The organism is Cutibacterium modestum, from assembly GCF_008326345.1.
GTDB lineage: Bacteria > Actinomycetota > Actinomycetes > Propionibacteriales > Propionibacteriaceae > Cutibacterium > Cutibacterium modestum.
The window spans coordinates 1-57671 of sequence record NZ_BJEN01000003.1 but is presented as its reverse complement, the minus strand read 5'-3'; the positions used below and the strand labels follow the sequence as shown (position 1 = coordinate 57671).

Here is a 57671-nt window from a genome sequence, read left to right as displayed (position 1 = left end):
CCTTCGAATCCGGCCAGGGTTGAGACGCGCAATTTGAGGATGATCCTCCACGGCACCGGAATCCCCGTACCCATCGGGCGGTAATGCCACTCCTCATTGGCGGGTACATCGTCGCTGACGGCTACATGCGCGGCGTGTAGGAGGTCTGAGACGGCGTCAATCCCCTCATCGTCGATCTGCCAGGGCTGATCGGCTCGGCTCGTCGACCACACCTCCACCGACGGGTAACGGTGCCCAAACCCAACTGTCATGACAGCCCCCTCATTGCGAGCCAGCACGAGACCATGCTCTACCGCGAAGTCAGGCCCCCATCGATTAAAAATGCCCGGGTCGAGGACAGCTTTCGGCAGCACCGACTCGTTATCGGCACCCACCTCGTCAATGGCCACCAACTGTTTATGCAAGTGGTCTAAGGAGGCCCCAGCCGGCTTGAGCCAGTTCTGGAAAACCACCACATACCGCACATGCTTGTTGTGTCGGTGAAGTTGAGCCATAGAGTCGACGGTCAGGGCCATGAAGGCTCGATGCTCATCGACAGTAAGACTCGCCGATCCGGCAATGTCGGCGGTCGTTGTGCCCTCATCGGTGTAGTGACGGCGGGCGACGACAACGTCATGCCCACCAGCGAAGAAAGCCGCAGAAGCCTCACGCAATTCCTGGGGCTTGAGGGTTTCAGCATGCTGCTCCGACCCCACCGCTTTGAACTTGGCGTTGAGAACCGACCTCACGTGGGCCTCCCCTGCCGGATTGGATCAGGTACTCCTCCTGCCAATCCCGCGACGCTCGAGGCAGGTCCATCCCCCAGTTGAGTTGCCAGTACTGCCACGACAGGATCTCGAAAAGGTTGGGGACGCGTCGAAACTCCGGGACAGTCGCATCGAGCTGGTCGGCCGGAACGTGACGAATGAGGTCATGACCGCGCACCAGACCGCCCTCGCGCTTCACCAGCCGGGTCTTCTCCGGCGGCGTCAACAAATGGTTATCAGGGCAGAACGTGCATGCAGCATGGCGATCGCGCTCGGTCAGGTTCTGAAGTTGCTCGGCTGGTCTACCCAGCGGGCGCGCCCCGCGACCCGGAACCGTCCACACTTTCGTCCCGGTGAACGGGTTGACCTGCTTAATCGTGCCGTCGGGCAACTCCCGATAATACGGATCGTCATTCATTTCGCAGGCTCGATGAACCCACGCCCACCCAGGTAAGGGCGCAGCGCCTTGGGCACCCGCACCGAGCCATCAGCCTGCTGGTGATTCTCCAGCAACATGATGATGATGCGAGTCATCGCACACAAGGTGCCATTGAGGGTGGCCAGGGGCTCGACGCCGTCGGGTCCGCGGTGGCGGATGGACAAGCGACGGGCCTGGAAGGTAGTGCAGTTCGACGTCGAAGTAATCTCGCGATAGCGGTTCTGGGTTGGCAGCCAGCCGTAGCAATCGTATTTGCGAGCAGCCGACAGGCCCAGGTCCCCGGAGGCAACATCAAGCACCTGGAATGGGATTTCTAGCGCCGTGATGAAGTCCTTCTCAAAGCTAAGTAACTTCTCGTGCCAAGCCTCAGCCTCCTCTGGGAGGCAATAAACGAACATCTCGACCTTGTCGAACCAGTGGACGCGGAAGATACCGCGGGTGTCCTTGCCGTACGAGCCGGCCTCGCGTCGGTAACACGGAGAGAAGGCTACGTAACGCTTAGGCAGTTCGGCGTCGTCAAGAATCTCCTCGGAATGGAAAGCCGCTAGAGCCACCTCGGAGGTTCCAACGAGGTACTGATCATCCTTGGGCAGGTAGTAAACGTCGTCGGCAGCTTGGCCGAGGAACCCGGTGCCCTCCATGGCCGACGGCTTGACTAGGGCCGGCGGGATCATTGGAGTGAATCCCCACTGAGCCGCTTTGGACATCGCCAGGTTGAGCAGGGCCAATTCCAACTGGGCACCAACGCCGGTAAGAACGTAGAAACGGGATCCAGAAATCTTCGTGCCACGCTCCATGTCGATAGCCCCGAGGGCTTCACCGATCTCAAGATGATCCTTGGGTTTAAATCCTTCAGCGGCAAAGTCACGCGGGGTTCCAATGGTCTCCTTGATGGCGCCCTCATCTTCGCCACCAGCAGGGACCCCGTCGATGACGATATTGCCAAGGGTCTTGGCGAGTTCGGTGAACTTGGCGTCAGCCTCGTCTGCGGCCTTTTTGAGGTCAGCGACTTCACCAGAGATTGTTTTGGTACGGGTCAGCAGCTCCGCCTTCTCGTCACCAGATGCCTTGGCGATCCGCTTGCCGAGTCCCTTCTGTTCTGCGCGCAGGTTCTCATGGGCGGCAATAGCCTCACGACGAGCCTCATCTGCGGCGACGACATTGTCCACGATCGAGGGGTCCTCGCCGCGGGCGACCTGGGAGCGGCGAACGGTGTCCGGATCCGTTCGCAGGAGCTTGGGATCGATCATGTGCCCGATTCTACCGGGCTGAGGGCATCAGGACGCACATATGGGTGAGGCCCGGGCTGTCAGGCCCAAACCTCACTCGTAGTCAGTGCATCACTTGGTGTGCTTGGTGTTATCGATGTCGATCTGCTCCTTGGCAACCTTGCCGGACACGGTCTCGGTGTCCTGCACGGCTTCCTTGCCAATCTTGATCTTCTCAACACCGACGGTCTCCTTATTGACGACCGGGCGCTCCTCGTGAGTCACGATGTCCTGGGTTCCCTCAGAGAGCTTGACGTCGTCAGCAGCAACCTTCTCGTCAAGGGGAACGCGCTCGACGTGGATCTCCTCACGCTCAACCGGAACCTCAACGGTCTCAGTGTCGTGAACAACGTGCTTGCGGATACGCACGCGACCGGTCTCGACCCGTTCCTTACCCACGTTAAGGCGCTCCTCATGGCGGACTACGGAACCGTCCTCGGCGACCGGAAGCTTTTGGCCGACCGTGGTCTGAGACTTAGTGTCAGTAACCTTCTTGCTGTCGGCGGCCTGCTGGCCAGCCACTCCGCCAGCAACACCCCGCTCGACGTTCTTATCGGTGGTCTTCGTGTCCGAAGCGAAGGCGTCGGAATAGTAACGGTACAGCTCATCGGTCTCGTCCTCAGAGAGGTGGCCGTCGGGGTCAACGCTCGGAGCGTCCTTCACCTTATCCTTAGTGTAGGGGGTGCGAACCTGGTCGCTCGAGGTTTCCAAGCCCTTAAAGGGGACGAAGGTCTCATTGCGCCCGAAAAGGCCGGTCTTGACAGTCACCCATGCCGGCTGACCCGAGGCATCATCGAGGTAAACCTGACCGATCTCGCCAATCTTGTTACCAGACTGGTCAACAACGGTGCGGTCGTAAAGAGCGTCAATATTAGCGTTCGTAGGCATCTTGTCGGTTGGCATTCTTGGTTCCTTTCGTTTTGATTTCTATCAAATCCCGTCGGGAGTACCGAGCGGGCTTGGTTGATGCCTTCAACGATACGAGCCAGGAGGTCACACACAAATCACCCTAAAGGCGGGATTTCATTGAATTTTTGAAAACTCTTATTTAGACAACCTAACTATGCTACAATTCGCCGTTGCCGGAACGGTAAAGGCGTCGTCATTTTCCCGTGACCCGCGCAAACCACTCTTCTGCTGCGGTATAGTCCTCGTCACTGAAGCCACGGACCACCTCGGGACCCTCTGACGAAGAAAAACCCCTTGCGAAGCCGTTCGGATAGGACCCAAGAAAGATCACCTTCCGGCTGATTCGATACAACCCTTTGAGCGCGGCAGCCATCCTCTCATCCTTGACGTGCCCGATGGCATCGATAGAGAAGCAGTACTCACCAAGGCGGTCCTTCGTGGGACGGGATTCAATTCTCGATAAATTAATTTTGCGGAAAGAGAACTGTTGCAAGATTTCCAGCAAGGAGCCCGGATGATCGCTCGAAGGAACGACGACAGCAGTCGCTCGATCATCGCCAGTTCGTGCCACCATCTGACCACTTCTTGCGACCAGAATGAATCGTGTTACAGCATCAGGATTATCGGCAATTCCCTGTGCTATAGCTGTGAGTCCGTACATCATTCCCGCAACCTCTGCGCATACTGCGGCGTCGAATCGTGAGCGTGGGTCCGACACCTCTTTGGCAGCCGCGGCCGTCGAACCGCCCTGGGTGATCTCGGCATGGGGTGGAAGGTTGGCAGCCAGCCAATTTCGACACTGATTCGCGGCATGAGGATGAGTTAAGACGTGACGAACCGACGACAGACTCGTCCCTGAGCGCACGTACAAGATTGAACTGCACCGCCATGACCACCTCACGGATGACCTGCACAGTCCATCAAGCGCAGCGAGGGTATCGAGAGTGGCCGCAGCTCCGTCAAGCGGGCATTTTTCGCACTCGCTCGAGTAAATGGACACCATTCCACGCCGGGTCATCTGGACTCGTCCACTGTGGAGCTGGACGCTCAAGAGCGTCGGAAAGCAGGGCAAGATACTCAGCGCGATCCACCTCAATGACGCCAAGACTGGCCAGGTGTGGAGTGCTCCATTGCACGTCAAGGAGCCCAGGACCGAGTTCGCAGACCAACCTCATCAGAGCTGTCTTGGAAGCATCACGGCCATACTCCGGATCGTGGAACATGGACTCTCCGCTGAAAAATCCCCCAACACTGACGCCATAGAGACCTCCTACCAAACGGCCCTGCGCGTCCCACGTCTCGACTGAATGAGCCCACCCGCGACCATGGAGGTACCCGTAGGCTTCCATGACCCGGTCGTCAATCCAGGCATAGGGGCGGGTCGGGTCCGCGCACCGTGTGATGACCTCATCGAAGGCGCGGTCGACGGTCGTCGTCTGGTGTTTGGTCGTCTTGCGCAGGCTGCGAGCGACCTTGAGTTGACCAGGCAGCAAGATACCGCGGCGCATGGGAGACCACCATGCCGCCGCACCCTGGAGTTCCTGCGACACCTCTTCGTCGGCAATGGGCATGGGGAAGACACCTTCGTGTAAGGCCGCCAACACGAGGTGTGGGCTGAGCGCTCCCGTGATCGCGATGAGATCGTCGTCGGGCCATTGATCCGGGTCTCCGAAGAGTTCTGGAACCGTCACTGACCTGGCCTCCTGACATCGCTGCCGGTCTATTGTCCACCCGGAGGCAACACATCAAAATCTGGTACGGCGATCCTCTAATGCCTCACCTAACTCCCACACCCGCAGAGCACCACTGTGTTGCCTGACGATTTTTGTCAGCTGATGCCAGGGCCAGGCACTTCAGTGCTCTTACCCCGGCTGTGCTGATACTTTTCACACCACACGTCGGCGTGGCGTCATTGTCTCGGTAGGTGTCATTGACGCCTCATGAGGAATGGTGGACCGGGTGCTGTCGACGGTCTCGATGACCAGGGTTGTCGCCGCGCCGCCCGGGTGGGTGATGTGCCCATCGCCAGGATGAGCACGAATACGACGACCGTCCACGCCCGCTCTGATGATCGCCTCTGCGGCGTTGATGACCTTCACCGGAGGTCCTGACCGGTCGTGGTGTTGCATGTAGGTGGGGCCGGATGGTCCTCGATCCCGTCCTGCACTTGGTGCGCCACGATCACGGCGAAGACGTAGCGGCCCGTATCGCCCATCGCACGGTCGTGCCTCCTCATCGGGTCGGCAGCCAGGCCCCGGTACATTAAGCCATCGGCAACTCCAACCACTCACCGTTTCTCAGAACTCACCGCGTGGATCATCAGCCACCTGGACCAACCGCTCGCTGTAACCGACCTGGCGAGGCAGACGCACCTGTCCAAGCAGCACCGCATCCAACGTTTCGTACCCGAAACCGGCCAGAGCCCCTTGAAGTGGACCCTCCATCAACGCATCTTCACGGCCCGACGGCTGCTAAAAATTAGCGTCCTCTCCATCGATGTCACCGCACAACGAACCGGACGGAGGATCGCCTTCACCCTGCGGCGACGCATGCGGCGTGAGAGTGGGTCACGCCCACCACCTACCGCCACACGCTCCGAGCGACCCCTGCACATTTTTGACCGAACGACCAACGCCTCGGGCACCATAATGCCTGGCCCCTAGGTGAGGTGGCGATTTTGGTTCCCAACGCCCCTGGGGCCTGTTGGGCTCAGGTGATCGTGCTAGAGAACAACATCAGTCGAAATTACACCGATGTGAGTTGTCCCCAGTTGGTGGATAACCCTGTGGATAACTCTTGAGGATACTCGCTGCGGATCCTCACGTATCCACTGCTCACCCATTTAAAAACGTAACCGTTTCATAATTGCTGTAGCCTGGCCACATGGCCAAAACCCAATGTCTCGCACGAGTCCGCGAGGTCCGCCATGACATCCCTAACGTTATTTCGATCGATTTCGAACGGTGTGCCATGCCGCCCATCACCTCGGTCGATGACCACACCAAAATCGTCCTGCCATCTGACGGCTCTGACCTGCGCCAACCTGTCAGTGACGACGCGGCACAGCCACTTCTACGCACGTACACCCGACGCAGGTGGTTCAAGGACGGATCGTGGGGCATAGACGTCCTGGAGTTTGGCCCTGAGCCCGGGGGCGAAGCCCATCATGGGCCCGGTGCCCGGTGGTCCCAGGCCGTCCAGCCCGGAGACCAGGTCACTGTTCGTGGACCGGGCGGTCACTGGCAGATGCCCGGCGATATCTCCCACCTGCTCGCCGTCGCCGACGCAGTGGCCCTCCCTGCGGTTGCGAACGCCCTCGCCGCCCTACCGACATCGGCTCAAGCGACCATTATTCGCGTCGATGGCCACCATAGTTACCCGCTCACCCTCACCGACCGCGTCACCGTCGTAGCAGCTCCCCGCGACCCCGAAAGGATCGTCGCTACTGTCCGGGACCTAGACCTGCCCCATAACACCCACGCCTTCGTCCACGGAGAGGCCGCCATGGTTCGTCCGATGCGCCGTCATCTCCGGCTTGAACGCGGTATACCCAAGGACCGGGTGCACCTGTCGGCCTACTGGTTCGCTGGTCGTGACGCTGACGGTTGGCGCGCCATGAAGCAGGACTTCAACCGCTCAATGGAAGCCGAGTCAGGAGACTAGGCAATCCTTCGGGGAATTCGTCTCCCCGTCCAACCCCGGCCTGGCATATGGAGGCTGGCTCTGTTAGGTCAGGCGGTGACGACGTTGGTCAGGATGAGACCAATCATGACGAGCCCCACGATGACGCGGTACCAAATGAATCCAGTGAACTTATTCGACGAGACGAACTTCAGCAGCCACGCGATGGAGACGTAAGCCACGACGAGGGAGACCACGGTCGCCAGGATCGTCGGTCCCCAACCGATCGCGGCAGCACCACCTCGGGCAATAGAAATGTCACCGGCGGCAGAGACCGTCTCGTAAATCCCGGCCGCAACCAGCACCGGGATGCCCATGAAGAATGAGAGTCGGGTCGCCGTGGCACGGTCAAACTTGCGAAACAAACCGGCAGAAATCGTCGCACCCGAGCGAGAGATGCCGGGGAACAGCGGAGCCAAGGCCTGAAAACACCCGATCACAATGGCATCGACGATGCCAACCTCTTTCATCCCCCTGTTGAGGCCCGATTGACGATCACCCAGCCACATCACACCACTCCAGAGGATGAGGGCAATGGCGACTACCCACAGAGAGCTTAACGTGTTCTCGATTGCGTCTTTGAATACCAGCCCCACGACGCCCACCGGAATTGAGCCCAGGATGATGCCCCAACCGAGGATGTAATCCGGGTCGTCACGGTCTTCCCTATGGACTAGACCTTTACACCATGTGACGACGATGCGCACGATGTCAGACCAGAAATAGAGGATGGCGGCAATGATCGCACCGACCTGGATGATCGCGGTGAAGGCAGTGATCCCTGCGCCCTGGATGTCGTACCCCAGCAGTTTCTCCACGATGCGCAGATGCCCGGTGCTGGAAACAGGCAGGAACTCAGTGATTCCCTCGACTATGCCGAGGATGACGGCGTGCAGCCAGTTCACGGATAAAAGCCTCTCGATTGGGGGACCGTGCGGATGCGAGGGTCAATGCATCCAGGCTCACACATTAGACGTTGACAGCGACAATTCTCGCGTCCCAGCCTCACATTGATGACCGTGGTCAGGGCCGGGTTCCCCCAGCTACGACCACGGTCGTTATGTGCATCGCCCCCTCACAGCGGCGGCCATCGCGGAAGCGCACATCGTTCGGGAGCGACGGGTTTAGTCACTCTGGGTTTTCGGTGGACTCTACGTTGCGGGAACCAAGCTCGGCGTCTAGCCGGAGTAGGCCAGGGCCATCGTCACCAATGAGCTCAATGCGACCGACAATTTCGCCAACGGTCGATTCTTCCTCGATTTGCTCATTGATGAACCATTGCAACAGCGGAATAGCGTCAATATCTCCAGTCGAGGTGCAGGCACGGTAGAGTTCGCGGATGGCCTCGGACACCTTTTCCTCGTGAGCCAGTGCAGCCTGGAAAATCTCGAGCGGGGAGAGACCGGCTTCAAGTTCAGGTGCCTCGGTGGTACCGATACGTGGATGGCTACCGCGATCGAGGGCATGGTCGATGAACTTGTTGGCGTGAAGGATCTCCTCGTCGGCTTGATGACGTAGCCACGCAGCCATTCCGGAAAGATTCTGTGCGTCGGCCTCGATAGCCAACTGACGGTAGGTCATGTCGGCGGTGAACTCGAGGGTGATCTGATCGTTGAAAGCTTTGAGGATGTCATCGGACATTTTCATGTCTCGATGCTATGTGGCTAGTTCAAGGGCCGGTCAGTGGTCCGGGCATGCGTGTCGAAATGTCACCTCAGGGCGCGCGGCATCATCTTCATAACCTTTGTTTCCTCGAAGCGACGTTTTTGCACTCACTCATTCCTTACTCTGGTGGCTGAATTCCCTTGCGGTGTCGTCTGGGGTATCCACGTCAACATCTTCTGTTTGACCTTTGATTTTCGCTGCCGAATCAGGGTCACAGACGGTAGGTGTGACCGTCACCTACTCGCCAAACTGAGACCCCCGACACCCCAACTTCCAAAGGCACCACACCAGCGAGAATTCTGACAGCTCGCCCCTGCAACTTCGACGGAACTTGATACCCCATCGTGACGTGGGGGTTCCACCACCGAGGGCCGTAATAGTTGAAGGCGACGACTCCTGCCGCAGCTAACCGACGGTGCAGCAACTCATGAGGTCGCCGGAGATCCTCCGGTAGATAGATCGGCGCGCGAAAACTACCGACAGAGGTAGGTGCGGAGCACGATTCAGGCTCCCCCTCCCATGAGGCGTCAAAAATCATCACGGAGTCAGGAGAGGTGGGGTGGTGAGGGCATAATGCGACGACGCCGTCGGAATTGGGAAGGCAACATGGCATCGTGAGTCTGATCCTCTTAGGCCACCCGACGTCAACAAGTTGGGGATCGACACCCTCCATGGTTGAAACTGCCGCGATCGTGATGTGGGCTGGCTGGTGCAAGACGGGTACGCCAGCCGCCAAGAGCTGGTCACAGGTACTTTGAAGGGTCTCTTGAGCTTCGTCGTCAAGGGTGAGGGACAGGGTGTGGGTGAACACCACGCCGGGCTGCCAGTCGATGTCGTCTGTCACAGCTCACCCCCAAATGTGTTACAAGTCTGTGACCACTGTCCCTGCTCCCTCCAGGGATGGGGCATGGTTCCAACCACGATGCCGAAGGAAGCACCAACAGGGGAAAGTGAAACACAACTAGTCCGCGAGGGACACAGCCCTTGACGGGTTGCACTCAACATCCTGAAGGGGTACCTCATCGAGAGGTACGGCATACCTACACGGTCTTCGCAACATAGTCCCAGAACTAGTTCATCGGCCCTGAGGACAAGAACTCGCACATCTATGTCGTTGCCGTGTTCACCATCGCCTTCCCCATAAGGCCCTGGGGATCGTGGATCTTCGGACGGTAGGTCGACCGTCACGGACGCCGTTCTACCACCTTCTCGGTCCTCGTCATGACTTTCGCCTCTTTAAGATCGGCATATAGGCCGCCGTCCTCCTCATCATCTGCCGTACTGTTCAGGGCTTCGCCGCCGGAAGTGAATACGACACCTCAGCGGCTCATATGTCCGAGGCGGCGGTTCGCAACCGGTGTGGCGCGTCTTTCCAGTACGTAACCCTCGTCGGTGACCAGACCATCGCCCAGGCCGTTCTCCTCATTGAGACCACGACAATGCCCCATGACCAGATCACTACCTGGGGTTGGCACATCGCCTTTGACATTGACAACCTCGCAGCGGTCGTTGTTTTGTGGGTAAGACGCGCTACGGACGAGTCCTTGGCTGAGAAGCACTCGGAGATTCGCTCCAGCCTAGATTGCGACTCCGGCACTATGCGTACCCTATTGGTACAACACTGACAACCCCCGTTGCTGGTGTTTCTCATCACCCTGGGTAGCACACTCTGTTTCTACACCTACTCAGTAAACGTCCTGGCCATCGTCAAGTTCACCTTCATAGAAGAGGCAACGACGGCCACCACCACCGACCTCATCGCACTCGTCATCCTCATGTTCCTGCAGCCCGTCGAGGGCCTCATTTCCGACAAGATCGGCCATAAGTCGCTGCTGGTTTTCTTCGGCGTGAGTGCCATTTGGTGCACCTGGGTGCTCATCATTTTCCTGCCGAAGACCACAAACCCGCTAGATGTCTTCGGCCTGCTGCTAGTCGGCACATCATCACCGGCTACACCTCGATCAACGCTCTGGTGACGTTCTAGCCTTCCCAGACATGGTCCGCGCCCTAGGTGTCAGCCTCGGCTATGGCCACTCCTACTTCGGCGGCACTGCTCCGCTTATCTACGAGGCCTTTAAGGAGCACGGCCAGGTGATGTGGTCATTGTCTACGTGACGACCCTGACCTTCATCTCGACTCCCATTTACATCTTCGGGCTGAAGATCTCGACCACGAGCAGAGACACGCCTAGGCTTACAACGAGGGTACGGCTCCCCTCGCATAAGACTGGGACCGCGCGATGAACCCTTGAGACACCACAATAGGATTGCTTCGTCATTTACTTTCGCCGGTGGTGACGGAATAAGGGAGGGCACCCACTGGTGCCCTCCCTTATGTCTGCGTGCGCGTCAGATCACGTGGCGGGAACAGTCTCCACCGTGATGTGACCCTTAATAGAGTCATGCAACTTGACGCCGACGGTGTGTTTACCGATGGTCTTAATCGGCTTGGGGATCTCAATGGCCCGTTTCTCGAGGGCGGGACCACCGGCCTTCTTGACGGCCAGAGCGATATCACCAGGAGTGACGGCGCCGAACAGACGACCGGTCTCACCGGTCTGGACAGTCACCTGGACGACCAGGTGCTCCAGCTGCGAGCGAATCTGCTCCGCGTCCTCCTTGGACTTGATCTCCTTAGCCTGACGGGCGCGAGTGATGTCCTTGATCTGGGCCTCAGCTCCGCGCGTCCACTTGATGGCGTAATTCTGCGGCAGCAGGTAGTTACGGCCGTAGCCGTCCTTGACCTCGACGATGTCCCCAGGGGCACCGAGCTTGGCTACCGGAGCCGTGAGAATGAGCTTCATGTCTTTCTCCCTTCTCAGCGAGCCGTCGAGGCGTACGGGAGCAGTGCGAGTTCGCGTGCGTTCTTAATCGCGATGGCGACCTTGCGCTGATCCTGAACAGACAGCCCAGTGACGCGACGTGCGCGGATCTTACCTCGCTCAGAAATGAACTTACGCAGCAGGGCAGTGTCCTTGTAGTCAACCGCACCGATATGCACGGTCTTGATGGGGACGACCTTCTTCTTGTTCACAGTCTTGCGCTGTGGACCGGCCATTGTGGTGCTCTCCTTCGTATGAAAGCCCGGCTTTTGCCGGAATGTGCCTTGTCCGCGACCCCGAGCGGGGACGCCGAACTTGATGTTTGTTGATGACGACGCTTATCGGCGGCTTAGTCTTAGATCAGAATGGGGGCTCGTCGGCCTGGGCTGAAGCCCAGGGATCGACTCCACCGCCACGATTGGCGTCACCGTTGTTATAGGACCCCTGGTTCCCGGAGTTTCCACCCCAGCTACCACCCTGGCCACCATTGCCACCGGACCAACTGCCCTGGCCACCACCGGAGTTTCCACCCCAGTTGCCGCCCTGACCGCCGCCGGCATTGCCACCCCAGTTACCTCCACCGGAGGACTGGTTACGCGACACCTTGGCCGAAGCGAACCTCAGCGACGGACCAACCTCGTTGACGTCGATCTCATAGGAGGTACGACGGTTACCGTCGCGATCCTCGTAGGAGCGAGCCCTGAGGTTGCCGCTGACGACGACACGCATTCCTTTAGAGAGGGACTCAGCGACGTTCTCGGCGAACTGGCGCCACACCGAGCAGTTGAGGAACATTGCTTCGCCGTCACGCCACTCATTGGTCTGTCGGTCAAAAGTTCGCGGGGTCGACGCCACCGTGAAGTTCGCGACAGGCACCCCGTTGGGGGTAAAGCGCAGCTCAGGATCGGCAGTCAGGTTGCCAATCACCGTGATAGGTGTTTCACCAGCCATGTCAGTCTCCAGATCGCAGTGATTCTCGTAGTTTGCAATCAATGGTTCCAGTGTGCCGCTCACCCTAGACAGTCTCCCGGGTATCACCCGGAAAACAGGGCGAACAAGCTCGTGGGGCCTGCGATCCTCAGTGAATCTCGGGACGCATGACCTTAGTGCGCATAATCTTCTCGTCGATGGCAAGAAGACGATCCATCTCCTGAATGGTCGCGGGCTCACAGGTCGCGTTGACGACGACGTAGATGCCTTCCGACTTCTTCTGGATATCGTAGGCCAGACGACGCTTGCCCCACACGTCGACGTTGTCAACAGTGCCCTTCTCGTCAGTGATGACCTTCAGGTACTTCTCCATGAGGGAATCGACCTGACGCTCTTCGACGGTCGGATCAACGATAATCATGACCTCGTACTTACGCATACGCTGACTCCACCTCCTCTGGTCTCAGCGGCCACGAGTACATCCCGTGGCAGGAGGGCGAATGCCACCGATCGGGGTCTTCCCGACCAGCCGACTGCCATGACAGGCAGCCAGTTAGAGAGGATACCGGGTGACCCGCCGTTCTCCGAATCCAACACGTTGCGACAGTTGTTGCAGCCTGACCATATACCCCCGCTCCGGGACGGAACGAGTCCAAGCCGGGTAACGGCCTCCAGCCGGGCGTCAATGGATCGAACCGCTCTGGAGCTCCGCACCGCCACTACCAGCTCCCCTCCATCGGCGGGAGTCCCGCGACCGGCACAACTGGCCTTATCGGGCTCGCCGGGTTGGGAACGCTGTCACCAGGTTCCGAAACTAGCGGAATTCAGCGACCGCGCGGCGGTCCAGGGATGAGGATCTCCCCACCGGCACGCCAAGCACGCAGGCCAGAGGCGAGGAAGTCGCAGTTGTAACCCTTCTCCCGCACCGGACCTACCAGATGACCGGAGCGAAACCCTGTGTCACACACGAGGATGAAATGGGGGTCAGGTTCGGCGAGCGGGTCATCACCATACACGGCGGTAAAGGGGTCAGCGAGCAGCTCCTTAGGGTTGACGAGCCGCGCCCCGGGTGCGTGCCCGGCTTCATACTCACGAGAGGTCCGCACATCAACGAGCACCCCACCCTTAGCGAGGGCGTTGAGGACGTCCGGGAGCTCGAGGCCGCCCTCGGCCATCCCATGATTCATCAGCAGGTCGCGCAATCCCATATCTGCACAGTGTAGGGAACCCTGTCGATCGGTGACTCAGAGCGTGTCCAACCCCACCGCCCAACTCATCTGATGGCGAAAACTCCCGACACGGCAAGGCCCGCGGAACGGTGATACCCGTCCCCCGGGCCAGCTGACAAAAATAGTCAGTCCCGCGTTCGACACCGTCACACTCGTCGAGGGCGATTTTTTCAGGCGCTGATACCGGCCAGTACCTCCCGGACCTCTTGAGGATTCGAGGTAGCCATGAGTCGGCTGCGGAAATCAGCCTTGACCAGGGAACGGGCTAGCGAAGCCAAAATCCGCAGGTGCTCGTTACCAGCGGCAGCTTCGGGAACAGCGATGAGGAAGATCAGGTTAGCCAAAGAACCGTCCGGGGCTCCCCAATCCACGCCCTTGTCACTACGGGCAAAGGCCAGTGTCGGGCGGCCGACGCCATCGCATTTACCGTGCGGGATAGCGATACCGTCGCCGAGTCCTGTTGTTCCCACCTCTTCACGGGCACGAACGGCTTTGATGAGAACGTCGCGGTCAATCAGGGCGCCACTAACATCGATAAGGTCGACCATCCTCTCAATAGCGTCGTCCTTATTTCTTGCGGTAAGGGAGAGATCAATAGATCCCTCGTCAAGCAGGTCTGCGATGATAGCCATGTCATAACTCCTTTCGAGGCGGCTCACGCGGTGACCGCGTGATCCTTCTTACGGGCGGAAATTCTCTTGAGGGCCAGGGACATGAAGGCCGTCACTAAAGCTCCAACGAGGATCGCCGCAAAGAACCCGAGCAGGGGCTTGCACGCCCCGAGCGCACCGACGATCGGGCCACCATGCATGACGACATCATGAACGCCAAACATGCCAGCCAGCACAGCAGCGACGGCACCACCCACCATATTTGACGGGATCACACGGGCCGGGTCAGCCGCGGCGAAGGGGATAGCACCTTCGGTGATGCCGAACAGGCCCATGAACAACGCAGCAATACCGGCGTCACGTTCTTGCTTGGTGAACAGACGACGACCGATGAGGGTGGCCAGGCCCATGCCGAGCGGGGCCACCGGGATGGCGGCCGCGGCCAGCCCCATAACCTTGCCCTGGTCAACGGCGATCATGCCCCCGGCGAAAAGGAAGGCAACCTTATTAACTGGACCGCCCATGTCGAAGCTGATCATGAGGCCAATGATGATGGCGAGGATGGCTATCGACGATGTCGTCATGCTGGCCAGGAAGTTGGTCAACCCATTAAACAGGGCCGCTAGCGGGCGACCGAGCACATAGACGTACAGTAGTGAGACGATCGCGGTGCCGAAAATCGGGACGATAAGGATTGGCACAATCGGCCTGACGTACTCGTGCCACGGGATCTTCCTCATCCATTTGGCGACGTAGCCAGCGATGAAGCCGATGATAATAGCGCCGATAAATCCGGTGTTGAGGCCGGTCTTCGTGCCACCGGGGCCAGTCGTCGTCAGGTAAGGGAATTGTGCGCCGCTATTGGCGATGAAGCCAGAGACCATGCCGACGACCAGACCAGGACGGTCGGCGATAGCCTGAGCGATGAAACCGGCGAGTACCGGGATCATGAGGGAGAAAGCCAGCGTGCCAACTTGCAGGATGGTCTGCCAGAAGCTGTCTTCAGGAACGGCGACGCCACCAGCAGTAGGTTTGCCACCGATACCTAAGGCCAGCGCGATCATGATGCCGCCACAGACCACGAACGGGATCATGTGGGATACACCAGCCATGAGGGCGGCGTACAAGGTGTGCCCAACGGACTCCTTCCCGTCCTTACTGGAGGTGGTTCCCGCTTCAGCGACTGGTTCGCCGGAGAGTTCGACCCCGGCGCCGCGGGTTGAAGCAGTCAGGGCCTGTTCCAGCAGCTCGGCTGGACGTGAGATGCCATCTTGAACGCCGGTCACCAGGACTCGCTTGCCGTCGAAGCGGGACAGATCGACCTCAGTGTCGGCTGCAATGACTACAGCATCGGCTTCACGAATGTCGTCGGCAGTGAGCTCGTTCTCAACACCAATCGAACCCTGGGTCTCAACCTTGATCTGGTTACCGGCCTCCTTGGCGGATTCTTCCAACCTCTCGGCAGCCATGTAGGTATGGGCAATACCGGTCGGACATGCTGTGATTCCGACGTACTTCTTCATTGTTCTCCTTGCTGTGGGGACGCGCTCGTCCGGCTGCCAGCGAGCGCTGGAATGGTTGACGCCAACCCCCATGGTCGGAGGCAGTCCTACTGACACCGAACCATCCACACGGCAACGTGAGGCGCCCGAAGAGCCACCTTCTCGCGGAGTCGGCACTCGGCAGGAGTGTACTCCCGACCTTGCCGCCGGAATCCATGACCCGGTGACGAAAAACCCCGGCTCGGGCAAGGGTGGGTCACGGAATTGACGCGACCGCCCCCGTGCTGACAAAAATCGACACCGCAATTTAATCGGGTCTCAACCCCGGACCAATCCGGCTGTGACGCACTGCGCAAGACGCGCTCTACCAACGGAAAACTGAAGAACCCGCCCGCGCCCTGAATCAGTGCCTGGAATTTTTCTTCCCAGCTCTTCGCCGGGCCGCAAGCCGCGCGTACATTTCCTCAACGATCTCGGTGAATCTCTTCTCTACCTCGCGTCGGCGCACCTTGAGAGTCGGGGTGAGCAAGCCGTTGTCTGTAGTGAACTCGTCCCACAACACCCGCAGGTCACGAATTTGCTCTTGATGAGGCAGTTTCTCAGTGATCTCAGCCACCCGGCGACGAATTTCTTCCGCGAGCTCCTCGGAACGCAGCATCTCCGAGCCCGTCATTGAGGTGATGTGTAACCTCTCAGCCAGTTCCTCCACCTGCGGCAACGACGGCTTGACAAGCAGAGTCAGGCACGGGCGGTTATCGCCCAGCAGTACCGCGTGCTCGAACAGCGGGTCCTTCATGAGCGAACTCTCGATCGGTTGCGGCGAGATGTTCTTGCCGTTCAAGGTGACGATAATGTCTTTGAGTCGATCGGTAATGACGAGGAAACCATCTTCATCGAGGTACCCGATATCGCCAGTGTGCAACCAGCCATCGTCGATTGCTGCGGCAGTAGCCTCAGGGGCTTTCCAGTACCCCTTCATGACGTTGGGACCGCGGTAGAGGATCTCCCCCTCCTCAGTCGTCGTCATCTGACTCCCCACCAGCAGCTTGCCGGCGGTGCCGAACTTATATCCGTCTGGAGAGTTGAAGCTCACCAGTGGGGAGGCCTCCGTCAGCCCGTACCCCTGGCACACCAACAGCCCGCAGGCGGCGAAGAACTCTTCGACCTCCTTACGCAGCGGCGCTCCACCGGCCGCCAGCACGGTCTTGGGGCCACCGACGGCGTCACGAATGGCCTTGAGGACGAGACGATCGGCAACCTCATGACGTGCTCGCAGCGATACGCTGACACGCCGTCCTTGCCGCTGGGACTGCCACCACTCGCGGCCAACCTCCAGCGACCATTCAAAGATCTTGAGCTTGACCGGAGAATCAGAGACCTTTTCACGGGCCACTTTCATGACCTGTTCGTACAGCTTCGGCACTGAGACGAAGAGGGTTGGACGAACCTCAGCCAACATTGTCGAGATCGTCTTAGGGTTAGGCACGAAGGTGTTGAGGCAACCGTGCCGGATCACCACCATCGACCATCCCCACTCCAGGGCGTGTGAGAGCGGTAAGAAGCTCAGGGAATGATCGGCCGGGGTGACGTCGAAGAACGCGTCGAGGGCCTGCAGTTCAGCCAATGCAGCCCGATGGCTGATCATGACCCCCTTGGGCTGACCAGTGGTTCCCGACGTGTAGATCAACGCGGCGACATCATCGGCAGATGACTGCCCCATGCGCTCCTCAACGACCTCCTGCATCTCCTCAGAAACCCCGGCCTGACGCACCTGTTCCAGGGACAGCACCGTCAAACCATCATGATCACTAACCTGATCTGCTGGGTCTATCAGGATCACCGTCTCCAACCCAGGCATCTGGTCGCGAGCCTCGAGAATGCGGTCGAGCTCCTTGGAACCAGCCGTGACAATGACACGCACCCCGGCGTCAGTGACGATGTGAACAATCTGATCAGGGGTCGACGTCGGGTAGATCGGTACCGGGACGACGCCCACAGTTACGCCCGCGAGATCAGCCTCGATCCACTCCGGGCAGTTGCCGACAAACAAAGAAATACGATCCCCCCGCTGCAGACCATCTTTGGTGAGTAACCCGGGAGTGATAAAAGCCCGCGCGAGCCCGGCGACACGACGCCCAGTCTCTGCATAAGTGCGGATAATCCACTGGCCGCCTCGACGAACTCGAGTCGCGGGACGGAAACCGTGGTTGGCGACCGTGGCGCGGAACATGTGGGCGAGGTGGCTCTCGACGAGGTTCTCCCCCGGTACAGGTTGACCGAGAAGATCCCCGGCCGGGTCAAGTTCAGCCCTGCGGGGCTGATGTGTGCTCGCTGACATGACCGTTCTCCCTTGCCGGTATCGACCCAACTCCCCATCGTAATATCCTGCGATCACCCCGCGCAGGCGCCGGTCACAAGCGCTCACGCAGCCAAACGATATCGCGAGCCTGACCCTCAGCGTCCCCTGGAGTCTCGACAACGACCGGGGCCTGCGCGGCACGGATGGCATCGACGAGGGTATCGGCCTCGCACTCGCCTTCCCCTAGATTGGCGTGGCGATCCCGCCCCGACCCGACAGCGCCTTGAGAATCGTTGGCATGCACTAGATCGATCCGACCCGTAATGTCACGCACGTCGTCGACCAGACTCGTCATATCCAGACCGGCCGCGAAAGCATGGCACGTGTCCAGACAGAACCCGACGTTCTCGTGCCCTGACGCGGCACCAATGGCCTCCCAGGTACCCGCCAACCTCTCCAAGAACCGCGCCATCGCATTGGCTCCACCAGCAGTGTTTTCTACCAACAGCGGCACCGACATTTCGAGTTCGTCAATGGCTTTACGCCAGTTGTCCTGCCCCTTCTCAATCGGCTCCCCGGCACGCACGTGGCCACCGTGAACGACGACCCCCATTGCCCCAACTTCGGCAGCGGCGTCAAGGGTTTGCTGCAGAAGTTTGCGGCTGGGGATGCGGATACGGTTATTAAGGGAAGCGACGTTAATGACGAAAGCGGAGTGCACCACCAGCGTCAGACCAACCTCCCCGGCGGCCTCCCGCAGCGCCTGGGGGCCGCCGGGAAAGTTACAGTCCGGTTTCTTCCAAGATCTCGGATCCCCCAGACTGATCTGAGCGATATCGGCTTCACGCGCTGCCGCCTGCGCCACGGCGTCGGCAGCGTCGACATGACCCCCAATGATCCACTTCGTCATGCCAACACTGTGCCATCAAACAATGTACGGTCAAACACCGCGCCGTGAGGTAGCGCCGGCCCCACGACTGGTGGTGCGTTATAGCGGAACGCTGACGAAAGTCGCTTCGATGATGGTGACCATCCTCACCGTGCCGTAGATTGGACGGTATGGCAACGAGCATGGTCACGGGTGGAACATCAGGCATCGGCCGCGAATTCGTCACCCAACTGGCTGCCCGCGGGGACGACATCGTCATCGTCGCCCGCGATACCGAGCGGATGGCCGCGATCAAGGACGACGCTGAAGCCCGCTACGGAGTTTCCGTCGAGACTATTGCGGCAGACTTGTCGTGTCGCGAGGACGTCGACCGAATCGCCACCCGGGTGGAGGACCCTAACCACCCCATTGATCTACTGGTCAACAACGCCGGGTTCGCAGTGCATGCCAAGATCCTTGACACTGATACCCTTGAACTACAGGACCGTGCCTTCGAGGTCATGATGCGGGCAGTTCTAGTGCTCTCAGCCGCAGCCGGACGCGCAATGAAGGCCCGCGGTCATGGGGCCATCCTCAACCTCTCCTCGTCAAGTGCCTGGATCAATACCGGCAACTACTCAGCCGTCAAAGCGTGGGTGCTCACCTTCACCGAGGGGCTGTCTAACGAGCTGGCCGGCACCGGCGTCAAGGCCATGGCACTGTGCCCCGGATGGGTACACACCGAATTTCACTCCCGCGCCAACGTCACCGCCAACCATCTGCCGGATTTTTTCTGGATCGACACCGAGGTCCTGGTGCGCGAAGCCCTCAATGACCTTGACCATGGCAAGGTAGTGTCTATTCCCACCTCGCTCTGGAAGTTCTTCATCGCTGTGGCCACACACACTCCACGTTCCGCTATGAGATTCCTGTCACGAACCTTGTCCTCGTCTCGAGACAAGGACGATCATCCTCGGCAGGCTCCGGGAGGCGAGGCCTGAGATGGCCAGCGTCAAACCCACTAGGGACCGAGGCCGCTACACCAATGATCTGTCTGCCGTGACGCGACAGGCAGCGAACCTGCTTCTGCTGCGTCCCCTGGTGTGGAAGGTCGTCAAAGTTAGCGTCCACGGAACCGACAACCTCGATGGGCTCGACGGTGCCTACGTCGCCGTCGCTAACCATTCCTCCCACCTCGACGCCCCGCTCGTCTTTGGGGCCCTTCCCAAACGGCTGTCAAAATATCTGGCTACCGGCGCCGCCGCCGACTATTTCTTCACCGCTTGGTGGAAGGCCATCGCCCCAGTGCTCTTCTTCAACGCGTTCCCGGTTGATCGGGGCAAAGGCAAAAGTAAGCAGGGCGCCCATAGTCCCCGTTCCCATCGCGGTATGGCGGGATCGCTACTGACAGACGGCGTCCCTCTGCTGATCTTCCCGGAAGGCACCCGGTCTCGCACCGGCGCAATGGGAACCTTCAAGCCTGGGGCTGCCGCATTAGCTATTTCGCGTGGAGTTCCGGTTATCCCGATTGCGTTAGTCGGGGCATGGGCGGCCATGCCGTCCGAGCAGGCCGGGTTACCAAAGGGACGTCCATCAATTCACGTGGCTATTGGACACCCTATGGACCCTGTTCCCGGCGAGATCGCCCACGAGTTCTCCGAACGGATTCGTCGCCAAGTAATCGAATTACACGACCAAACCGCCCGCGCCTATGGCATGCCAACCCTTGACGAGTACGGACGCCACCGCGCGCTGAGTCAGTCCTCTGAGAGCAGCCACGCAGCGTCTACCAGCAAGGAGTCGACGGCTGAGCCCCCTCGGCCGAACGGAGGCCAATGATGGATCGCCCGGTCAACATCCGAGAGGTCGATGCCTGCCGGATCATTTCGATGACCCGGGTGGTGTCCATTGATGACCTCGGCCCCTTCATAGAAGAAGCCTTCGAGGTTCTCGAACGCCTTGTCCCCGGTTACCCTGCCCTCGGCAAGACCTTCCCGTTTGTCATTTACCATGATGGTCTCACTGCCGAACACGACGGCACCGTCGAGGTATGCCAACCGTTCCAGGGCACGATCGAAGACTCTGTACTCCCCTGTGGCGTCGCTGTACGCATCGTTAACGCCCACCGGGAAGCATGGGTTACCGTTACTAAGGCCGAATTGGAGTACCCCGACATTGACGAGATCTATGACGACTTCGACACCTGGCTTGAAAAAGCTGGGCTAGTGCGCAATGCCGCGCCACGCGAAGTTTACTGGGCCGACTGGGACACCACCGGCATGGAAGAACCGGTCTGCGACGTGTGCTTCCCCATCGCCTGAGGTCGACGTCGGCGCGACCACCTCACGACAGCGCCCCAGGAGCGGACAACAAGAGATGCCCTGTCAAACGCGGGCTGCAATCAGCTATAACGGACGGTCACCAGCCCCTCTCCGGGAGCGATGGCGTTCATCGCCGCCGTTGAGAGGTCGAGGCAACGTCCACCGACGTAGGGACCGCGATCGTTAATCCGCACGGTCACGGTACGGCCATTGCTGACGTTTGTGACGCGGATGGTCGATCCAAGCGGAAGGGTCTTCGACGCGGCGGTGAAAGCTGACGGATTGAAAGTCTCACCGGAGGCGGTGGGGCCACCAGCAGTGCCGTCTCCCTCGCCGTAGGTAGACGCCAAACAGGTGATGCCCCTAGTTACCGGATTCGAGGAGGAACCGGAGGACGACCGGCTTGAGGAAGAGGATGACGAGGTAGAACGCGACGGCTCAGCCTTCTTGGTGCCAACCTTGACGACCTGGGTTACGGGGGCCTTGACGACCTTGCTAGAGACCTTCTTCTCGGACACCTTCTTACCGTCCTTGAAGACGACGGTCCAGGTCTCCTCGTTAATACCGTTGACGCCCTTAGTGATGATCTTGGTCTCGCCCTTGGGCAGATCGGAGTCCTCAACCTTCCTGGTGGAGAAAGGTACGGCGACGCGGCGCTTCTGGGGCTTCTGGTCAACCATCGTTAGGTTGATCTTCATGCCGTCAGCAAGCGGAGTGCCTAGACCCGGGTTGACGATATCGCTCGAATCAACCTTGATCTTGGCCGCTTTGAGAGCGTCGGCAACGGTTCCGACCGCGGTGACCTTCTGAGTCTTACCGCCAGTGGTGACCGTGACATTCTTGGCCGTCTGCATCGAGAAGGACAGCCCGGCTCGCGAAATATCCAGCGAGCGCGACACCGATACGAGGTTGTCAGGATCCGACTGGTTCAGTTGCGCCAGAACCTCGGACACGTTTTTGGCTGTGGTCCAACGGGCCACCTTCTTGCCGTCAATAGTGACCACGACACGGCGACCGTAGTTAACGGTGATGACCTGCCCATCGTGGATCTCAGAGTCCAGCGAGGGCTGCACGTCGTCGTGGGGGCCAACTGTAATCCCCTGCTGAGCGAGGGCCTGCTTGACCGTGCCCGGCTTGACCTTGGCCTGCTGGGAGACTCCATCCACGGAGAAAGTCACGGTGTCTCGATCAAGCGCCTGGACCATCGTCAGGCCGCCAGCTGAGGTGAGGCTGAGGGCCCCGGCAATCGCGGAAGCTACAACTTTCGACATTCGACCACTTCAGTATCGGGGGCTCGAGGGCCCGGTACGGGGATCGGCGTCAGCCACACAGGCACGCGCCAACGTGCCCCCGGCAGGAAGCACGGCCACTACCATAGAACAGATCATTCGAAGAATCCAAAGATTTACTGAGAACCTTAAGATTCGCTCGTGTTGAACGCGTGCTCGGCAGGGGGCCATATTGAGGTCACCGAAGCCCCAGATCGAGCGGAAGTCGCGCTATAAAGCCATTTTCTGATGAGTCTCCCCAGCGATGGACCTGCCTCAGGTTCTCAGTTTGAATCGCTCATCCTAGGGTGCCATCGCACCAACCTCATTGAGTTCGTGACAACAAAGATCGAGCTGAAGGCCATCGCCGCAGCCGCAATCACCGGACTCAACAAGCCCACGGCGGCGACCGGAATAGCAACCACGTTGTAAGCGAAGGCCCAAAACAGGTTCTGGCGAATCGTGCGGTCCGTGGCGTGGGCTAAGGATAAAGCGTCAACTGCCAAACATGGATCCCCCCGGGTGCAGATGATGTCGCTGGCAGCGATGGCGACGTCGGTGCCAGTCCCCATGGCGATGCCTAGATCTGCGGTCTGTAGGGCAGCAGCGTCATTGACCCCGTCCCCCATCATCGCGACGCGGGCGCCGTCAGCACGCAGCTGAGTGACGACATCGACCTTGTCGGCGGGCATGACCTCGCTAATCACCTCGCCAATGCCCAATTCTGACGCCACACGGGCTGCAGCGCCGGAATTATCACCCGTTACGAGCACCGGGCGTACGCCAGCTTGGGCCATTCGCTTCACCGCGACGGCAGCCTCCGGCTTGATCTCGTCGCTTACCGCGATGGCACCGAGAATGTCGTCGCCCCGCCCCGCCAAGAGCACCGTGCGACCCTCAGCTTGGGCTCGCTCGACATTTTTTGCCAGCGCGTCAGGGATGGCGTCAAAAAGCGACACCCGCCCAGCCTTGGCTGGCAGCCCGTTCACAACCCCACTAACCCCAAGGCCAGGAAGAGCCTGGAAGCTCTCTGCGGGGGTCACACTTGGGCACGCCTTAACGATGGCTCGCGAAATCGGGTGCTCCGACCCTGCTTCAAGCGCTGCTGTGACGGTAAGCGCGGGTGAGCTGTCAGAAATGTTCACCACATGTCCGGATTCATCCCACACCGCGACGACGGCCATCTGGCCGGTGGTGATAGTGCCGGTCTTATCCATCGCCATGACATCAATACCGCGGGCCCTCTCCAGAGACCCCGCACCTTTAATAAGGATTCCCAACCGGGCACCGCGTCCCGTGCCAGCAAGCAGGGCCATAGGGGTTGCCAAACCCAGGGCACAAGGGCAAGCAATGATGAGGACCGCAACCCCAGCGGTGAAGGCGGCGGTGGCTCCCTGACCCAAGACCGCCCATACAATCATCGTCAGAGCCGAGATGATCAAAACTGTCGGCACGAAGACCGATGAGACTTTGTCGGCGAGATCCTGGGTCTTGGAACGACTAGTTTGAGCAGCCTCAACGAGGGAGGCGATGCGAGAAAGCTCGGTATCTGAACCAACAGCGGTTGCCTCCACGACCAACCGTCCGGAGGTGTTAACGGTGGCACCAACCACTTCGTCACCGACTGTCACCTCGACCGGTAAGGACTCGCCGGTAACGAGAGAGGCGTCAATCGCCGAGCTCCCCTCAGCGACCCGACCATCGGTGGCGACCTTCTCTCCCGGGCGCACGACGAAATGGTCCCCTACCGCAAGGGCCTCGATCGGGACAGTGACCTCCTGGTCATTACGGATAACGCGCACCGACTTGGCGCCCATCCGTAGCAACGCCTGCAGGGCGGACCCGGCGTCAGCGCGGTTACGGGCCTCAATCCACCGCCCAACGAGGATGAAGGTAATAACGCCGACTGATGCCTCCAGGTACAGGGCGGAGGACGGATCCGTGCGTTCTAGAGCCCACGTCATGCGGTGACGCATACCGACATGTCCGGCATTACCCCACACCAACGCCCAAACCGACCATCCCAGTGAGACCAAAGAGCCAAGGCTTATGAGAGTGTCCATTGAGGTTGCGCCATGCCGAAGGTTCGTCCAGGCGGCGTGATGGAATCCCTCCCCGCACCAGAAGACGACCGGGAGGCTAAGAGCCAGCGCCAGCCATTGCCATCCGTCGAACTGCAGAGCGGGAATCATCGAGAGCATCATCACCGGCACTGCAAGAATAACGGCGACTATCAGTCGGGTGCGAATCTTCGCTGTGTGATCCTCGGGGGGTACGGCCGGCGTGGGGACATTCGCCCCGTAACCAGCAGCCTCGACCACCCCGATAAGGTCGTCGACCTCAATAGACCTCGTGGCGAGGACATGGGCTCTACTGGTGGCGTAGTTGACGGTGGCCTGGACCCCATCAATCTTATTGAGCTTCTTTGCGATGCGGGCGGCGCACGAGGCGCAGCTCATACCTGTGATGTCGAGGTCAATGGGGGTGAGTTCCGTCGCGTCCTTTAGCTCAGACTGGCCGTCTGAATGAGTCAGGGTGGGCATATGTTTCCTTCCTGGACGGCCCACCAGAGTCCATGGGGTCAGGGCTACCGGCTACTGGCAGCTCCAGCGACCCCAGGAGGCCGGTGGGCCGTAGGGAAAATAAACGTCGGGGCCGGGATCTGGTAGCGTCATGCGGTCAAACCCCGGGGCCCGACGTCAAGATGGGTAGCTCAGGCCTGGTGGCCTCCGCAGCCGCAACCACCCTTACCGGCGTGCTCGGCATGCTTAGCGACAGCCTCCTCAGAGTGATGATGTCCACCACAGCCACAGCTCGATCCTTCGGCCTTCTTCTCAGCGTGGCCACGGCCTCCACAACCGCACCGGCCACCGGGATGGCCGGCAGTGTCGAGAGATGCGGCTTCGGCGACGGTGTACTCACCAGCCTCGTCGACGGCATCGGCAACCTTGTCAAAGGGGATCTCTTCAGCTGAGTCGATCGTCATGGAGCTGGATTCCAGGGAGACGGTGACGTTGTCAACGCCGTCAAGGGCCGAGACCTCCTCGGTGATGGCTTTGACACAGTGCTCGCAGGTCATTCCATTGATGGTGTAGGTCTTGTGCATTCTTCCTCCAAATGTGCTTGTCATCAGGCTTTGACGAGGCGGGCAATGGCCTGATTGGCCTCGGTGATCTTATCCTCAGCCTCCTGCCCACCCGCTTGTGCCGCACGAGCAACACAGTGACTCATGTGTTCGGCGAGCAGTTCCAAAGAGACCGATTTGAGAGCTGAGGTGACTGCTGAGATCTGAGTCAAAATATCGATACAGTACTTCTCCTCATCGACCATCCGCTCCAGGCCACGCACCTGCCCTTCGATCCGCTTGAGACGGCGCAGGTGCACGTCCTTATGCCCGAGATACCCATACTGGGGGTGGTTGCAACCACATGCCCCGCAGGCCTCACCAGGCACCGAAGATTCAGCGTCCTGGTCTGCCGCGGTGTGTTCGCAGTAAGGGGCACAGCAGCCATCATCCAAGTTGGTCATGCATCCTCCTCTACCCCACAACATACCCTGGGGGGTATCCCAGACAAGGGCACAACCACTCGGTGATCTCAAGTAACGTCCACCCCTACCTGCGGATAGCTCTACGAGCCATCTAACCCGCCCCAGAGATCAGCATCTATATCCACACCCCCTGTGGATAACGGGTCATTAGAAGGCGCTTGTGCCGCATTTAAGCCCCATTTGTGCACATCTAGGCTAGACGCCACTGCCACCGCGACACGCCGAAAATTTTCGTCCAATACCTCACACAGCAGCGATAACCCCTAGTCAAACCGCGGTTACCGGATAGTATTCCACGACGCATCCCTCAATCCGCCAAGTTATCCACGCGTTATCCCCAGGCAGTCCACACTCAGCCCGGCATTACCCACAGGACCTGTGGATAACCCTCCTGCAAAACGTTCGCAATCGTGGCACACTCCCGCCTGAGAGAGTGTCGAACCCACGTGGGAACGTGAACGTTACCTTGATGACGAAACCCCGGCATAGCCACCCCCGTCAGCCGTGAAGGAGCCGCCATGTCCAGCGCACCTGTCGAGCCCGGACCCTCCTTGGATCGCAACCCTCCCCAGGACATTGACGCCGAGAAGTCCGTACTAGGCGCCATGCTGTCTTCCAAGGACGCCATCGCCGACGTCGTCGAGGAGATCAAGGGTGTGGATTTCTACCGCCCTGGACACGAACTCATTTTCAACACCATCACCGATCTATACGGCCGCGGCGACCCTGCCGACACCGTCACCACCGCCGATGAGCTGGATCGCCGGGGCGAACTCGAGCGAGCTGGTGGGCGCCTTTACCTCGCTGAGTTGCTGACGAATGTCACCGTCACCGCGAATGCGGCTTACTACGCAAAGATCGTCGCCGATAAAGCCGTTCTTCGTCGTCTAGTTGAAGCGTCAATCCGCATCGCCCAGATGGGCTACCAGGGGCAGGGAGAAGTCTCCGACATCGTCGACGCCGCCCAGCAAACCCTCTATGACGTGTCCACCCGCAAAACCAGTGAGGAATATCACCCGCTCTCGGAATTATTCGAGAGCACCTTTGACGAGCTTGAGGCCATTGAGGCTCGCGGGGACGCCATGGCCGGTATTCCCACTGGGTTTACCGACCTTGACGAACTCACCAACGGATTCATGCCTGGCCAAATGATCATCGTTGCCGCCCGTCCAGCCATGGGAAAGTCCACCCTCGCCCTCGATTTTGCCCGCGCGGCAGCGATCAAGAACCACCTTGCGGCTGCCATCTTCAGCCTCGAAATGGGCCGCAACGAAATCGTCATGAGGTTGTTATCTGCCGAGGCCGGGATCGAGCTGTCACGTATGCGTGCGGGGCGCCTGTCCGAAGAGGATTGGCAGCGCATGGTCGACAAAACAACGCAGATCTCGTCAGCACCATTATTTATTGACGACTCTCCCAACCTGACGATGATGGAGATTCGTGCCAAGGCCCGGCGGATGAAGCAGAAATCCGACCTCAAGCTCGTCGTCATCGACTACATGCAGCTCATGACCTCCGGTAAGAAGGTGGAATCGCGTCAGCTGGAGGTTTCGGAATTCTCCCGCCAGATCAAACTGCTGGCTAAGGAGCTTGAGATCCCCGTTGTGGCCCTCTCTCAGCTCAACCGTGGCCCCGAACAGCGCAACGACAAAAAACCCATGATGAGCGACCTGCGTGAATCCGGCTCCTTAGAGCAGGATGCCGACGTCGTCATCCTGTTGCACCGAGAGGACGTCTACGACAAGGAGTCCCCCCGCGCCGGTGAGGCTGACATCATCGTCGCAAAACACCGCAACGGACCGACGCGGACCGTGCCAGTGGTCTTCCAAGGCCACTACTCACGATTCGTCGACATGCAGCGCTGATAGCGGTACCCAAACAATCCAGTCGGCACTACCGTGGGGACATGGAAAGCATGCACGCCGTTGCCATCACCGGCCCCCTCCCGGTCTCCGATCCCGAATGCTTCGTCGACGTTGACCTACCGGTCCCCGAGCCGGGTCCGCACGACCTGCTCGTCGAGGTCCAGGCCGTTTCGGTTAACCCCATCGACGTCAAGCTGCGCAAGGGGGCTGGAACGCTCTCACATCCGCGCGTGCTGGGGTTTGATGCCGCCTCCGTCGTGCGCGCAGTCGGGTCGGAGGTCAATGGCTTCAGCGCCGGTGACAAAGTATGGCACTCCGGAAACCGCGACCGACCCGGCACCTACTCCCAATTCACCCTGGTGGACTCGCAGATAGTCTCGAAACGCCCGTCATCGTTGTCCATCGCCGAGGCCGCATCCCTGCCGCTTACTGCCCTGACGTCATGGGAAGCCCTCATCGACCACATCCGTCTGGGCACCCTCGAAGAGCGAACCGACAAGGCCTTCCTCATGATCGGCGGCGCTGGTGGCGTCGGATCGGCAGCCATCCAGCTAGCTTGTGCTATCACCAACGGACCAGTCGTTGCGACCTCCTCGCGTCCAGAAAGCGCACAGTGGTGTCAGAACATGGGAGCCACCGGAATTATCAACCACCGCGAACCGCTCGCCCCGCAGGTCAAGGACCTCGGCATTGCCGGATTCGACGGCGTCCTCTCGGCCTACACGCCACCAGCATCGGCCTTAGCCGAGATCATCGCGCCGTTCGGGCATCTGGTCATGATCGACGGGACCGACTCCTTCGATCTCATGGCTTTCAAGTCGAAGTCGTTGACGGTGACTAGCGAGTCGATGTTCAGCCGCCTACAGTTCAGAACGGCTGACGTCGCCGAACAGGGACGGGCCTTAGCTAACATCGCCGACCTCGTCGACAAGGGTCAGATCCGTCCGACGATGACCCGGCATATCGAGGGTTTGACCGCACAACACGTACGTGAGGCCACCGCAGCCATCGAGTCCGGGGCCATGATTGGAAAGGTCGTCATCACGCTGTGACGAGGGGTGTACAGCCCCAACACTGGCCGCGTTGTATATGCCTTTTAATACATGGCCACCCTCAGCGAAGTGGCGAAGGCCGCATTGGTATCTAGACTCGGATCATGAAGCTCAACAAAGCAGAAGACGTCAATACCGCCGAGGTCGCCGGCCTCGGGCTCGTCGGAGGGTGGCTCACCGCCCGCACGACCGGAGTCCGGCCGCTGGGTGGAGCGGTCCTCGCGACTGCTGGTTGCTGGGCTGGCCGCACCTGGCTCGTTAAGAGCGGACCTACGGTTGCTGGCATGCTTGGTGCGACCTATCTGGCAGCGTTTGGCGCTTCGCACGGATTGGCGAAAAAGATCGGCGCCTGGCCGGCCGTTCTGAGCGTGACCGCCGTTACCTGCACAGCCTGCCATTTTTTGTGCGACACCCAAGAATGATCGACCTTTCGGCACCCGCTATCGAAGTCGCCCCGCTTCTGCTCGGTGCGACGATCTGGCGCGGTCCAGTGGGGATCCGCCTTACCGAGGTCGAGGCGTACATGGGACTCAACGACCCCGCATCCCACGCCTTCCGTGGCCCTACGCCGCGCGCCCGCGTGATGTTCGGGCCACCCTTTCACGTATACGTGTACTTGTCCTACGGCATGCACCGCTGCGTGAACCTCGTGTGTTCACCCGATGGGGAGGCATCTGCTGTGCTGCTACGAGGTGGGCGCGTGGTGGCCGGCGAGGATGAGGTACGAAGCCGACGCGGAAACGTCGCCGAGAACCGCCTTGCCTGTGGCCCGGGAAATATGGGGTCGGCTTTGGGTGCAACCCTCGAGGAGTCTGGAAATCCGGTAAGCGTCATCACGGGGACCACTGTCGGAGGGGAGGCCCTCGAAGCGGGACTCGGTGCCGGCGCTCGATGGCGACTCGAACCCGCACCGAATATTGTCGAGTTTCGACAGGGCCCACGGGTAGGGATCAGCCGCAATACCGACGCTCCGTGGCGGTGGTGGATCCCCAAGGACCCAACGGTTTCCGGCTCTCGGACATAAGCCACAGCGCCCGGAAGCACGGCGGTCCTCCCCTGGTATGTCCTCCCCCTAGACGTGCGTTGCTGACCCCGTTGATGCGCACTCCCATGCTCCGTTGACGCGAGTCCCCTCCTTCGTTGACGAAAAATCCCGACTCGCAGGGCATCACATCACAGCAATGCTCGGACCCGGCTCGAGTTAGGGATTTTTAAACACCGATGTCAGGATGTCCCCTCGACCGACCGTCAGAACGATGAACTCGTCCAAGATGGCGCAATCGATTGCGACGTCACATCCGAGGTCGGCGGTTCTCGTCAAGGTCATCATGGTGCCAACGGCATAGGACACGGGGAATGTCGGAACCTGGTCGCGTTGCTTCCCATGGAGGATAAGGAAGGCTACTCGCATCAGCAGTTCCAATATGTTCGAGTAGCGTCAAGGCTTGTCTGAGCCAGGATCGTACCCTTGCACAGTAAAAATCTGGCGCATCGGCCAGCCTCACCCGTGATGTCGGAAAGCAGCGTTGTCCTATAAACCGCGAGTCGAGAGAATAGATTTCGAGGCGACCCGAGCAGAAGTCCAAGTCGATTGTGGGCTCGTCGAGGACAAGCAGGCGGGGATCACCGGCTAGGATGTTGGTCACGCGACCAGTCAGTCTGTATTGGGTACCGGTGACAAATATGGGTGTGGTCGTCATGGCTCAGAGATTGATGCATGATCATCGAACCCAAACGCTCCTACGGATCAGCAGGGACATTAATAGCACTACAAAACACCATACGAGTTATCATTACGGTGGTGAGGTTTTGGTGTACCCAACATTGAAGCCTGAAGGAGACTCCCATGCCTCGAATCCACGACATCGTTACCGTTTTCACTACCCTTTGCTACATCGGGCTTCCTGCTAGTTTCAGCCATGACACCTGCATTAGCAGCACCTATACCCTCGGATGGCTCATCACCGTCTGCAATTACCACAACCCGCGCACCGGTGACGAATCCAAGGACAGGTCAGACCCATACACCTACCGGTATCGCGCGGCCAATCAGTACGACCACGGGTGACCCTGCGGTCACCGCCTACTGGACCCTTCGACGTCTCGCTGCTGCAATACCTGCCGATACTCTGTACAACGCCGCCGTAGTCGAGGACCATTTCAAGGGGCGGACTCCCACGAGCGAGCCGCTCACCGTCGGTTCTCCACCTGTCGCGCCGATAAAAACTCAAGGATTCCGCAAGCCACACCCCCAGTCACCAATTTCTCGAAAACCAATGGCAAGATCTTTTATCACAATCAGACCAATAGGAAAGACTACGTCTGCTCGGGATCTTCCATCAACAGTGGTTCCAAGCGTCTTGTAATCACCACAGGACACTGCGTCTATGGTGCTCCGGGAAATAAGTGGCATACCAATGTCGTGTTCATGCCGGGGTACGACAATGGCCCCGTTACGGAATTTATCAGGCCGTCGCGCTACGCACATTCGACGACTGGATCAAGTATGGTGGATCTGGTCGAGGGTTCAATTCCGACGTTGCCTTTATCACCACCCACAACGGAAGCACCTCTAAGGCTGCGGTGGTGAACGCGGTCGGTGGTCACGGTTTCGAGTGGGGCGGCAATATCGGTTTTGACGCCAGTATCTTCGGCTACCCGGCAAATCTCAACAGAGGCCAGATCATGTGGGCCTGTTGGGGACGAAGCAGCGACGGCTGGATCGGTGCCCACAAGTTCAACCGCATTGCCGGTTATGGTTTCGGGGGGTGGTGCATCTGGTGGCCCCTGGCTCGACAAATATAGCAACACTAATGATCTAGGGTACGCGCGCAGTGTCACGTCGAACGGCCCCGCCGGCAGCACAACTCACATCCAGGGCCCATTTTGGCCATCGCGTCAGGGACATGTTCATCGCAGCAAACAAGGACCGATGAGTACTATGCAGGATGTGATTCGCCATTGTCGACGTACAGCAACGCTGCTTGCCGTCGTCTTGGGAGTTGTTGCCATGACAGGATGTACCGGTGAGGGGGAAAAACTCCCTCCTAGTTCCGCCATTACGAGTTCCCATCCCAACCCCACGGCCGCACCGCCCCCCAGACCCCGAGCGACGTGCACCAGCGGGGTGATCTCCGTCAAGAGCATGTATCGTCATGGAGCCATTACGAGGCGGTCTCAAGTCATTCGGTACGTGTGTTCTTCTACATGGGAGACCCCACGTGCCATGGGGTGCGAGCTACCGTCAACGAGAACGCCACCACAGTGCGGATCGGCCTTCTGGAAGGGGCTCTACCCGATGCACCATCCGAATGCGCCGCCATGGCAATGAGCGCATCCCTTCTCGTTACCACTCACGATCCCATTGGAACACGTTCCATCATCCCGGCTTCCTGACAGATTCTTCAAGCCGCTCTGTGGCCTTAACCTCACGATTGGTGTCAAAGGTCACTGGGCGAGAAGGAGTAACGCTCGCGTCTGACAATGCGCAGCATTAGGTCGGTCTACCCTTGTAAGTCTCGACCGCCAACTCGTCGGTGAGAGTTCACAGAATCGTCGAGCCAACCTCCATACTCGACAACGTGGGTACGCTCGCCTTGATCAGCCTGATCGCGATTCACCAAATTCTCGCACCGTGCCGCACAGCGTTACCCTGCCTGACGCTCCCCACCCCACCACAACGTGCGCGCCCACCCCCATTGACGAAAAATCCCGACTCCCAGGGGGTCAGATCACACCAGTGCTTGGACCCACGCCGAACTGGGGATTTTTGAAAACAACAACAGGGCACTCTCAAGCAACCGCGACCAACTAAAAGGCCGCCTACATCACCGCGGCACGTGAAAAGGCCGGAACCCGCCCCCACAGCAAGTCCCGGCCAACTCCGGATCACAGGAGGTCCGGCGAAGCTGAGCCCCACACCATCGAAAAGTGGTAGGGCTCAGCAGGCTTCGGTCAGTCGAACAGGTTGTCCGATAGCCCCAGTGAGTGGTGCAGCAACCACACCGGATGCACGATCTTGACTCCCGAGGACTTGGAGATCTGCCAACGACAGGTCTCGGTATCACAGACTCCCACACCCTCGTTGTGATCCTGCATGTGCCTGAACACACCTGCACCGATCTTTTGGGCGACCTCGTAGCGCTCGGCCTTCAGACCGTATGTACCAGCGATGCCACAGCACGGCTTATTGGACTCCAGCACTTTGACGCCCGGGATGAGTTCCATGAGCTGAACCGCCGGGAACCCCATGCCCTGGCTCTTGACCTGGCAGGGCTGGTGGTAAGGGACTGTGATGTCGATCGGACGGAATTGCGAGGCGTCGAGTTCGCCGTTGCGGTACTCGTCCATGAGGAACTCCGAAAAGTCCCGGGAGCGCACCGAAACGTCGTGCAGACGAGGGTCGTCAACACCCATAATCTCGTGGGCCTCGTGCTTCATCATTCCGACGCAGGAGCCGGACGAGGACACGACTGTCAGGCCCTTCCCGAGGCTGATGATCTTGTCGCACAGGCTGAGGATGTCTTTGGTAGCGCCCTCGAACAGTCCGTTCGATTGCTTAGCCAGACCACAGCAACCCTGCTTCGGCACGAGCACCTCGTAGCCCAGATGCTCAAGTACCTCGATGGACTTCTTGGAGGTTTCGGTCTCGAAGTAGCCGCCGGCGCAGCCTTGGAAGAAGACGATCGGCCCCTTGGTGGCCGGCTTGGCCGGCTTGTGGTGGCGCATCCACTTGCTCAAAGTCTCGGTCTGGGCGGTTGGCATTGGCGCATCGCGGTGGACCTTAATGATCTTCTCGACGGCGATGCGAATCGGCTTCTGCTTGAGGCCCCAGTTGGCCAGTGGGGCGATCGGGGACAGCACGCGTCCCTCAAGGGTGGTCAGCGGGATGAGGCGGTCACGCAGCGGCACACCATTCTGGTGCTTCATCTTGGCAGCCGCCTGCTCGTTGAGCTCCGCAATCTTCACGCCCTGTGGGCAGTGGAGAGTACAGATGCCGCAGAAGTTACACCACTCGAGGGAGTGGTCGACGGAAGCTCCGTCGCGGTAGCGCTCACCCTGTGGGCCGTTGTACTTCGGTCCGGTGTAGAGCGGGGTGGCCTTGGCCACCGGGCACATCGTCTCACAGATAGTGCACTTGACGCAGGCGTCGAGCGACTGGCGCGAGACCTCGTGTCCGGCGAACGTCTCCTCGATAACACCCATGATCAGTTCCTTTCCCTGGTCGCAGCACCAGCCCCGACCGACGACAGGATGGCATCCGCGGCCTTGATGGCCGAGCCGAGGGCGACGCCCTCACCCGACTTTTCCTGCCACCTAGTGGCACCGGCGATGACGCCGCCGGCGGCGTAGACATTGGAATGGACAGGCTTGCCCTGGTAGGTGACGAGCATGTTCTCGTCGACCTCAACGCCGCACTGGAACAGCGGCTGCGGGGAACCCCAGTAGTCACCGTGGACGAGATCTTCCTCCTTGACGCCTTCCGGCATGGTGACCGGCAGGTCGAGGATGGTTTCATGCAGATGGCCGTGAGAGTCAAGCTTGAGGGCGCCGGACTCAAAGCCGCCACCCGCAAGGACGACGGCGTCAGCCTTGATCTCCTTGGCCGCACCGACGGTTCCGACCGTCACAGAGACGACCTTACCGTCGGTCACCTTGCAGCCGGTGACCTTTGAACCGAGCACGTAGTCAACGCGCTCGTTCTTAGCGGTCACGACGAGCTTGTTGTTGAGGCGCATGCCGGGCACGCAGGGTGGCAGCGATGCGATCTCGAACACCTCAGCGCCGAGAATCTTCGTGAAGTCGGCGAGGACCTCGCTGTGGTTGTCGATACCGAGGACGGCCGGCAGCGCGACGATCTCACCGGGGTTGACGAATCCCTTGAGCCCCTCAGCCAGCGCCCGACGGGTACGGGCGTTGTCAAGGGAACGAGCGATCGACAACCCAGTGGCGTCGTACTCGCCCTCGCGGGGCTCAAAATCGACCACGACAGCGCGAGCGGAAGCGTGACCACCGCCGGGCAGCGTGGCCCGGTCAATGTTCTGAGCGATGAGACCAGCGTGGAAGTCCTTGTACTGGGCCAGCCCGATAACGATGACCTTGTCACCGTCTTTGAGATTGCCTTTGATCATCGACGGCGGGACCAGAGCGGTGGGGCGAATCGCACCGACAGCGGTCGGCAGGTTGATTGTGGTCTCCCCGTCACCAAGCAAGTAAGAGTCACCAGTAACCTCGCGCAGGAAGTCGATGCCCTCCCTAACGGCCTCAACGCCGATCTTGGCGTAGGGATGCTCGGGGTGCTTGGACGCGAGTTCCTTGACAGCCTCGTAGGGCTTTTCGACGCGACCCGGGGTGTAGCCCAGGACGTCGACAGTGCCCTGGCCCAACTGCAGGCCGCCGACACCCTTGGTGACGAGGGTCACCCGGGCGCCACCACGACGCAGGCGCAAGGCGGCAGTCAGGCCGGCGAGGCCGGATCCGATGACGACGACGTGCTGAGCGTTGAAACGGTCGGCAGTGGTCGATTTGGTGGGGACGGTTGCGGTGCTCACAGCTCGACCTCCTGCTGCGGGGTGGGAAGGTGCTCAACGTCGAAGGTGCCTTGGAAGATCCAGTCATCAAGGGCAGTCTGACGAACTTGCTCGCCGTAGAGAATCGGCCACAGACCGATCCAACGGTTTTTGAGGAACAGACGCAGCAAACCAGTGGCGCGCTCGGCGTCGATCGTGCCTTCCTCAACAGCAACACCGGTAGCGCGCATCGAGCAGAAACCGCCCTGACAGGGGCCCATGCCCAGACGCAGCTGGCGGCGCAGGTCGTCGAAGGTCGCGTCAGGCTGATCGGCCAACAGATCGGTGAACATCTTGCGGCTCATAAGTTCGCACTCACAGATGACCTGGTTGTCGATCTTCTTGGACGACGCCACGGCCTTCGGATCGCCCCCGCGAACCAGACCAGTTCCGGCACGGCGCTCCTCGTTCTCACCCAGACGGTGGGTGATGAGGTAGTTCTTGCCGACGGTCGATCCAGGCACAGCCTCGTCTGCAGTGCGGCAGGGGCGGTCGTCGCCGAGCTGCTCACACATGACGTCGACAACGTTTTTAGCCATCAGCCGGTAGGTGGTGAGCTTGCCGCCGATGATGGAGACAATGCCATTGACGCCGTCGCGAGAGCCGTGGTCGAGGATGCTCATGCCGCGGGACATGTGGCGGGTATCGGTAGACGAGACTCGCTTGTCCTTGAACAGCGGACGGGCACCAGCCCAGGCGTGGACCGCACGGGCGTCGCGGAATCCCGGCACAAGGGTCTCGCCGGAATCAAGCATCTGCTGCACCTCGTTACGAGGAATGGCCAGACGCTCGGGATCATCAGCCTTGACGTCGGTGGTGCCGATGATCGACACAGTGTGCACCGGAACGAGGATGTCGCCATCAGCAGGATAGATGCAACGATTGATCACCGTGTTCACCAGGCGGTGGTTCATAGCGATCATGATGCCGCGGCCCGCCACGACGTCAACGTCATGGCAGCCAACAAGCTCAGCGATGCGTCCAGCCCACGGGCCAGCGGTATTGATGACGAACTTGCAATCGATTCGGATCCGCTCGTCGTGCTTAAGATCATGGGCGACAACAGCGCTGATCTGGTCGCCCTCACGAATGATCTCGGTGACGGCGGTGTAGGTCATGACTTTGGCGCCATACTCGATAGCGGAGTGGGCGGCACCCCACACCATCTGCCATCCATCAACCGAACCATCCTGAACAGCGAAGGCACGTTTAATGCCGGGGTTCAGACGGGGCTCACGACGCAGGGCCTCCGCGGTGGCAATCTCCTCGAAGGGCACCTTGGATTTTTTAGCTCCCTCAACCCACTGATCGGAAAACTCCAAGTCATCTTCAGGGGTCACCACGAAGAGACCGCCAGTCTTCTCAACAGCGTCAGCGTGGATCCGGGTAACGATCTCGTTTTCCTCAGCGCACTCCGTCGCCGACCCGGGATCCGAAACGACATATCGCCCACCGGAGTGGAGCAGGCCGTGGTAACGACCGGTGGTTCCTTGGCCGAGGTCGGCTTTATCCAACAGAACGGCGCGATATCCACGCATCGCGACGTCCCGCACGACGCCTGCACCGGTGGCACCGCCACCGATGACAACGACGTCTGCGTTCATGGTCCTCATTGAATGCTCCCTTCGAAACCATCCGGCGTGTGGGGGGGTGACTCAGGGGATCTCGGTGCCCCGCCACCGTTGCCAGGTACTTGCCAAGGCTAGGGAAAGCTCTGGACAACAACCACCGAAAACGGCTTTTGTGCATGTTCGTGCACACCCCCTAGAACAGACGTGCAAACCGCGTCATAATGCGGTTTTCATGCCACAGCAGCCCGCCCACAGCGACACAATTTAGGCAAGCGATCGATAGCTTAAATACAGAAAACAGGTTTTCGGAAATAGCCGTTTCCACAGGCTTTCAGACAATTCTGCCCGCGTCATTGCGTACTCTCTTCGCCCCGATGAACACAGCCGAGGCCGGCTCTCTCCGACGACGTTGTGCCAAGGAGAACCAGACCCATCACACCAACGCTGTGAGCGAACGGATCACTCCACTGGGGTTTCAGCTGGCTTCCCGTCAAGGACCTTGGCGATATTGCGCGCAGCTAGACGGCTCATCGCTTCACGAGTCGGCAGGGCAGCCGATCCAATGTGAGGCAGCAACACGACGTTCTCCATCGTCAGCAAGTCCACAGTGATCGCCGGCTCATCCTCGTAGACGTCCAGACCCGCACCGGCAATCGCACCCGACTTGAGAGCCTTCACCAGGGCAACCTCATCGACACAGGCGCCGCGAGCAGTATTGACGAGATAGGCGGTCTTCTTCATAGCAGCCAGGGCGTCAGCGTCAACGAGGTGGCGGGTCTTATCGGTGAGTGGGCAGTGTAAGGAGACGACGTCGGAGGTTACGAAGAGCTCGTCAAGTTCGACGCGACGAGTTGGCTGGGTATTGGGATTGACGGCGTCAATCGCCATGACATTCTTCTCATGACGAGCGTTGTAGATGACGTTCATGCCGAAGGCTGCGGCGCGTCGAGCCATAGCCTCACCGATCTGCCCCAGGCCGATGATGCCGAGGGTAGCCCCCTGTAACCCGGCGCCCAGCATGAAGGTGTGATCGTAGCGCCAGGCCTTGCCAGAACGCACCCAGCGCTCAGCCTCGCCAGTACGACGAGTAACCTCAAGAAGCAGAGTGAAGGCAAGGTCGGCGGTGGCCTCGTGGAGGACGCCCGGGGTCGACGTGACCACAACCCCAGCCTGCTTGGCAGCGTCGAGGTCAATGTTATTAAAACCAGCGGCGCACTGACCGATGACCTTAAGGTTTTTCCCTTTACTAATCATCTCGGCGTCAAGGGGATCAGACAAGCTAGTAAGCAGAGCGTCGGCGGTGGCGATCTGGTCGGAAAGTTCCTGGCGATCCATGGCATGATCGCCACCCACGACCTCGTGACCGGGAAGTTCCTCGTTGACGACGGACATGAGCTGCGGTGCGGTGACAATGATGCGAGCCATGGCATCACTGTAGGCGACCACGCCAGCTGTAGACCGAGCGTCGCCAGAATTAATGCAGTGTGCAACAATTCCACTGTGCAGATGTCGCAGGATGCAACAAAGTCGGAAGGGCCAGCCCCCAACCACGCCGATGTCGAAACCGCTTTGCAAGCATCGTGGGCCCTCCTCGACGTGGCAGCCCGTTCCCTAGTGGAACTTGCTGAGGACGTCAGCGCGCCGCAATACCGACTCCTCGTCCTCATCGACGCCGGAGTGACGCGTGGGGTCGACCTGGCTCGTGACCTCGAGGTCCACTCCTCAACCATCGCTCGGATGGTCGAACGTCTCGTCTCCAAGGGGCTCGTCGACCGCTCTCCCGATCCCGACGATCGTCGCGCCAATGTGCTCTCTCTGACGAAGCGGGGGTCCACGCTCGTGCAAGACGTCAATAAGCACCGTCGACGTCAGCTCATCGACCTACTCAGTCACCTCGAGCCTGGCGAGATCGACACTGTCGTCACCGGGTTCACCTTATTTACCCGCGCAGCCGAGGCAAGCGGCCACGGCACTCCTATCCGCTCCTGCGCAGAGGATTCCAGCCAGCAATGACCGAGACCGCCATCCATCCCGAGACCCGGGCCGCATGGGCCAAACGACTCAGGCGCCTCCGCCGTGCCCTCGTCCCGCACCGCCCCAAAGCCTTCCGAGACTCCTTAAACCGTTGGCTGCTTATGGGCACAGTCATCGGCATCGTCTCTGGCGTGGGTGCCATCATCTTTTTCTTCTGTCTGGAAACCGGTACGCATTGGCTACTCGAGACGTTGGGCAGCTACACCCCGCCAGGCACCTTGGGCGAGGGCGGAGGCGCCACCAGCACCGGACCAACACGGCCTTGGGCGATCCCACTCGTCGTCACCGGAGGTGCCCTAGTTTCGGGAATCCTGGTGTACTTTGTCGCGCCCACTGCCAAAGGACATGGCACTGACAACGCCATCCATGCCGTCCATCACGACCCGACAGCTCTCAAGGGCAAAGTCGCGGCGGTCAAGATCATCGCATCCGCCCTCGTGATAGGTTCCGGCGGCTCGGGTGGACGTGAGGGCCCCACCGCCCAGATCAGCGCAACCGTCATCTCCTCATTGTGTAAGAAGCTCAAGATCGCCACCCCGGACGCCCGGATCGCCGTCTCGGCAGCCACCGCCTCGGGAATCGGTGCCATCTTCCGTGCCCCGCTGGGCGGTGCTCTACTCGGTGCGGAACTGCTCTACCGCGACGACATGGAGTCCGACGCGATCATGCCCTCTCTGGTGTCGTCGATCGTCGCCTTCGTGGTCTTCGGGTCGGTGTACGGATTCGAACCAATCTTCGGATCGCTCAACGGAGTGCAGTTCTCCGAGCCTTTGCAACTCATCTGGTTCGTTCTGCTGGGCCTCACTGCTGGCCTCATGGGCAAGCTTTATGTAGAGGTCTTTTACGGCGGCACCAAGCTCTTCGAGAGCCTCAACAAAGTTCCCGGCTGGCTTATCCCAGCCATCGGTGGTCTGGGAGTCGGCCTGCTTGACCTGGCCATCCCGGCCGCACTAGGTACCGGTTACGGCTCGGTACAGCAAGAGATGTTCGCCAACAACCTCGTACGGATGCCGCTGCTCATGGTGCTGGCAATCCCCTTCGCCAAGATCCTCTCAACGACCCTGTCCATCGGATCGGGCGGTTCGGGCGGCGTCTTCGGCCCTGGCATGGTCATTGGTGGGGCCACTGGCGCGGCACTGTGGCGCATCCTCGAGGGACTGCCAGGCATCCCGTCCTCACCGATGAGCTTTGTCATTGTCGGCATGATCGCCTGTTTCGGCTCGGTCGCCCATGCCCCACTCGGTATGCTGCTCATGGTTGGGGAGATGACCGGCAACCTATCAATGCTCGCTCCTGGCATGATCGCCGTCGCCGTCGCTGGCCGAGTCGTCGGGAACACCTCGATCTACACCTCCCAGCTCAAGGACCGCCTGGAGGGCCGACGCGTCCATGCCATGGGGCGCGTCACGAAACCATCAGAGGCTAAATCCGAAAACGGGGCTGCTAGTTCGAAGCCCGCTATCAAGAAGCCATCCGGGAAAAGCACCTCCTTCCCGAGGCCAGCTGCTGAGCCAATGTTCGCCAAGTCGGTAACGGTTCCTTCTCCTGATCTGGCCCCGACTCCCACCCCAACAGCCACTGACCGACGTGCCACATCTCGCATCGTCCCGGAAGTCATTCGGGCCAAGGACCGCAAACGCGACTTGTTCGCTCGGTCCCCCAAGCCCCCGGACGACCCGGGGCCGTCATCCGCCTGAGTTCAGTCCGTCGTGGGATGGAAGGGGCTGCGTCCGGCATGACGAGACCACCCCATCCCAATGACATAGAGGATGACGACAAGCCCCCCCGTCGACATCAGCTGAGCACGTACGTCGGGAGCAAACATGCCTAATACGACGATAGCGACCAGCAGGATCATTGCTGCCCAGTTCACCACCGGGAACCCTTTTAACCGCATCGGCAGTAGAGTGCCCTCCTTTTCAGCCCTGCGACGCAGCACGTATTGAGAGCAGGTGGTGAAGAAGTAGGTGACGATGATGGTTGAGCCGACGATGTTCAGCAGAGTACCAAGTACCGCGTCGCCCCATTGGAAGGTAGCCAGCACACAACAGAACCCAAAGGCCACGCTGGCCAGCACGGCGACCGTCGGCACCGAGCGGCCCCTGGTCCGCATGGCGACGCGAGGGGCCATACCGCGTTCCGCCAAAGAGCCAAGCATCCGGGCAGCCCCGTAAAGATTGGCATTGAGAGAGCTCAGCAAGGCCAACACAATGACCAGGGTCATAACCTCAGAGGCTGCTGGGATCCCGGCCCGGTCAAGGACGGCCACGAAGGGTGAGGTGCCAAGCCTGGGATCATCCCAAGGCATCGCAATCACCATGATGGCTACTGAACCCATATAGAACAGCAGAATCCGCCAGACGATGGTGCGCACAGCCCGAGAGACATTGTGGGCGGGGTCTTCGGTCTCGGCAGCCGCTACCGCCATAATTTCGATGCCGCCAAAGCTGAAGGCGACCAAAAGCAGTGCCGTCGCCACCCCAGACCACCCATTAGGCAAGAACCCACCGTGACCAAGAAGATTGGACGTTCCCGCCGCGGGAGCCGCCAAGACGCCGCAGATAAGCAGCACACCGATGACGAGGAAGACGACGACGGCGACCACCTTGAGCAGGGCAAACCAGAACTCAAACTCCCCGAAGCGGTCGGCTCCCAGCAGGTTGATCGCGGTGAGAACGACCAAGAAGATGAAGGTAAGCAGCCAGACGGGGGCTATGGGCCACATGGCGACAAGGGTCGACGCCGCTGCGATCGCCTCGGCCGCTACAACGACGACGAGTTCGATCCACCAGATCCACCCCATTGCGAAACCGGCAGCAGGGCCCATAGCTCGCGATGTATAGACCGAAAACGCCCCAGAGTCGGGGTCGGCTGCAACCATTTCGCCGAGCATGTACATGATGGCGATGACGAGCAACCCAGCGACGATATATCCCACCAAGGTTGCTGGTCCGGCCGCAGCCACACCCTTGCCAGACCCTACGAAGAGACCGGTCCCGATGGCCGAACCGAGGCTCATCATCACCAGATGACGGCCCTTCATGCGGGGTTTATTCGTAGCGGGTTCACCGGATCCCACCGAGATGCCTGTGGACGCTATTGCCATATGTGCTCCTCATCCGCGTCGGTGAGGCTGATGTTAAGGCCGGTATTGTCCTGCGGATGTGGCCGTTTCTCTAAGTGGGACGGACGTGAGATGGAGCGGCGGTGTGTCCTGGCCTCAACTGAGGTCCGCGGGGTTAGCGTTGTCTTCCTTAGCAAGGCTCTGGCGAATTCGCGATAGGAAGGCTTCAAGCTCGTCGAGATGGCCGCGATTAAGCCCGCCAAAAACGATGCGCCGGACCAAGGCAGCATGGCCCGGAGCGGCCTGTCGCAATGCGGCCATGCCTGGATTGGTGAGGTGAATGATGGCTCCCCTGCCGTCAGAACAGCAGACGCGACGTTCGATGAGGCCTCGCTTCTCCATACGCGTGAGGTGATGGGATAGCCGGGAGCGTTCCCATCTCATGCGCTCTGCTAAGGCCACGACTCTCATCTCGCCGCCGTCGGTCTCAGAAAGACGCACGAGCACCTCAAAGTCCTGCACCGACAACTGCGAATCGCGGGACAACTGACGGTTGAGTATGGCAGGCAGGGTGGTCGATACTTCCAGCCACAAGCGCCATACGCGCTGCTGGTGGTCGTCGAGCCAATGGTTGTCGAGCCAAACGGTGGAATCCTCAGTCACAGCGCCTCCTTCGTTGCCGAGTATAGGGGGGACGGAAACATATCTGTTGCCACCAAAGCCACCAAAGCACTTTGTTGCTGACGTGTCCCATTCTTCGCGCCATGATGAGGAGTAAGAGGAGATCACATGATCGACATCATCGCTGTCAACGGAAATTGACCATCGCCACCGCCACCCCGCCTCGGGTTCATCACCGGTCAGGCAATGGTTACCAAGACACGTGGGTCCTTCGATAAGTGTGGACGCTGCTTCGGGTAACGGCTCCGACCCCGTCCAGCGTCTCCATTGAGGTGACTGCCAGACCACGTCCTTTTTCACCGGTAATACCGATCGTGATGGTCCCGTGAAGTCCGCTGAAATAGGGCTTACAAGCCAGAACACCAACGGAACACGCGTACACGAGCAGTGTCCAAGTCATTTCCTATCGTGCTGCCATGACTAGATTCCTCCACACCTCAGATTGGCAACTGGGGATGACTCGGCACTACTTGTCTAAGCGCGGTGACGATGACCCGCAGGCACGGTTCACTGCCGATCGGATCGAGGCGGTGCGCAGGCTGGGCGATGTTGCCCACCAAGAGGGTTGCGAGTTTGTCGTCGTCGCCGGGGACGTCTTCGAAACCCAGAATGTCTCCGCGCAAATCATTGCCCGAGCATGTGAGGCGATGGCCTCTATTGACATTCCGGTATACCTGCTACCTGGAAACCACGACAGCTTAGAGCCGGGCTGCCTATGGGACGGGCAAGATTTTCTTCGTCGCTGCCCCAGCAACGTTCACGTACTGCGAGATCAAGCAGAGACCCAAGTTACTAACGGAAATGGTCTCGTCATCGCGACGATCGTTGCCGCTCCGCTAACGACCCGCCATCCTTCAACCGATCCTCTGGCCAAACTTGCGATGAGTTTGAAGCCCACCGAGACGCCACGCATCCTGGTTGGCCATGGCCAACTTGAGGGATTGTCGGGCGATACCCGTGACGCCCTCATCTCCCGCTCCCCCCTCGACGAAGCGATTGCCCGAGGAGCGCTGCACTACGTGGCGTTGGGGGACCGCCACATAGCCTGGCCTCTCAACGATGACCACGCCGCTATCCGATACAGCGGAACCCAAGAATCAACGAGCTTCAATGAGGTCGGTGTCGGTACTACGGTCATCGTGGACCTCGGCGATCCCCTCACCTGCCAGACAATCGATGTCGGCACATGGTTGCACGCTCGAGTGAGTCAGGAGGTCGCCGGCGAGGCAGATCTGCAAATTCTGCGCGACCGGTTAGATTCCTTCGATCACCGGGATCGCACCATTATCCGATACGACCTTCACGGTCAGGTCACCATCCCTCAGCAGGCAGAGCTTGACGAAATTCTCGCTGACTATGAGACCGTTTTTGCCAGCCTTGAACCGAGTGAAAACCGCCATGATCTCACCGTGGTCGGTAACGACATCAGCCTGGCTGAAGCTGATGTACCCGGTTGGGTTCGCGAGGCTGCAGAAGAATTGTCGGGCATGTGTGCCACTAATGACGACGCCGTCGCGGCGCTCACCCTGTTACACCGCCTCGTCAACGCTGAAGAAGCCGGTACCGCACCCACCGTTGCACACACAGTGGAGGTGTCACGATGAAGCTACACCGCATCCACGTCGAAAATTTCAAAGCGATTGACGAACGCACTCTCGAGTTGCCCGACCGCGGGATTGTCATTGCCGCTGGACGCAACGAGATCGGCAAGACCTCCATGGTGGAAACTCTTGATCTACTACTCGATACCGGCACCAAAGCCTCGTCAAAGTCCCGCAAGGTCCGGATCGCCCAGCCCTATGGAACATCTCGGCAAGTCGTCATCGAAGCTGAGATGACGATCGGCTCTCACCGCTTCGTCCACCGCAAGTGCTTCCTCAAGGACAAGGAGTCTTCCCTGAAATTCCTCTCCGGGTCACGTGCTGGCGAGACGGTCACCGGTGATCAGGCCGTCGAGACAATGGAGACGCTGCTATTAGACACCGATGTCACACTGTGGAATGCGCTACGTCTCATGCAGGCAAGTGGACTGTCCCCGCTGCGACTGGACTCCTCTCAAGCCCTCACGACCGCCTTGGAACAGGCCGGCGGGCAACAGCCGGACGAGGGGTCTGGAAGCGGACTCATGGATCGGGTTCGAGACGAATACGATAAGTACTTCACGCCTGGAGGCTCAGAGCGCCGCAACGTCTTTGCAGATCGCGACGAACTTGAAAACATTCGCAGCGCCCTTGCAGAAGCGCAACACAAGCTCGCTGAAGTCGACGATGTCGTCGCTTCCCTCAGCAGAATCAATGAACAAATCAGTCATGACCGAACGGTGGTGGCAGCCAAGAAGGCGGACTACCAGCAAGCCGAGACCGACGTGGCAAACCTCGCCGATCTTGAAAAAGAGGTCGAAGTGACGAGGCATGCTGCCAGTGAGGCAACACAGCGTCAGGTCGAGGCCAAGTCGGCCCACGACACGAGGGCCAAGCTCGTTGACAACCTTGCGACTGCACAAAGCGAGGACCAACACTGCCAGCAGGTGCTCGCAGAGCTGTCGGTGCTGAGCACAACGTCACCGTGGAACGCGAAGAGGCTCAGACGGCGTGCAATAAGGCTCAGAAGATCGTTTCCGAAGCCGAGACGGCTGAAGCCCAAGCCCGGCAGACCCTTGCAGCAGCGCGAGCTGGTGAACAGTCGGCCAGGGCCCGGCAACAACTCGATCGCATTAATGAGCTCAAGGAGCGAATCGCGACCGAACAACAACGCCTCGACGCTGAAAAGGTGACGAGCGAGACGCTGAAGGCGCTGCGGAAAGCCGTCAAGGCCGCAGAGCTCGCCCGTCATAAAGCATCCATGGCAAGCCCACAGCTAGCCATCGAGCACCTCGCCGAAGGAGCTTCACTGCGAGTTGACGGCGCGGACCTCAACGTCCCAATCGGCGAGACGAGCCAGCGTCGAGTAGATGGTGAGCTCGTGATGGAGATGGGCGAAGCCTGGCGAGTGCGGATTTCCCCCACCTCGGAGGTCATGGCCTTGGGGCAGGACGCTGAAAAGGCCCATCAAGCCGTAGTGACCCAGCTTGAAGGCTTAGGCGTGACGAGTCTGGAGCAGGCAGAGTCCCGTCTGACTGAGCGCAATGTCATGGAGACCCACATCTCCTCGTGGCAAGAACGCCTTGAGGAAGAACAAGGCGAAGCCACCATCCATGAACTTGAAGCCATGGCTGAGCGCGATGATGGCGCCGCCAACATCTCAGCCGCCGAAGCCCAGAAGCTGGAAGAAGAAGCTGTAGCTACCGCAGGTGAGGCGCGTACCACCCAACGCCAGGCTGATGCTCGACTGAAAGCGGTAGAGGAGCGCCGCGTCGAGGCCCGCGAAAAAGCGTTCCGGGCGCGTGTCGACGCTGACAAGGCTGCTGAGACAGTCGCCCGGTCTCTCATGAGCTGACAACCGCCCGCGAAGACACCAGCGACCAGGTCCTCGCAGAGACCCTCGCCACCTCCCAGGAGCAGGCGCGACTCGCACAAGCCGAGGCCGACCGCGCCCAAGCCGCGCTCGCGGAACGCAACCCAAATCAGGTCCGTAGCGAGGCGGAGGGGACGCGGGTGGCGCTGACGGCCGCAACCGAACGCCTTGAAAGCAACATCCGTTACCAGGCTGAACTCAACGGACAGCTGCAAGGACTTGGCCGCCAACAACGTCAGACCGAGGTCGACACCCTCACCTCGAAGGAACACCAACTGGCACGACGTGTTGCTGGATTGGAACGACGGGCGCAGTCGGCCAAATTGCTGTTCACCACCCTGACAGCACATCTGGAAAGCGTGCGGCAGTCCTACGTAGCACCGTTCACTACCCACATCGATCGAATTGGACGTGGGGTTTTCGGGCCTGACCTTCACGTCGAGATCGATTCCACCTTGTCGGTGGTGGCACGTCATCTCAATGGCTCCCGCCTGGAATGGGTCCAGCTGTCGTCAGGAGCCCGTGAGCAATTAGGACTAGTTGTCCGGTTGGCCGCCGCCCGGCTCATTGATCCCGACGACGGGGTACCGGTGATCCTCGACGATGCCCTGGTCTACTCCGATCCGGTAAGAGTCAGACACATCCTCGGCGAAGTCGCCCAAGGCGCCCAGACCAGCCAGATCGTGGTGTTCACCAGCGCACCGGAGAGGTACGACTCCATACCGGGAGCGCAGCGAGTCGATTTCGGCTGATGCAATGCCTGGTTACGTCTCTGCTACGGGAACCGTCGAGCCCCTGCGGCACCAAGATATGGTCAAGCGCCGGTCCTCATCCACGTATCCCCCCGCGCACGCCATGCCAGGATGGCGCAGCGCACGACCATGAACCCGCTAAAGGCGATCCATAGCCAGACCACCGCGGCGGCCGGGTCCGACGGCGCGAACAAATGCACCGCCCAGGCCATTGGTAAGTACACCACGAGCATGACAACCTGAGCGCCCGACAGCCACCGACCGTCGCCAGCCCCAATGAGCACCCCGTCAAGGACGAAAGCCGGCCCGGCAACGATCTGTTGAGCCGCGACAACGAGCAATCCGGCGGCGACCGCTCGGTGCACGGCGGGGTCGTCGGTGTATAGGACAGGAAGCAGTTGGTGGAAGGCTGCCAACACGACGCCTATAACAACGCCGGCCACGAGCCCCCATCGTGTCATCGTGGCGGTCAGCGACCGGGTGCGTCGGGTGTCGCCAGCCCCCAGGCTTGCCCCGGTGAGGGCCTGACCGGCAATGCCCAAGGCGTCCATGGTCATGAGCAGCAGGTTCCACATTGTCATCGTCACCTGATACGACGCCATAGTGATCGCTCCAGACCGGGCCGCAACCCAGGTTGTCACGTAAAGAGCGGCGCGCAACGCCAGGGTGCGGATAAGTAAGGGGGTGCCATCACGCAAACTCGAAGCAATGCCGCTCAGATGCGGCATCAAGTTCAGGTCAAGACCGCGTGTTCGCATCCACAACACGCACACTAAAGCCACCGCCATAGCTATCTGGCAGACGAGGGTGCCGATGGCAGACCCCTGGATCCCCCAGCCCATGCCGAGGACAAACCACACATTGAGCACCAGGTTTGCACTAAAGGTGATGACGGTCACGACTAAAGGCGTGCGGGTGTCCTGGAACCCACGCAACACACCCGTGACCGCCATAGTCGCGAGCATCGCAGGCACGCCGAACCCGGTGATGCGTAAATAGCGCCCTGCCTGATCCGCAACCGCGCCACTAGCCCCAAACCAACCTGCCACCGTCGTCGGAATAGCCACCAGCATGGTCGCCACGAGCAGACCAATGATGAGAGACAGCCACAAGCCATCAACACCAGTATGGGCGGCTCCCTGACGGTCCCCCGCCCCCATTCGACGCGATGATGTTGCCGTCGTTGCGTAGGCAAGGAAGACAAACAGCCCTGTGAATGTCGTCAAGGCCGCCGAGGCCACACCCAGACCTGCCAACTCAGCGGTACCCAAATGCCCCACCACTGCAGAGTCTGCAACCAGGAACAGCGGCTCCGCGACGAGGGACAAGAAAGCGGGTACCGCTAGATTCAGAATCTGACGGTACCCGGCCTCAGCCTCGAAACCGGGATCGCGACCCCTTGGAATCATCAGGCTCGAACGATCGCGCCGCGCAGGGACGCACGAATGATATTGAGAACCCGGTCGGCCCACTCAGGGGTTTTCTCACCACGCAGGGGGCCAGACGTCGACAGTGATGCAAAACCGTGAAGCACGGACCACAAAAGAATAACGAGGCCCCGGACGTCAACTCGGTCGGGAAACGTGACCTCTGGGTTTGAGAGGACATCCCGGATCACCGAGTCGGGCAGATTCGGTGCTTTTGACCGATCCACCTTAAGGGCGTCAAGTCCCGCATCCGAGATGCGGTACGCGACGTCGAAAAGCCCCGGTTCGGTCAGAGCGAAATCAAGATATGCGCGGCAGGCGGCCACGAGTTGACCAACCGCCGCGACCTCATCATCAACGGGCTGGGCCTGGGCCACCGCTTCACGCATCACGACGCCGATCTGGTCGGCAGCTACCAAGCCCACCTCATCAAGAAGGGCCTCGCGATTCGCGAAGTGACGGTACGCGGCGTTGGGTGATACGCCTGCGCGGCGAGTAGCCTCACGCAGCACAACAGCCTCGGCGCCACCGCTGCGGGCCATCTCCAAGCCCTCCACTATGAGGGCTTCACGAAGATGACCGTGATGGTACGTCTGACGTGGTTGCGACGAGCGATGCGTCTGCGTCATGAATGATCCCCCGGTCCGTTCGTTAGTACTAGGACGTCAACCTGGCTGGCTGACCGCTGACGCCCAACCATACGTGAAATTTCTATGGCGTCGGAGGACAGTCTCTATGACCCCCAACCATCACTCAACTAGGCTGAACGCATGAATTCAAGTGTTCCATATCTGCTAGCCATCCTCGGTGAAGGGGTCGTGCCGCCATCCACCATGGTGTGCCATGCAGACGATCTCGGGCTGGTACGTGGGGATGGTGTCTTTGACACAACCCGTATCGTGACCGCCCAGGATGGAACGTCGCGTATCGACCACCTCGACGAGCATCTCTCCCGGTTCGCCCGCTCTATCGCTGGAGTGGACGGCCCCACCCCCGACTTGGACTCCTGGCACCACCTCATCGAAGAAGCGGCACGCAACTGGCGTATCCCTGGAGAGGCTGCCCTCAAACTCGTCTACACCAATGGCCGTCAAGTCGTCCCCGGGCCTCCCCGGGGTTTTCTCATCATCTCTTCCCTCTCCAAAACTGCAATCGAGGAGCGGGAGGGAATCGACGTGCTGTGCCTATCGCGCGGAGTCACTAGCGAAGCCTTCGCCGATGCCCCCTGGCTTCTCGGCGGAGTTAAGACCCTGTCCTACGCCGTCAACGTGGCAGCTCTGCGCTATGCCCGTTCCCAGGGTGCCGACGACGTCATCTTCACCTCTACCGACGGTTACCTACTCGAGGGGCCGACCTCTGGGTTAATCATTGAAGCCGCCGACGGGCTGTGGACGACCCCCACCGGCGCCACCGGCATCCTGAGCTCCATCACCGTCGGTACCGTCTTCAAAGCCGCTGATGAGGACGGGGTCAAGACGGCTACCCGTCTCATGAAGCGCGGGGAGGTGCTGCGTGCCCAGGGTGCCTGGTTGTTGTCGTCAGTACGTGGCGTCGCTCCCGTTCTCAGTATTGACGGCCATCCAACTCCCCAAGATGAGGACATGACTCACCGGTTGCGGACCTGGGCGGGATTTGAAAGCTGATGCCTGCGTCAGACCCTGCTTCCCCGGCGACCAAAACCCTCGTCAAGGCCAAGATTCCGCATGTCCTGCACAGCTACGACCACGATTAATCACCACTTTGGCGATGAGGGGGTGGCGAAGCTTGGTTTCGACCCATCCATCATGCTCAAGACTCTGGTCGTCGAGCTGGCCCCTTCAGGCAAGCTTGCCGTTGCCGTCGTTCCGGTGAGTTATCAACTCGATTTCAAGGCCTTCGCCTCAGCCGTAGGTGCGAAAAAAGTCACCATGGCCGCCCCAGAGACAGCAGAACGCGCTACCGGCTACATCGTCGGGGGAATTTCTCCCTCGGGGCAGAAAAAGCGGCTACCCATCTGCATCGACGAGTCCGTGCTAGAGCAGCCACGGGTGCTGGTTTCAGGCGAGCGTCGAGGTCTATCGGTGGAATTGTCGCCGTCGGACCTGGTGACTGTTACTGGGGCGGTGACGGCAAAAATCGCCTGTTGACGCCAGCTCCGGTCACTTATTGGAGTTCTTGCCGACCGACTGAGGCAGCACGAGCAGTCCGGTGACAATGACGACACCAAGCACAACGTGGATCCACTTGGTGGCGCCACCACTGCTCAGCTCGCCAAGAACATACTGGACAAGGATTAGCACCGCCATACCAACGGCGTGACCGACAACAGCCGACGGTCCGCCGCGATGCTTCCACATCACCGCCAGAACGGCCGCGACGATGGTTGCCAGCAGGGTCACAATTCCGAACCCCATATGCATGTCACCGAGGCCGTGAACCCCGGAAAGCATGAAACAGGCCAAAACAGCCTGGATGACCACGGACCCCACGGCAACCCAAACACAGATCGTGAGGGCTTTAGGGGCAGAAGAGACGGTCGACGTGCGCTGCTGTGTCATGGACCACACTCTAGGTCACGACTGCGGCTTCACCTTACATCGTGGTGCCCGCCCCACCATCACCCATGGCCCCCACCAGCATCCCAACGCGCTGGCTGTTATGGCAGCCAGCCATGAGATTTCCGCCACCGCCGACAGAACCGGAATGAGGGCGTAAAGACCTGCTGCTCCAAGCAAAACCGCCATCGCGCCGACGACTCCACCGGCGATGCGTTGGCTCCTTCGCCGGACGAGACGCCCGCCCAGCAGAGCTGCCATGAGGACGACCGGGATGATGAGAATCACCGTTACTCCCATCGCGTAAAGCAGCCCGACCAGGAGGCTACCGAACCAGCCGCTCGCCGGCATGCCCGCCCGGGTGCCATTTACGCCCGGGCTCGTCGCCCAGATCGCCAAGGTCAGCCCCCACACCAGTCCAGTAATGGCCATGGCAACGATGAAGGCACCTGCGGACCTACTCACCCGCGCCGACTCAGTGGTCGCCCCCAGAACATCCGGGCTGTCCTGGTCCAGGTGGCCCAGGCGCGCTGTCACATCGAGAGTGTTTTCCTCGCTGCGTCGACGGCTCACCGCACCTTCACCTTCGTGCCTTCATGAGCGAAGTTGTAGAGAGCTTCGGAATCTTTGGGGGCCAGCCGAGCACAGCCGTGACTGGAGTATCCGGGTAATCCCAGGGTATAGGCCGGCTGCGCAGGTTTCTTGGTCTTCTCGTCCCAGGGAATCTGGTGGAAACCGATAGTTCCTGTCGCCCCGGGCCGCTGATAAAAGGACAAGAAGTTAGGGATATACCAACGTATGCCGTCCTCAGTCGACGCCGCATGACGCACTTTGTATTCGATCTCGTAGTCTCCGACAGGGGTCTTCCATGGCTCAGCAGTAGTGAGCATAGCCCGCTTCACTACTCCGTTATCGACGAGGTAAACACGGTTCTCCGCTTTGATCCACAGGACATATTTTCCAGCTCCAGCCGAGGACTTTGCCCCGACGGTAAGAGATGCCGCTGGTGGAGTCGGACCAGGAGTCGCCGGAGCTGAATCATCGGCCTTCGGACCCGCAGAATCTTCAGGACCATTGGCGCCGTCATTGCCAGACGGCCCGTCTGGAGGTGTATGCGTAGCTTGAGCAGTCGGATCCGGGGACGCCGTAGGGCAGGTCACGGGGTATTGGTGGCGGGTGCGCAAATCGCCCGCGCCAGGGACGGAGTCGACACATGGCGCCGAAGCAGGCATTGACGATCCGCAGCCAGCGACCAAGCAGACTATTGCCATCAGAGCAGCAAGAAAACTGCCGCCACGACACAGGCCTGAGCCGACGCGCGGTTCCGGGTTCAAGATGTTTCCGGAGGCATGCACAGGACCAAGTTTAAAGGCCACACCGTGTTTAAAGGCCACACCGTCACCGTTCGAATACAACGTCGGTAACGCCCCCGGCCCGACACCTCGTACCTAGGGAGAGATTTGTAGGAGCCGACAGCAGGAGAGGGCTATGTTGAGGACACTTATTATTGGGGAATCGTTGATTGATGTTGTCAATAGCGAGGGCCGGATAAGTGAGCATCCTGGCGGCTCCCCGCTAAACGTCGCTGTCGGTCTGGCACGTTTGGGGCGTGACGTCGAGCTAGCCACCTGGATTGGCGATGACGGCCCACAGTCTTGAGGTTCGGGTTTCTGGAGAGCAGATCAACGTAGTCGACACCGTCGGTGCTGGGGATTCGTTCATATCGGCGGCCATTGACGGTGTGGACGGCCGGGTTATTGGGAGTCGACCACCGCAGGGATCTTGGTCGGGTCGAGCCCGCGGTGCTGCAACGAGCAGCCCACATCGCCGCGATTACCGTCTCCCGCTCCGGTGCGAACCCACCGCGCACCGCTGAATTAGGGTGACCGAAGGTTACCCGCGCCAGTGTCTGCGAGACTGGCCCCATGAAGGGGAACTTCCACTCGACTTATGACCAAGGCTTTGCGCGAATCGCCGCCTGCACCACGCCGGTGCATATCGGTGACCCCGGTTCGAACGCGGGGGGAATTCTCGACACCTGCCGAGAACTCGATTCCCGAAACGTCGCAATCGCCGTATTCCCCGAGCTGTGCCTGACCGGCTATGCCATCGACGATCTGCTGCTTCAAGACGTCGTGCTTGACGCCGTTCTCGACGCCATCGAGGCATTACGCCAAGCTTCCCGCGGCCTCTTCCCGGTCATCATCGTCGGGGCACCGTTGCAGCGCGGCAACCGGCTCTACAACTGCGCGGTCGTCATCCACCGCGGGCAGGTCCTCGGTGTGGTGCCGAAAAGTCACCTCCCCAACTATCGGGAATTCTACGAAAAACGTCACTTCGCCGCCGGCGCGGACACTACCGGGACGATCGACTTGTCAGGGCGGCAAAAATCTCATGCAGCTTCTACTGAGGTTCCCTTCGGAGCCGACCAGCTCTTTCAGGCCACCGATCTTCCTGATCTCATCTTTCATGTGGAGGTGTGCGAGGATCTTTGGGTGCCGGTCTCCCCGTCTTCCCGGGCCGCACTGGCCGGGGCCGTCGTAGAGGTCAATCTCTCAGGCTCCCCCATCACTGTCGGAAGATCCCGCCAACGCCATGAGCTATGCAAAGTCACGTCCTCGCGCAACCTGCAGGCCTACGTCTATGCGGCTGCCGGCCCCGGAGAGTCCAGCACAGATCTGTCGTGGGATGGCCAGACAATGATCTACGAAAACGGCTCCCTTCTTACCGCCACCGACAGGTTCTCTCCCGAACCAGGCTTCTGCCTGGCTGACATCGACCTCGACCTGCTGCGGCAAGAGAGGCTGCGCCAGGGATCTTTCGACGACAACGCCCTTGCCCAACCCGCCGAAGCCCCGTGGCGTACCACTGCCTTCACTCTTGACCCGCCCCATGACGACATCGGCCTGGAACGCCCCGTCAACCGATTCCCTTTCGTCCCCCACGACCCTGATCAGCTCGCCCAAGATTGCTATGAGGCTTACAACATCCAGGTCTATGGATTGCGTCGACGCCTCGAGTCGATTGGATCGCCAAGAATCGTCATCGGGGTTTCCGGCGGACTCGACTCCACCCACGCCCTGCTCGTCGCCGCCAAGGCCATGGATCAGATGGGTCGGCCACGCACCGACATCCTCGCCTTCACAATGCCGGGGTTCGCCACCACGAACCACACTAAAAATAACGCCCTAGATTTATGTCACGCTCTTGGCATCCCGTGTGAGGTGTTGGACATTCGCCCAGCTGCCACCCAGATGCTCAAGGGGATGGGCCACCCGGCCGGTGACGGGGCTGAGGTGTACGACGTCACTTTCGAGAACGTCCAGGCTGGGCTGCGCTATGACTACCTCTTCCGGATAGCCAATCAACGTGGCGGCATCGTGCTGGGCACCGGTGATCTGTCGGAACTGGCACTCGGCTGGTGCACTTTCGGTGTTGGCGATCAGATGAGCCACTACGGAGTCAACACAGGAGTACCCAAGACCCTTATCCAGCACCTCATCCGGTGGTGCATTTCGTCGGGCCAGTTCAACGAGGCCACCAATGTGGTACTCGAGTCGGTGTTGGGGACGGAAATCTCCCCCGAGCTCGTCCCCGCCCGCCCGGGTGAGAAGATCCAGTCCACCCAAGCGAAGATAGGCCCTTACGAGCTGCAGGACTTCACTCTGTATCACCTGCTACGCCACGGGATGCGCCCCAGCCGGATTGTTTTCCTGTCCCACCACGCCTGGCGGGATGCGTCGGTGGGCTCCTGGCCTCCCGGGTTCCATGACGAGGACCGACACTCCTATGACCTGTCGGCAATCAAGGGTTGGACTCGGCTGTTCCTGCGCCGGTTCATCGGAAATCAGTTCAAGAGGTCGACCCTTCCTAATGGTCCCAAGGTCGTCGCCGGAGGTTCACTGAGTCCGCGCGGCGACTGGCGGATGCCCTCGGATGCGGTCGCCCGAGCCTGGCTCGACGACCTCGAGACGGTTCCCGATGAGCGGTCCTGAACCGCCACGTTCTGCGCCCCGGGGATAACTCTCTTCGGGTCCAGTACCCCGGAGCCCCATCCTTCAACCAGTGGCAAAAATCCCGGCAGCGGGACTAACAGTCACAGTTCACCCGCTGTCCACTCCCGCGCGGCAATATTGAACCGTGCGTGTTAATGACGAGATAAGGCTCACCCCCACTCTCCCCGACGGTCACGGTCTGCGGATCGGCATCCTGACCAGCGGAGGCGACGCTCAAGGCATGAACGCCGCCGTGCGAGCCGTGGTGCGCTCTGCACTAAGTGTGGGAGCCGAGGTCTATGCGATCTACGAGGGCTACCAGGGAATGATCGATGGCGGCGACGGCATCCGGAAATTCAGGTGGGACGACGTCGGTTCGATCTTCAACCGTGGTGGCACCGTCATCGGAACTTTCCGCTGCAAAGAAATGCGCGAACGCCCGGGACGCCTGAAGGCTGTCAGAAATCTCCTCGAACACGGGATCGATCGTCTCGTCGTCATCGGCGGCGACGGTTCGCTTACCGGCCTAGATGTGCTGCGCACCGAGTGGACCGGCCTGCTCGCTGAACTCGTCGACACCGGCCAGGTGAGCGCCGAGGTAGCCCGCGAGCATCCCACCCTCATGATCGCCGGACTCGTCGGGTCCATCGACAACGACCTCGTCGGATCCGATATGACTATCGGCGCCGACACTGCTCTGCACCGCATTGTCGATGCCATCGACGACCTCACCTCCACCGCGGCCAGCCACCAGCGATCCTTCGTCGTCGAGGTGATGGGCCGCCATTGCGGCTACCTCGCCCTCATGGCGGCCGTCGCCGGCGGCGCTGACTACGTCCTTATCCCGGAGCGGCCGCCCGAAAATGGCTGGGAGGACCGCATGTGCGCCGAACTCAAGCGTGGCCGTCAGGCGGGTCGACGCGACTCGATCGTCATCGTCGCGGAGGGCGCCACTGATCGCGCCGGCAACCGGATTTCGTCGGAATACGTCCGTCAGGTGCTCGAGGACAAACTGGGTGAGGACGCCCGTGTAACCATCCTGGGTCATGTCCAGCGTGGCGGACGACCGTCGGCCTATGACCGCTGGGCATCGACCTGGCTGGGTCATCACGCGGTTCACGAGGTGCTCTCGACCACTCCGGAGGCCGAGGGACGCGTTATCGGTACCGGAACTAACCGCATTCATCGCCTCCCTTTGGTCAAGGCCATCGCTGACACGAAGTCGGTGCCCGGTCTCATCGCGGAGGGTCGATACAACGAGGCCATGCGGATGAGGGGACGTTCCTTCGTCGAGATGGACGCCATCTTCACCGAACTCAGCGAGCCAGCTCGCACCACCTCCGACACCGCTGGCGACGCCGACCGCAAACGCATCGCGATTATGCACGCCGGTGGTCCGGCTCCGGGCATGAATACTGCTGCTCGTGCAGCAGTCCGACTGGCGATTTCCCGCGGTCATACCGTTGTGGGGATCCATAACGGATTCGTCGGGCTGGCAGCCGGGGACATGTCGGAATTGGCTTGGAGCGACGTCGAGGGTTGGGCCGGGGAAGGCGGCGCCGAGCTGGGCACCCGCCGGGAGATCCCCAACACTCGCGACCTGTACGCTGTCAGCCGCGCCTTGGAGGACAATCACATCGACGCGCTGCTCGTCATCGGCGGCTACTCGGCCTACGAAGGTATCCACACCATGACGACTGAGCGGGACCGATACCCGGCCTTCCGTATTCCAACGGTGTGCATCCCAGCCTCGATCGACAACAACCTTCCCGGTTCGGAGCTATCCATCGGCGCCGACACCGCCCTCAACGTCATCGTCGAAGCGATGGACAAGGTCAAGGAGTCGGGTATCGCATCCAGGCGCTGCTTCGTCGTCGAGACAATGGGCCGTGACTGCGGTTACCTCGCACTGATGTCGGGTATCGCTGCTGGTGCTGAGCGGATTTACACCAACGAAGACGGTATCTCTCTGGATGACCTGGTCAACGACGTTCACTGGTTGCGGGAGTCTTTCGCCCACGGACGCCGGCTCTTCCTTGCCGTACGTAATGAAAATGCGTCGCACAATTACACCACCGACTTCATCGCGCGGCTGCTGGAGGAGGAGTCCCACGGCATGTATGACGTGCGCCAGGTGGTGCTAGGACATATGCAACAGGGCGGCTCACCTTCACCCTTCGACCGCTTGCTCGCCAATCGACTCACCTACCGTGCTCTTAATCTTATTGACGACGAGTTGGCGGCGCGTCAGGACGGTTCGTGGTTTATTGGCGTCAACGAGTCAGGAATGCGGCCTAGCCCGATGGAGACGATGCTTTCCCTCGTTGACGCCGCTCATCGTCGTCCCCGTGAGCAGTGGTGGCTGCAACTGAGGACCATTGCCCGCACGGTCTCGGACGAGGTGAGGTGAGTCGCGACGGCTTTCCGAGAGCTCTAGAGATGATGGTGGGGTGGTGTGGCCCACCATCATGAACCTCACAACACCTCAGAAACAGCCACACTCTCCATACCAAGCGCCTCACCCACAGGCCCACTCAACAACTTGCCATCATAAGTCGCCAAACCACG

At 60.2% G+C, this 57671-nt stretch carries 55 protein-coding genes and 7 pseudogenes (1 of these 62 running past the window's edge); 24 read left to right on the top strand and 38 right to left on the bottom strand.

The features are described 5' to 3' along the window. The 9 genes and pseudogenes from F1563_RS14635 to F1563_RS13630 form a co-directional block, all read right to left on the bottom strand. Positions 1–695 (bottom strand): annotated as a pseudogene (locus F1563_RS14635) (DUF4921 family protein) (its annotated part extends 142 nt beyond the left edge of the window); the annotation flags it as partial. Beyond that, on the bottom strand, positions 673–1164 hold the full coding sequence (locus F1563_RS14630) for a DUF4921 family protein (protein WP_002528249.1): 492 nt from the start codon (positions 1162–1164) through the stop codon (positions 673–675). The gene F1563_RS14630 and the pseudogene F1563_RS14635, both read right to left, overlap by 23 nt. Further along, positions 1161–2435 (bottom strand): serine--tRNA ligase, encoded by a 1275-nt coding sequence (gene serS, locus F1563_RS08425; RefSeq protein ID WP_002528250.1) that lies wholly within the window; start codon positions 2433–2435, stop codon positions 1161–1163. Before serS ends, F1563_RS14630 begins: the two co-directional genes overlap by 4 nt. Positions 2436–2525: 90 nt before the next feature. Next, positions 2526–3356 carry a DUF2382 domain-containing protein gene (locus tag F1563_RS08420; protein WP_002528251.1) on the bottom strand — a complete coding sequence of 277 codons (831 nt, stop codon included), beginning with the start codon at positions 3354–3356 and terminating at the stop codon, positions 2526–2528. A gap of 251 nt (positions 3357–3607) precedes the next feature. Then, positions 3608–3867: pseudogene (locus F1563_RS14990) on the bottom strand (prephenate dehydratase). A 135-nt stretch (positions 3868–4002) separates the two neighbouring features. Beyond that, a pseudogene (locus F1563_RS14985) lies at positions 4003–4365 on the bottom strand (prephenate dehydratase domain-containing protein); the annotation flags it as partial. Next, positions 4322–5053: a leucyl/phenylalanyl-tRNA--protein transferase gene (gene aat / locus F1563_RS08410; RefSeq protein WP_002528253.1), complete on the bottom strand. Its 732-nt coding sequence runs from the start codon at positions 5051–5053 to the stop codon at positions 4322–4324. The gene aat and the pseudogene F1563_RS14985, both read right to left, overlap by 44 nt. Positions 5054–5248: 195 nt before the next feature. Then, a complete protein-coding gene (locus tag F1563_RS08405) occupies positions 5249–5461 on the bottom strand; it encodes a hypothetical protein (protein ID WP_002528254.1) in 213 nt (70 codons plus the stop codon). A gap of 198 nt (positions 5462–5659) precedes the next feature. Continuing rightward, positions 5660–5806 (bottom strand): hypothetical protein, encoded by a 147-nt coding sequence (locus F1563_RS13630; RefSeq protein ID WP_002528256.1) that lies wholly within the window; start codon positions 5804–5806, stop codon positions 5660–5662. A gap of 439 nt (positions 5807–6245) precedes the next feature. Here F1563_RS13630 and F1563_RS14240 point away from each other — a divergent pair. Both F1563_RS14240 and F1563_RS14235 read left to right on the top strand, forming a co-directional pair. Further along, positions 6246–6542, top strand: a pseudogene (locus F1563_RS14240) (siderophore-interacting protein); the annotation flags it as partial. A 66-nt stretch (positions 6543–6608) separates the two neighbouring features. Further along, the gene (locus F1563_RS14235) at positions 6609–7025 is read left to right on the top strand and encodes a siderophore-interacting protein (protein WP_208542636.1); all 417 of its coding nucleotides are present in this window, start codon (positions 6609–6611) and stop codon (positions 7023–7025) included. A 68-nt stretch (positions 7026–7093) separates the two neighbouring features. On the opposite strand, the gene F1563_RS08390 is transcribed toward F1563_RS14235, so the two are convergent. The 3 genes from F1563_RS08390 to F1563_RS08380 form a co-directional block, all read right to left on the bottom strand. Continuing rightward, the gene (locus F1563_RS08390) at positions 7094–7948 is read right to left on the bottom strand and encodes an undecaprenyl-diphosphate phosphatase (RefSeq protein WP_002528259.1); all 855 of its coding nucleotides are present in this window, start codon (positions 7946–7948) and stop codon (positions 7094–7096) included. 223 nt (positions 7949–8171) lie between these two features. After that, complete coding sequence (locus tag F1563_RS08385) at positions 8172–8690, bottom strand: ferritin (RefSeq protein ID WP_002528260.1); 519 nt, start codon at positions 8688–8690, stop codon at positions 8172–8174. Positions 8691–8919: 229 nt separating this feature from the next. Beyond that, on the bottom strand, positions 8920–9552 hold the full coding sequence (locus F1563_RS08380; protein ID WP_002528261.1) for a hypothetical protein: 633 nt from the start codon (positions 9550–9552) through the stop codon (positions 8920–8922). Positions 9553–9976: 424 nt separating this feature from the next. On the opposite strand from F1563_RS08380, the gene F1563_RS08375 reads away from it, so the two are divergent. Together F1563_RS08375 and F1563_RS08370 are read left to right on the top strand one after the other, a co-directional pair. Further along, positions 9977–10333, top strand: a complete 357-nt coding sequence (locus F1563_RS08375) for an MFS transporter (protein ID WP_308479363.1) — start codon at positions 9977–9979, stop codon at positions 10331–10333. Positions 10334–10348: 15 nt separating this feature from the next. After that, a complete protein-coding gene (locus tag F1563_RS08370) occupies positions 10349–10684 on the top strand; it encodes an MFS transporter (RefSeq protein ID WP_007434227.1) in 336 nt (111 codons plus the stop codon). Positions 10685–11061: 377 nt separating this feature from the next. Here the strand turns inward: F1563_RS08370 and rplI are convergent, their stop codons facing one another. The 10 genes and pseudogenes from rplI to F1563_RS14770 all read right to left on the bottom strand — a co-directional run bounded on the left by rplI (position 11062) and on the right by F1563_RS14770 (position 19197). Then, positions 11062–11511, bottom strand: coding sequence for a 50S ribosomal protein L9 (rplI, locus tag F1563_RS08360; RefSeq protein WP_002528265.1), 450 nt, complete (start codon positions 11509–11511; stop codon positions 11062–11064). Positions 11512–11525: 14 nt separating this feature from the next. Then, the gene (gene rpsR, locus F1563_RS08355) at positions 11526–11765 is read right to left on the bottom strand and encodes a 30S ribosomal protein S18 (protein WP_002528266.1); all 240 of its coding nucleotides are present in this window, start codon (positions 11763–11765) and stop codon (positions 11526–11528) included. A gap of 124 nt (positions 11766–11889) precedes the next feature. Further along, complete coding sequence (locus F1563_RS08350; RefSeq protein WP_036973964.1) at positions 11890–12480, bottom strand: single-stranded DNA-binding protein; 591 nt, start codon at positions 12478–12480, stop codon at positions 11890–11892. Positions 12481–12607: 127 nt separating this feature from the next. Beyond that, a complete protein-coding gene (gene rpsF, locus F1563_RS08345) occupies positions 12608–12898 on the bottom strand; it encodes a 30S ribosomal protein S6 (protein WP_002528268.1) in 291 nt (96 codons plus the stop codon). A gap of 385 nt (positions 12899–13283) precedes the next feature. Continuing rightward, positions 13284–13667: a rhodanese-like domain-containing protein gene (locus F1563_RS08340; protein ID WP_002528269.1), complete on the bottom strand. Its 384-nt coding sequence runs from the start codon at positions 13665–13667 to the stop codon at positions 13284–13286. Positions 13668–13858: 191 nt separating this feature from the next. After that, complete coding sequence (locus F1563_RS08335) at positions 13859–14320, bottom strand: PTS sugar transporter subunit IIA (protein WP_002528270.1); 462 nt, start codon at positions 14318–14320, stop codon at positions 13859–13861. A 23-nt stretch (positions 14321–14343) separates the two neighbouring features. Continuing rightward, positions 14344–15822, bottom strand: coding sequence for a PTS fructose transporter subunit IIC (locus F1563_RS08330; RefSeq protein WP_002528271.1), 1479 nt, complete (start codon positions 15820–15822; stop codon positions 14344–14346). A gap of 382 nt (positions 15823–16204) precedes the next feature. Beyond that, entirely contained in the window at positions 16205–18139 is a 1935-nt protein-coding gene (locus F1563_RS08320; protein WP_002528272.1) for an AMP-dependent synthetase/ligase, read from the bottom strand. Positions 18140–18212: 73 nt separating this feature from the next. Next, entirely contained in the window at positions 18213–19010 is a 798-nt protein-coding gene (locus F1563_RS08315; RefSeq protein WP_002533825.1) for a deoxyribonuclease IV, read from the bottom strand. After that, positions 19007–19197: pseudogene (locus tag F1563_RS14770) on the bottom strand (hypothetical protein). Before F1563_RS14770 ends, F1563_RS08315 begins: the two are co-directional and overlap by 4 nt. Between F1563_RS14770 and F1563_RS08305 the strand changes: the two are divergent. The 3 genes from F1563_RS08305 to F1563_RS08295 are packed head-to-tail and all read left to right on the top strand — an operon-like array spanning position 19160 to position 21289. Further along, positions 19160–19969 carry an SDR family NAD(P)-dependent oxidoreductase gene (locus F1563_RS08305; protein WP_002528276.1) on the top strand — a complete coding sequence of 270 codons (810 nt, stop codon included), beginning with the start codon at positions 19160–19162 and terminating at the stop codon, positions 19967–19969. The pseudogene F1563_RS14770 and the gene F1563_RS08305 overlap by 38 nt on opposite strands. A 1-nt stretch (position 19970) precedes the next feature. Next, positions 19971–20807 (top strand): lysophospholipid acyltransferase family protein, encoded by an 837-nt coding sequence (locus tag F1563_RS08300; protein ID WP_002528277.1) that lies wholly within the window; start codon positions 19971–19973, stop codon positions 20805–20807. Beyond that, positions 20807–21289 (top strand): GyrI-like domain-containing protein, encoded by a 483-nt coding sequence (locus F1563_RS08295; RefSeq protein ID WP_172623674.1) that lies wholly within the window; start codon positions 20807–20809, stop codon positions 21287–21289. The genes F1563_RS08300 and F1563_RS08295 overlap by 1 nt, the downstream gene beginning before the upstream one ends. Before the next feature lie 80 nt (positions 21290–21369). On the opposite strand, the gene F1563_RS08290 is transcribed toward F1563_RS08295, so the two are convergent. The 4 genes from F1563_RS08290 to F1563_RS15030 all read right to left on the bottom strand — a co-directional run bounded on the left by F1563_RS08290 (position 21370) and on the right by F1563_RS15030 (position 26085). Further along, positions 21370–22560 (bottom strand): septal ring lytic transglycosylase RlpA family protein, encoded by a 1191-nt coding sequence (locus F1563_RS08290; RefSeq protein ID WP_002528279.1) that lies wholly within the window; start codon positions 22558–22560, stop codon positions 21370–21372. 281 nt (positions 22561–22841) lie between these two features. Further along, positions 22842–25100 (bottom strand): heavy metal translocating P-type ATPase, encoded by a 2259-nt coding sequence (locus F1563_RS08280; RefSeq protein WP_002528280.1) that lies wholly within the window; start codon positions 25098–25100, stop codon positions 22842–22844. A gap of 170 nt (positions 25101–25270) precedes the next feature. After that, positions 25271–25663 carry a heavy-metal-associated domain-containing protein gene (locus F1563_RS08275; RefSeq protein WP_002528281.1) on the bottom strand — a complete coding sequence of 131 codons (393 nt, stop codon included), beginning with the start codon at positions 25661–25663 and terminating at the stop codon, positions 25271–25273. 23 nt (positions 25664–25686) lie between these two features. After that, a complete protein-coding gene (locus tag F1563_RS15030) occupies positions 25687–26085 on the bottom strand; it encodes a metal-sensitive transcriptional regulator (protein ID WP_002528282.1) in 399 nt (132 codons plus the stop codon). Positions 26086–26624: 539 nt separating this feature from the next. Here F1563_RS15030 and dnaB point away from each other — a divergent pair. From dnaB to F1563_RS08250, 4 genes are all read left to right on the top strand, one after another. Continuing rightward, positions 26625–27971: a replicative DNA helicase gene (gene dnaB, locus F1563_RS08265; RefSeq protein ID WP_002528284.1), complete on the top strand. Its 1347-nt coding sequence runs from the start codon at positions 26625–26627 to the stop codon at positions 27969–27971. Positions 27972–28012: 41 nt separating this feature from the next. Then, the gene (locus F1563_RS08260; protein WP_002528285.1) at positions 28013–29023 is read left to right on the top strand and encodes a zinc-binding alcohol dehydrogenase family protein; all 1011 of its coding nucleotides are present in this window, start codon (positions 28013–28015) and stop codon (positions 29021–29023) included. Positions 29024–29127: 104 nt separating this feature from the next. Beyond that, on the top strand, positions 29128–29445 hold the full coding sequence (locus F1563_RS08255; protein WP_002528286.1) for a hypothetical protein: 318 nt from the start codon (positions 29128–29130) through the stop codon (positions 29443–29445). After that, a complete protein-coding gene (locus F1563_RS08250; protein ID WP_002528287.1) occupies positions 29442–30047 on the top strand; it encodes a DNA-3-methyladenine glycosylase in 606 nt (201 codons plus the stop codon). The genes F1563_RS08255 and F1563_RS08250 overlap by 4 nt, the downstream gene beginning before the upstream one ends. Positions 30048–30224: 177 nt before the next feature. On the opposite strand, the gene F1563_RS08245 is transcribed toward F1563_RS08250, so the two are convergent. Beyond that, complete coding sequence (locus F1563_RS08245) at positions 30225–30434, bottom strand: hypothetical protein (RefSeq protein WP_002528288.1); 210 nt, start codon at positions 30432–30434, stop codon at positions 30225–30227. A 435-nt stretch (positions 30435–30869) separates the two neighbouring features. On the opposite strand from F1563_RS08245, the gene F1563_RS08240 reads away from it, so the two are divergent. From F1563_RS08240 to F1563_RS08230, 3 genes are all read left to right on the top strand, one after another. After that, positions 30870–31091, top strand: a complete 222-nt coding sequence (locus tag F1563_RS08240; protein WP_002528289.1) for a hypothetical protein — start codon at positions 30870–30872, stop codon at positions 31089–31091. A gap of 338 nt (positions 31092–31429) precedes the next feature. Beyond that, on the top strand, positions 31430–31828 hold the full coding sequence (locus F1563_RS14230; protein ID WP_002546592.1) for a hypothetical protein: 399 nt from the start codon (positions 31430–31432) through the stop codon (positions 31826–31828). Between the two features lie 402 nt (positions 31829–32230). Continuing rightward, complete coding sequence (locus tag F1563_RS08230) at positions 32231–32419, top strand: hypothetical protein (RefSeq protein WP_050748896.1); 189 nt, start codon at positions 32231–32233, stop codon at positions 32417–32419. A gap of 558 nt (positions 32420–32977) precedes the next feature. Here F1563_RS08230 and F1563_RS08225 read toward each other — a convergent pair. The 4 genes from F1563_RS08225 to F1563_RS08210 all read right to left on the bottom strand — a co-directional run bounded on the left by F1563_RS08225 (position 32978) and on the right by F1563_RS08210 (position 38588). Beyond that, the gene (locus F1563_RS08225; protein ID WP_002528291.1) at positions 32978–34228 is read right to left on the bottom strand and encodes an anaerobic glycerol-3-phosphate dehydrogenase subunit C; all 1251 of its coding nucleotides are present in this window, start codon (positions 34226–34228) and stop codon (positions 32978–32980) included. A gap of 2 nt (positions 34229–34230) precedes the next feature. Beyond that, positions 34231–35574 (bottom strand): glycerol-3-phosphate dehydrogenase subunit GlpB, encoded by a 1344-nt coding sequence (gene glpB, locus F1563_RS08220; RefSeq protein WP_002528292.1) that lies wholly within the window; start codon positions 35572–35574, stop codon positions 34231–34233. Then, entirely contained in the window at positions 35571–37205 is a 1635-nt protein-coding gene (glpA, locus tag F1563_RS08215) for an anaerobic glycerol-3-phosphate dehydrogenase subunit GlpA (RefSeq protein ID WP_002528293.1), read from the bottom strand. The genes glpB and glpA overlap by 4 nt, the downstream gene beginning before the upstream one ends. Before the next feature lie 417 nt (positions 37206–37622). Beyond that, complete coding sequence (locus tag F1563_RS08210; RefSeq protein ID WP_002528295.1) at positions 37623–38588, bottom strand: 2-hydroxyacid dehydrogenase; 966 nt, start codon at positions 38586–38588, stop codon at positions 37623–37625. A gap of 75 nt (positions 38589–38663) precedes the next feature. Here F1563_RS08210 and F1563_RS08205 point away from each other — a divergent pair, with 75 nt between their 5' ends. After that, positions 38664–39176: a MarR family winged helix-turn-helix transcriptional regulator gene (locus F1563_RS08205; protein WP_007434237.1), complete on the top strand. Its 513-nt coding sequence runs from the start codon at positions 38664–38666 to the stop codon at positions 39174–39176. After that, positions 39173–40894 carry a chloride channel protein gene (locus F1563_RS08200; RefSeq protein WP_002528297.1) on the top strand — a complete coding sequence of 574 codons (1722 nt, stop codon included), beginning with the start codon at positions 39173–39175 and terminating at the stop codon, positions 40892–40894. The genes F1563_RS08205 and F1563_RS08200 overlap by 4 nt, the downstream gene beginning before the upstream one ends. Positions 40895–40896: 2 nt before the next feature. On the opposite strand, the gene F1563_RS08195 is transcribed toward F1563_RS08200, so the two are convergent. Beyond that, entirely contained in the window at positions 40897–42303 is a 1407-nt protein-coding gene (locus F1563_RS08195; protein WP_007434238.1) for an amino acid permease, read from the bottom strand. A gap of 114 nt (positions 42304–42417) precedes the next feature. Further along, positions 42418–42924 carry a MarR family winged helix-turn-helix transcriptional regulator gene (locus F1563_RS08190; protein WP_002528299.1) on the bottom strand — a complete coding sequence of 169 codons (507 nt, stop codon included), beginning with the start codon at positions 42922–42924 and terminating at the stop codon, positions 42418–42420. Positions 42925–43358: 434 nt separating this feature from the next. Between F1563_RS08190 and F1563_RS08185 the strand changes: the two genes are divergently transcribed. Next, a complete protein-coding gene (locus F1563_RS08185) occupies positions 43359–44546 on the top strand; it encodes a metallophosphoesterase family protein (RefSeq protein ID WP_002533823.1) in 1188 nt (395 codons plus the stop codon). Then, positions 44543–47147: pseudogene (locus F1563_RS08180) on the top strand (AAA family ATPase). The gene F1563_RS08185 and the pseudogene F1563_RS08180 overlap by 4 nt, the downstream one beginning before the upstream one ends. Positions 47148–47209: 62 nt before the next feature. Here F1563_RS08180 and F1563_RS08175 read toward each other — a convergent pair. After that, positions 47210–48556 carry an MATE family efflux transporter gene (locus F1563_RS08175; protein ID WP_002528304.1) on the bottom strand — a complete coding sequence of 449 codons (1347 nt, stop codon included), beginning with the start codon at positions 48554–48556 and terminating at the stop codon, positions 47210–47212. Further along, positions 48556–49203: a TetR/AcrR family transcriptional regulator gene (locus F1563_RS08170; protein ID WP_002528305.1), complete on the bottom strand. Its 648-nt coding sequence runs from the start codon at positions 49201–49203 to the stop codon at positions 48556–48558. The genes F1563_RS08175 and F1563_RS08170 overlap by 1 nt, the downstream gene beginning before the upstream one ends. A 141-nt stretch (positions 49204–49344) precedes the next feature. Between F1563_RS08170 and F1563_RS08165 the strand changes: the two genes are divergently transcribed. Beyond that, positions 49345–50217, top strand: a complete 873-nt coding sequence (locus F1563_RS08165) for an aminodeoxychorismate lyase (RefSeq protein WP_007434243.1) — start codon at positions 49345–49347, stop codon at positions 50215–50217. Beyond that, a pseudogene (gene ybaK, locus F1563_RS08160) lies at positions 50217–50700 on the top strand (Cys-tRNA(Pro) deacylase). The gene F1563_RS08165 and the pseudogene ybaK overlap by 1 nt, the downstream one beginning before the upstream one ends. Before the next feature lie 12 nt (positions 50701–50712). Here ybaK and F1563_RS08155 read toward each other — a convergent pair. Genes F1563_RS08155 through F1563_RS14225 form a run of 3 tightly spaced genes read right to left on the bottom strand, consistent with a single transcriptional unit; the run spans position 50713 to position 52340 of the window. After that, positions 50713–51111 (bottom strand): hypothetical protein, encoded by a 399-nt coding sequence (locus F1563_RS08155; protein ID WP_002528308.1) that lies wholly within the window; start codon positions 51109–51111, stop codon positions 50713–50715. A 15-nt stretch (positions 51112–51126) separates the two neighbouring features. Further along, complete coding sequence (locus F1563_RS08150) at positions 51127–51681, bottom strand: hypothetical protein (protein WP_002528309.1); 555 nt, start codon at positions 51679–51681, stop codon at positions 51127–51129. Further along, complete coding sequence (locus tag F1563_RS14225; protein ID WP_227431962.1) at positions 51678–52340, bottom strand: L,D-transpeptidase; 663 nt, start codon at positions 52338–52340, stop codon at positions 51678–51680. Before F1563_RS14225 ends, F1563_RS08150 begins: the two co-directional genes overlap by 4 nt. Before the next feature lie 256 nt (positions 52341–52596). Here F1563_RS14225 and F1563_RS08140 point away from each other — a divergent pair, with 256 nt between their 5' ends. The 4 genes from F1563_RS08140 (at position 52597) to F1563_RS08125 (ending at position 57513) form a co-directional block, all read left to right on the top strand. Further along, positions 52597–52767, top strand: coding sequence for a PfkB family carbohydrate kinase (locus tag F1563_RS08140; RefSeq protein ID WP_002533822.1), 171 nt, complete (start codon positions 52597–52599; stop codon positions 52765–52767). Positions 52768–52811: 44 nt separating this feature from the next. Then, positions 52812–52994 carry a hypothetical protein gene (locus F1563_RS08135; protein ID WP_002533821.1) on the top strand — a complete coding sequence of 61 codons (183 nt, stop codon included), beginning with the start codon at positions 52812–52814 and terminating at the stop codon, positions 52992–52994. 39 nt (positions 52995–53033) lie between these two features. Next, a complete protein-coding gene (locus tag F1563_RS08130; protein ID WP_002528312.1) occupies positions 53034–55103 on the top strand; it encodes an NAD(+) synthase in 2070 nt (689 codons plus the stop codon). Between the two features lie 163 nt (positions 55104–55266). Then, positions 55267–57513, top strand: coding sequence for a 6-phosphofructokinase (locus tag F1563_RS08125; RefSeq protein WP_172623673.1), 2247 nt, complete (start codon positions 55267–55269; stop codon positions 57511–57513). Positions 57514–57671: the final 158 nt, after the last annotated feature.

Bases quoted from the DNA above. Each gene is read 5' to 3' on its own strand.
- F1563_RS14630 (WP_002528249.1), bottom strand. From the start codon at position 1,164: ATGAATGACGATCCGTATTATCGGGAGTTGCCCGACGGCACGATTAAG.
- serS (WP_002528250.1), bottom strand. From the start codon at position 2,435: ATGATCGATCCCAAGCTCCTGCGAACGGATCCGGACACCGTTCGCCGC.
- F1563_RS08420 (WP_002528251.1), bottom strand. From the start codon at position 3,356: ATGCCAACCGACAAGATGCCTACGAACGCTAATATTGACGCTCTTTAC.
- F1563_RS13630 (WP_002528256.1), bottom strand. From the start codon at position 5,806: ATGGAGGGTCCACTTCAAGGGGCTCTGGCCGGTTTCGGGTACGAAACG.
- F1563_RS14235 (WP_208542636.1), top strand. From the start codon at position 6,609: ATGCCCGGCGATATCTCCCACCTGCTCGCCGTCGCCGACGCAGTGGCC.
- F1563_RS08385 (WP_002528260.1), bottom strand. From the start codon at position 8,690: ATGAAAATGTCCGATGACATCCTCAAAGCTTTCAACGATCAGATCACC.
- rplI (WP_002528265.1), bottom strand. From the start codon at position 11,511: ATGAAGCTCATTCTCACGGCTCCGGTAGCCAAGCTCGGTGCCCCTGGG.
- rpsR (WP_002528266.1), bottom strand. From the start codon at position 11,765: ATGGCCGGTCCACAGCGCAAGACTGTGAACAAGAAGAAGGTCGTCCCC.
- F1563_RS08350 (WP_036973964.1), bottom strand. From the start codon at position 12,480: ATGGCTGGTGAAACACCTATCACGGTGATTGGCAACCTGACTGCCGAT.
- rpsF (WP_002528268.1), bottom strand. From the start codon at position 12,898: ATGCGTAAGTACGAGGTCATGATTATCGTTGATCCGACCGTCGAAGAG.
- F1563_RS08340 (WP_002528269.1), bottom strand. From the start codon at position 13,667: ATGGGATTGCGCGACCTGCTGATGAATCATGGGATGGCCGAGGGCGGC.
- F1563_RS08335 (WP_002528270.1), bottom strand. From the start codon at position 14,320: ATGGCTATCATCGCAGACCTGCTTGACGAGGGATCTATTGATCTCTCC.
- F1563_RS08330 (WP_002528271.1), bottom strand. From the start codon at position 15,822: ATGAAGAAGTACGTCGGAATCACAGCATGTCCGACCGGTATTGCCCAT.
- F1563_RS08320 (WP_002528272.1), bottom strand. From the start codon at position 18,139: ATGTCAGCGAGCACACATCAGCCCCGCAGGGCTGAACTTGACCCGGCC.
- F1563_RS08315 (WP_002533825.1), bottom strand. From the start codon at position 19,010: ATGACGAAGTGGATCATTGGGGGTCATGTCGACGCTGCCGACGCCGTG.
- F1563_RS08305 (WP_002528276.1), top strand. From the start codon at position 19,160: ATGGCAACGAGCATGGTCACGGGTGGAACATCAGGCATCGGCCGCGAA.
- F1563_RS08300 (WP_002528277.1), top strand. From the start codon at position 19,971: ATGGCCAGCGTCAAACCCACTAGGGACCGAGGCCGCTACACCAATGAT.
- F1563_RS08295 (WP_172623674.1), top strand. From the start codon at position 20,807: ATGGATCGCCCGGTCAACATCCGAGAGGTCGATGCCTGCCGGATCATT.
- F1563_RS08290 (WP_002528279.1), bottom strand. From the start codon at position 22,560: ATGTCGAAAGTTGTAGCTTCCGCGATTGCCGGGGCCCTCAGCCTCACC.
- F1563_RS08280 (WP_002528280.1), bottom strand. From the start codon at position 25,100: ATGCCCACCCTGACTCATTCAGACGGCCAGTCTGAGCTAAAGGACGCG.
- F1563_RS08275 (WP_002528281.1), bottom strand. From the start codon at position 25,663: ATGCACAAGACCTACACCATCAATGGAATGACCTGCGAGCACTGTGTC.
- F1563_RS15030 (WP_002528282.1), bottom strand. From the start codon at position 26,085: ATGACCAACTTGGATGATGGCTGCTGTGCCCCTTACTGCGAACACACC.
- dnaB (WP_002528284.1), top strand. From the start codon at position 26,625: ATGTCCAGCGCACCTGTCGAGCCCGGACCCTCCTTGGATCGCAACCCT.
- F1563_RS08260 (WP_002528285.1), top strand. From the start codon at position 28,013: ATGGAAAGCATGCACGCCGTTGCCATCACCGGCCCCCTCCCGGTCTCC.
- F1563_RS08255 (WP_002528286.1), top strand. From the start codon at position 29,128: ATGAAGCTCAACAAAGCAGAAGACGTCAATACCGCCGAGGTCGCCGGC.
- F1563_RS08250 (WP_002528287.1), top strand. From the start codon at position 29,442: ATGATCGACCTTTCGGCACCCGCTATCGAAGTCGCCCCGCTTCTGCTC.
- F1563_RS08245 (WP_002528288.1), bottom strand. From the start codon at position 30,434: ATGCGAGTAGCCTTCCTTATCCTCCATGGGAAGCAACGCGACCAGGTT.
- F1563_RS08240 (WP_002528289.1), top strand. From the start codon at position 30,870: ATGCCTCGAATCCACGACATCGTTACCGTTTTCACTACCCTTTGCTAC.
- F1563_RS08230 (WP_050748896.1), top strand. From the start codon at position 32,231: ATGGGAGACCCCACGTGCCATGGGGTGCGAGCTACCGTCAACGAGAAC.
- F1563_RS08225 (WP_002528291.1), bottom strand. From the start codon at position 34,228: ATGGGTGTTATCGAGGAGACGTTCGCCGGACACGAGGTCTCGCGCCAG.
- glpA (WP_002528293.1), bottom strand. From the start codon at position 37,205: ATGAGGACCATGAACGCAGACGTCGTTGTCATCGGTGGCGGTGCCACC.
- F1563_RS08210 (WP_002528295.1), bottom strand. From the start codon at position 38,588: ATGGCTCGCATCATTGTCACCGCACCGCAGCTCATGTCCGTCGTCAAC.
- F1563_RS08200 (WP_002528297.1), top strand. From the start codon at position 39,173: ATGACCGAGACCGCCATCCATCCCGAGACCCGGGCCGCATGGGCCAAA.
- F1563_RS08195 (WP_007434238.1), bottom strand. From the start codon at position 42,303: ATGGCAATAGCGTCCACAGGCATCTCGGTGGGATCCGGTGAACCCGCT.
- F1563_RS08185 (WP_002533823.1), top strand. From the start codon at position 43,359: ATGACTAGATTCCTCCACACCTCAGATTGGCAACTGGGGATGACTCGG.
- F1563_RS08175 (WP_002528304.1), bottom strand. From the start codon at position 48,556: ATGATTCCAAGGGGTCGCGATCCCGGTTTCGAGGCTGAGGCCGGGTAC.
- F1563_RS08170 (WP_002528305.1), bottom strand. From the start codon at position 49,203: ATGACGCAGACGCATCGCTCGTCGCAACCACGTCAGACGTACCATCAC.
- F1563_RS08165 (WP_007434243.1), top strand. From the start codon at position 49,345: ATGAATTCAAGTGTTCCATATCTGCTAGCCATCCTCGGTGAAGGGGTC.
- F1563_RS08155 (WP_002528308.1), bottom strand. From the start codon at position 51,111: ATGACACAGCAGCGCACGTCGACCGTCTCTTCTGCCCCTAAAGCCCTC.
- F1563_RS14225 (WP_227431962.1), bottom strand. From the start codon at position 52,340: ATGCCTGCTTCGGCGCCATGTGTCGACTCCGTCCCTGGCGCGGGCGAT.
- F1563_RS08140 (WP_002533822.1), top strand. From the start codon at position 52,597: ATGTTGAGGACACTTATTATTGGGGAATCGTTGATTGATGTTGTCAAT.
- F1563_RS08130 (WP_002528312.1), top strand. From the start codon at position 53,034: ATGAAGGGGAACTTCCACTCGACTTATGACCAAGGCTTTGCGCGAATC.